The sequence below is a fragment of the Lysinibacillus sp. NPDC059133 genome, from assembly GCF_042755925.1.
Classification (GTDB): domain Bacteria; phylum Bacillota; class Bacilli; order Bacillales_A; family Planococcaceae; genus Lysinibacillus.
The window spans coordinates 1-47,955 of record NZ_JBHZDH010000043.1 but is presented as its reverse complement, the minus strand read 5'-3'; the positions used below and the strand labels follow the sequence as shown (position 1 = coordinate 47,955).

General features: G+C 34.2%; 50 protein-coding genes and 4 pseudogenes. 18 read left to right on the top strand and 36 right to left on the bottom strand.

What is annotated here, in order from left to right:
- Nucleotides 1-83: 83 nt before the first annotated feature.
- Complete coding sequence (locus ACFXN8_RS19295; protein ID WP_386847299.1) at nucleotides 84-398, bottom strand: hypothetical protein; 315 nt, start codon at nucleotides 396-398, stop codon at nucleotides 84-86.
- A 264-nt stretch (nucleotides 399-662) separates the two neighbouring features.
- Here ACFXN8_RS19295 and ACFXN8_RS19290 point away from each other — a divergent pair, with 264 nt between their 5' ends.
- From ACFXN8_RS19290 to ACFXN8_RS19280, 3 genes are all read left to right on the top strand, one after another.
- On the top strand, nucleotides 663-869 hold the full coding sequence (locus tag ACFXN8_RS19290; protein WP_386847298.1) for a hypothetical protein: 207 nt from the start codon (nucleotides 663-665) through the stop codon (nucleotides 867-869).
- 384 nt (nucleotides 870-1,253) lie between these two features.
- On the top strand, nucleotides 1,254-1,709 hold the full coding sequence (locus tag ACFXN8_RS19285) for a YoqH family protein (RefSeq protein WP_386847297.1): 456 nt from the start codon (nucleotides 1,254-1,256) through the stop codon (nucleotides 1,707-1,709).
- A 206-nt stretch (nucleotides 1,710-1,915) separates the two neighbouring features.
- Entirely contained in the window at nucleotides 1,916-2,290 is a 375-nt protein-coding gene (locus ACFXN8_RS19280) for a DUF3888 domain-containing protein (protein WP_386847296.1), read from the top strand.
- A 118-nt stretch (nucleotides 2,291-2,408) separates the two neighbouring features.
- On the opposite strand, the gene ACFXN8_RS19275 is transcribed toward ACFXN8_RS19280, so the two are convergent.
- Nucleotides 2,409-2,804: a DUF6262 family protein gene (locus tag ACFXN8_RS19275; protein WP_386847295.1), complete on the bottom strand. Its 396-nt coding sequence runs from the start codon at nucleotides 2,802-2,804 to the stop codon at nucleotides 2,409-2,411.
- A gap of 187 nt (nucleotides 2,805-2,991) precedes the next feature.
- Here ACFXN8_RS19275 and ACFXN8_RS19270 point away from each other — a divergent pair.
- A pseudogene (locus ACFXN8_RS19270) lies at nucleotides 2,992-3,192 on the top strand (hypothetical protein); the annotation flags it as partial.
- 128 nt (nucleotides 3,193-3,320) lie between these two features.
- Here ACFXN8_RS19270 and ACFXN8_RS19265 read toward each other — a convergent pair.
- From ACFXN8_RS19265 to ACFXN8_RS19255, 3 genes are all read right to left on the bottom strand, one after another.
- Nucleotides 3,321-3,518 carry a hypothetical protein gene (locus tag ACFXN8_RS19265; protein ID WP_386847294.1) on the bottom strand — a complete coding sequence of 66 codons (198 nt, stop codon included), beginning with the start codon at nucleotides 3,516-3,518 and terminating at the stop codon, nucleotides 3,321-3,323.
- Between the two features lie 647 nt (nucleotides 3,519-4,165).
- Nucleotides 4,166-4,543: an SET domain-containing protein gene (locus ACFXN8_RS19260; protein ID WP_386847293.1), complete on the bottom strand. Its 378-nt coding sequence runs from the start codon at nucleotides 4,541-4,543 to the stop codon at nucleotides 4,166-4,168.
- 98 nt (nucleotides 4,544-4,641) lie between these two features.
- A complete protein-coding gene (locus ACFXN8_RS19255) occupies nucleotides 4,642-4,851 on the bottom strand; it encodes a hypothetical protein (RefSeq protein ID WP_376074245.1) in 210 nt (69 codons plus the stop codon).
- Between the two features lie 415 nt (nucleotides 4,852-5,266).
- Between ACFXN8_RS19255 and ACFXN8_RS19250 the strand changes: the two genes are divergently transcribed.
- Nucleotides 5,267-5,608, top strand: coding sequence for a hypothetical protein (locus tag ACFXN8_RS19250; protein ID WP_376074244.1), 342 nt, complete (start codon nucleotides 5,267-5,269; stop codon nucleotides 5,606-5,608).
- A 99-nt stretch (nucleotides 5,609-5,707) separates the two neighbouring features.
- Here the strand turns inward: ACFXN8_RS19250 and ACFXN8_RS19245 are convergent, their stop codons facing one another.
- The 9 genes and pseudogenes from ACFXN8_RS19245 to ACFXN8_RS19205 all read right to left on the bottom strand — a co-directional run bounded on the left by ACFXN8_RS19245 (nucleotide 5,708) and on the right by ACFXN8_RS19205 (nucleotide 13,511).
- Nucleotides 5,708-6,022, bottom strand: a complete 315-nt coding sequence (locus tag ACFXN8_RS19245) for a thioredoxin family protein (RefSeq protein ID WP_386847292.1) — start codon at nucleotides 6,020-6,022, stop codon at nucleotides 5,708-5,710.
- Nucleotides 6,023-6,157: 135 nt separating this feature from the next.
- Nucleotides 6,158-7,054 carry an NAD(P)/FAD-dependent oxidoreductase gene (locus tag ACFXN8_RS19240; protein ID WP_386847301.1) on the bottom strand — a complete coding sequence of 299 codons (897 nt, stop codon included), beginning with the start codon at nucleotides 7,052-7,054 and terminating at the stop codon, nucleotides 6,158-6,160.
- 180 nt (nucleotides 7,055-7,234) lie between these two features.
- Nucleotides 7,235-7,621, bottom strand: a complete 387-nt coding sequence (locus tag ACFXN8_RS19235) for an Rrf2 family transcriptional regulator (protein WP_376074242.1) — start codon at nucleotides 7,619-7,621, stop codon at nucleotides 7,235-7,237.
- 123 nt (nucleotides 7,622-7,744) lie between these two features.
- A complete protein-coding gene (locus tag ACFXN8_RS19230) occupies nucleotides 7,745-8,269 on the bottom strand; it encodes a DinB family protein (protein WP_386847291.1) in 525 nt (174 codons plus the stop codon).
- A gap of 139 nt (nucleotides 8,270-8,408) precedes the next feature.
- Nucleotides 8,409-9,251, bottom strand: a complete 843-nt coding sequence (locus tag ACFXN8_RS19225; protein ID WP_386847290.1) for a CPBP family intramembrane glutamic endopeptidase — start codon at nucleotides 9,249-9,251, stop codon at nucleotides 8,409-8,411.
- 135 nt (nucleotides 9,252-9,386) lie between these two features.
- On the bottom strand, nucleotides 9,387-10,001 hold the full coding sequence (locus ACFXN8_RS19220; protein WP_386847289.1) for an NDxxF motif lipoprotein: 615 nt from the start codon (nucleotides 9,999-10,001) through the stop codon (nucleotides 9,387-9,389).
- A 367-nt stretch (nucleotides 10,002-10,368) separates the two neighbouring features.
- Nucleotides 10,369-11,158, bottom strand: a pseudogene (locus tag ACFXN8_RS19215) (MerR family transcriptional regulator).
- 326 nt (nucleotides 11,159-11,484) lie between these two features.
- Nucleotides 11,485-12,222: a GNAT family N-acetyltransferase gene (locus tag ACFXN8_RS19210; protein WP_386847288.1), complete on the bottom strand. Its 738-nt coding sequence runs from the start codon at nucleotides 12,220-12,222 to the stop codon at nucleotides 11,485-11,487.
- A 407-nt stretch (nucleotides 12,223-12,629) separates the two neighbouring features.
- The gene (locus ACFXN8_RS19205) at nucleotides 12,630-13,511 is read right to left on the bottom strand and encodes a LysR family transcriptional regulator (protein WP_386847287.1); all 882 of its coding nucleotides are present in this window, start codon (nucleotides 13,509-13,511) and stop codon (nucleotides 12,630-12,632) included.
- Between the two features lie 138 nt (nucleotides 13,512-13,649).
- On the opposite strand from ACFXN8_RS19205, the gene ACFXN8_RS19200 reads away from it, so the two are divergent.
- Nucleotides 13,650-14,414: an NAD-dependent epimerase/dehydratase family protein gene (locus ACFXN8_RS19200; protein ID WP_386847286.1), complete on the top strand. Its 765-nt coding sequence runs from the start codon at nucleotides 13,650-13,652 to the stop codon at nucleotides 14,412-14,414.
- An 812-nt stretch (nucleotides 14,415-15,226) separates the two neighbouring features.
- On the top strand, nucleotides 15,227-15,355 hold the full coding sequence (locus tag ACFXN8_RS19195) for a hypothetical protein (RefSeq protein WP_386847285.1): 129 nt from the start codon (nucleotides 15,227-15,229) through the stop codon (nucleotides 15,353-15,355).
- A gap of 306 nt (nucleotides 15,356-15,661) precedes the next feature.
- Here ACFXN8_RS19195 and ACFXN8_RS19190 read toward each other — a convergent pair whose 3' ends face one another.
- Entirely contained in the window at nucleotides 15,662-16,546 is an 885-nt protein-coding gene (locus tag ACFXN8_RS19190) for a LysR family transcriptional regulator (RefSeq protein WP_386847284.1), read from the bottom strand.
- A 134-nt stretch (nucleotides 16,547-16,680) separates the two neighbouring features.
- Between ACFXN8_RS19190 and ACFXN8_RS19185 the strand changes: the two genes are divergently transcribed.
- Both ACFXN8_RS19185 and ACFXN8_RS19180 read left to right on the top strand, forming a co-directional pair.
- A complete protein-coding gene (locus ACFXN8_RS19185; protein WP_386847283.1) occupies nucleotides 16,681-17,706 on the top strand; it encodes an alpha/beta fold hydrolase in 1,026 nt (341 codons plus the stop codon).
- Nucleotides 17,707-17,753: 47 nt separating this feature from the next.
- A pseudogene (locus ACFXN8_RS19180) lies at nucleotides 17,754-18,407 on the top strand (MFS transporter); the annotation flags it as partial.
- A gap of 98 nt (nucleotides 18,408-18,505) precedes the next feature.
- Here ACFXN8_RS19180 and ACFXN8_RS19175 read toward each other — a convergent pair.
- From ACFXN8_RS19175 to ACFXN8_RS19165, 3 genes are all read right to left on the bottom strand, one after another.
- On the bottom strand, nucleotides 18,506-19,915 hold the full coding sequence (locus ACFXN8_RS19175) for an alpha/beta hydrolase family protein (protein WP_386847282.1): 1,410 nt from the start codon (nucleotides 19,913-19,915) through the stop codon (nucleotides 18,506-18,508).
- A 141-nt stretch (nucleotides 19,916-20,056) separates the two neighbouring features.
- The gene (locus ACFXN8_RS19170) at nucleotides 20,057-21,106 is read right to left on the bottom strand and encodes a serine hydrolase domain-containing protein (protein WP_386847281.1); all 1,050 of its coding nucleotides are present in this window, start codon (nucleotides 21,104-21,106) and stop codon (nucleotides 20,057-20,059) included.
- Nucleotides 21,107-21,418: 312 nt separating this feature from the next.
- On the bottom strand, nucleotides 21,419-22,477 hold the full coding sequence (locus ACFXN8_RS19165) for an NAD(P)/FAD-dependent oxidoreductase (protein ID WP_386847280.1): 1,059 nt from the start codon (nucleotides 22,475-22,477) through the stop codon (nucleotides 21,419-21,421).
- A 62-nt stretch (nucleotides 22,478-22,539) separates the two neighbouring features.
- On the opposite strand from ACFXN8_RS19165, the gene ACFXN8_RS19160 reads away from it, so the two are divergent.
- On the top strand, nucleotides 22,540-22,734 hold the full coding sequence (locus tag ACFXN8_RS19160; RefSeq protein WP_386847279.1) for a hypothetical protein: 195 nt from the start codon (nucleotides 22,540-22,542) through the stop codon (nucleotides 22,732-22,734).
- Between the two features lie 405 nt (nucleotides 22,735-23,139).
- On the opposite strand, the gene ACFXN8_RS19155 is transcribed toward ACFXN8_RS19160, so the two are convergent.
- The 3 genes from ACFXN8_RS19155 to ACFXN8_RS19145 form a co-directional block, all read right to left on the bottom strand.
- On the bottom strand, nucleotides 23,140-23,940 hold the full coding sequence (locus ACFXN8_RS19155) for a MerR family transcriptional regulator (RefSeq protein ID WP_386847278.1): 801 nt from the start codon (nucleotides 23,938-23,940) through the stop codon (nucleotides 23,140-23,142).
- 510 nt (nucleotides 23,941-24,450) lie between these two features.
- The gene (locus ACFXN8_RS19150; RefSeq protein ID WP_386847277.1) at nucleotides 24,451-24,990 is read right to left on the bottom strand and encodes a GNAT family N-acetyltransferase; all 540 of its coding nucleotides are present in this window, start codon (nucleotides 24,988-24,990) and stop codon (nucleotides 24,451-24,453) included.
- Between the two features lie 225 nt (nucleotides 24,991-25,215).
- Nucleotides 25,216-26,874: a M28 family peptidase gene (locus tag ACFXN8_RS19145; protein ID WP_386847276.1), complete on the bottom strand. Its 1,659-nt coding sequence runs from the start codon at nucleotides 26,872-26,874 to the stop codon at nucleotides 25,216-25,218.
- A gap of 230 nt (nucleotides 26,875-27,104) precedes the next feature.
- Here ACFXN8_RS19145 and ACFXN8_RS19140 point away from each other — a divergent pair, with 230 nt between their 5' ends.
- A complete protein-coding gene (locus tag ACFXN8_RS19140; RefSeq protein ID WP_386847275.1) occupies nucleotides 27,105-27,734 on the top strand; it encodes a TetR/AcrR family transcriptional regulator in 630 nt (209 codons plus the stop codon).
- Nucleotides 27,735-28,218: 484 nt separating this feature from the next.
- Entirely contained in the window at nucleotides 28,219-29,409 is a 1,191-nt protein-coding gene (locus tag ACFXN8_RS19135) for a macrolide family glycosyltransferase (protein ID WP_386847274.1), read from the top strand.
- 140 nt (nucleotides 29,410-29,549) lie between these two features.
- On the opposite strand, the gene ACFXN8_RS19130 is transcribed toward ACFXN8_RS19135, so the two are convergent.
- Entirely contained in the window at nucleotides 29,550-29,999 is a 450-nt protein-coding gene (locus ACFXN8_RS19130; protein ID WP_386847273.1) for a VOC family protein, read from the bottom strand.
- A gap of 240 nt (nucleotides 30,000-30,239) precedes the next feature.
- On the opposite strand from ACFXN8_RS19130, the gene ACFXN8_RS19125 reads away from it, so the two are divergent.
- The gene (locus ACFXN8_RS19125; protein ID WP_386847272.1) at nucleotides 30,240-31,172 is read left to right on the top strand and encodes a helix-turn-helix transcriptional regulator; all 933 of its coding nucleotides are present in this window, start codon (nucleotides 30,240-30,242) and stop codon (nucleotides 31,170-31,172) included.
- 97 nt (nucleotides 31,173-31,269) lie between these two features.
- Here the strand turns inward: ACFXN8_RS19125 and ACFXN8_RS19120 are convergent, their stop codons facing one another.
- Both ACFXN8_RS19120 and ACFXN8_RS19115 read right to left on the bottom strand, forming a co-directional pair.
- Nucleotides 31,270-32,931 (bottom strand): M28 family peptidase, encoded by a 1,662-nt coding sequence (locus tag ACFXN8_RS19120; protein ID WP_386847271.1) that lies wholly within the window; start codon nucleotides 32,929-32,931, stop codon nucleotides 31,270-31,272.
- 306 nt (nucleotides 32,932-33,237) lie between these two features.
- The gene (locus ACFXN8_RS19115) at nucleotides 33,238-33,777 is read right to left on the bottom strand and encodes a GNAT family N-acetyltransferase (protein WP_386847270.1); all 540 of its coding nucleotides are present in this window, start codon (nucleotides 33,775-33,777) and stop codon (nucleotides 33,238-33,240) included.
- A 334-nt stretch (nucleotides 33,778-34,111) separates the two neighbouring features.
- Between ACFXN8_RS19115 and ACFXN8_RS19110 the strand changes: the two genes are divergently transcribed.
- From ACFXN8_RS19110 to catA, 3 genes are all read left to right on the top strand, one after another.
- Nucleotides 34,112-35,194, top strand: a complete 1,083-nt coding sequence (locus ACFXN8_RS19110; protein ID WP_386847300.1) for a helix-turn-helix transcriptional regulator — start codon at nucleotides 34,112-34,114, stop codon at nucleotides 35,192-35,194.
- A gap of 213 nt (nucleotides 35,195-35,407) precedes the next feature.
- On the top strand, nucleotides 35,408-35,929 hold the full coding sequence (locus ACFXN8_RS19105) for a GrpB family protein (protein ID WP_386847269.1): 522 nt from the start codon (nucleotides 35,408-35,410) through the stop codon (nucleotides 35,927-35,929).
- Nucleotides 35,930-36,126: 197 nt separating this feature from the next.
- Nucleotides 36,127-36,780 (top strand): type A chloramphenicol O-acetyltransferase, encoded by a 654-nt coding sequence (gene catA / locus ACFXN8_RS19100; RefSeq protein WP_376074224.1) that lies wholly within the window; start codon nucleotides 36,127-36,129, stop codon nucleotides 36,778-36,780.
- Nucleotides 36,781-36,881: 101 nt separating this feature from the next.
- Here the strand turns inward: catA and ACFXN8_RS19095 are convergent, their stop codons facing one another.
- Complete coding sequence (locus ACFXN8_RS19095) at nucleotides 36,882-37,976, bottom strand: DUF418 domain-containing protein (RefSeq protein ID WP_386847268.1); 1,095 nt, start codon at nucleotides 37,974-37,976, stop codon at nucleotides 36,882-36,884.
- Nucleotides 37,977-38,411: 435 nt separating this feature from the next.
- Between ACFXN8_RS19095 and ACFXN8_RS19090 the strand changes: the two genes are divergently transcribed.
- Together ACFXN8_RS19090 and ACFXN8_RS19085 are read left to right on the top strand one after the other, a co-directional pair.
- The gene (locus ACFXN8_RS19090; RefSeq protein WP_386847267.1) at nucleotides 38,412-39,149 is read left to right on the top strand and encodes a helix-turn-helix domain-containing protein; all 738 of its coding nucleotides are present in this window, start codon (nucleotides 38,412-38,414) and stop codon (nucleotides 39,147-39,149) included.
- A 263-nt stretch (nucleotides 39,150-39,412) separates the two neighbouring features.
- Nucleotides 39,413-39,637 (top strand): annotated as a pseudogene (locus tag ACFXN8_RS19085) (IS66 family transposase); the annotation flags it as partial.
- 253 nt (nucleotides 39,638-39,890) lie between these two features.
- Here the strand turns inward: ACFXN8_RS19085 and ACFXN8_RS19080 are convergent.
- The 11 genes from ACFXN8_RS19080 to ACFXN8_RS19030 all read right to left on the bottom strand — a co-directional run bounded on the left by ACFXN8_RS19080 (nucleotide 39,891) and on the right by ACFXN8_RS19030 (nucleotide 47,800).
- Complete coding sequence (locus ACFXN8_RS19080; RefSeq protein WP_376078688.1) at nucleotides 39,891-41,057, bottom strand: anti-sigma factor family protein; 1,167 nt, start codon at nucleotides 41,055-41,057, stop codon at nucleotides 39,891-39,893.
- On the bottom strand, nucleotides 41,047-41,589 hold the full coding sequence (locus ACFXN8_RS19075) for an RNA polymerase sigma factor (RefSeq protein WP_386847266.1): 543 nt from the start codon (nucleotides 41,587-41,589) through the stop codon (nucleotides 41,047-41,049). Before ACFXN8_RS19075 ends, ACFXN8_RS19080 begins: the two co-directional genes overlap by 11 nt.
- 365 nt (nucleotides 41,590-41,954) lie before the next feature.
- Nucleotides 41,955-42,677, bottom strand: a complete 723-nt coding sequence (locus ACFXN8_RS19070; protein ID WP_386847265.1) for an SDR family NAD(P)-dependent oxidoreductase — start codon at nucleotides 42,675-42,677, stop codon at nucleotides 41,955-41,957.
- Between the two features lie 122 nt (nucleotides 42,678-42,799).
- Complete coding sequence (locus ACFXN8_RS19065) at nucleotides 42,800-43,528, bottom strand: DUF2087 domain-containing protein (RefSeq protein WP_386847264.1); 729 nt, start codon at nucleotides 43,526-43,528, stop codon at nucleotides 42,800-42,802.
- 171 nt (nucleotides 43,529-43,699) lie between these two features.
- Nucleotides 43,700-43,948 (bottom strand): hypothetical protein, encoded by a 249-nt coding sequence (locus tag ACFXN8_RS19060; protein ID WP_376078695.1) that lies wholly within the window; start codon nucleotides 43,946-43,948, stop codon nucleotides 43,700-43,702.
- Between the two features lie 12 nt (nucleotides 43,949-43,960).
- Entirely contained in the window at nucleotides 43,961-44,197 is a 237-nt protein-coding gene (locus ACFXN8_RS19055) for a hypothetical protein (protein WP_376078697.1), read from the bottom strand.
- 36 nt (nucleotides 44,198-44,233) lie between these two features.
- Nucleotides 44,234-44,827 (bottom strand): TetR/AcrR family transcriptional regulator, encoded by a 594-nt coding sequence (locus tag ACFXN8_RS19050; RefSeq protein ID WP_376078699.1) that lies wholly within the window; start codon nucleotides 44,825-44,827, stop codon nucleotides 44,234-44,236.
- A gap of 324 nt (nucleotides 44,828-45,151) precedes the next feature.
- Nucleotides 45,152-46,018, bottom strand: coding sequence for a hypothetical protein (locus ACFXN8_RS19045; RefSeq protein WP_386847263.1), 867 nt, complete (start codon nucleotides 46,016-46,018; stop codon nucleotides 45,152-45,154).
- Nucleotides 46,019-46,204: 186 nt separating this feature from the next.
- Nucleotides 46,205-46,675 carry an inner membrane protein YiaA gene (yiaA, locus tag ACFXN8_RS19040; protein ID WP_376078703.1) on the bottom strand — a complete coding sequence of 157 codons (471 nt, stop codon included), beginning with the start codon at nucleotides 46,673-46,675 and terminating at the stop codon, nucleotides 46,205-46,207.
- Between the two features lie 245 nt (nucleotides 46,676-46,920).
- Nucleotides 46,921-47,277, bottom strand: coding sequence for a hypothetical protein (locus tag ACFXN8_RS19035; protein ID WP_376078705.1), 357 nt, complete (start codon nucleotides 47,275-47,277; stop codon nucleotides 46,921-46,923).
- A 151-nt stretch (nucleotides 47,278-47,428) separates the two neighbouring features.
- Nucleotides 47,429-47,800 carry a GNAT family N-acetyltransferase gene (locus ACFXN8_RS19030; RefSeq protein ID WP_386847262.1) on the bottom strand — a complete coding sequence of 124 codons (372 nt, stop codon included), beginning with the start codon at nucleotides 47,798-47,800 and terminating at the stop codon, nucleotides 47,429-47,431.
- Nucleotides 47,801-47,955: the final 155 nt, after the last annotated feature.

Here is a 47,955-nt window from a genome sequence, read left to right as displayed (position 1 = left end):
ATATCCTCCTAACTATTTAAAGTTAGGATTATTTTGATATAAAGTGGCTCTCATTTCAATTGCGTTGGTGGCTCAGTTTTAGCTTAACAAATACACGTAACAAAGGCTTCCGCTTGTTTTGCATATTTTTTTTGAACTTTGACCGTATAAAAAAGCTCGTATACTTCAGACGACGGCTTTAAAAAGGCTTCGATATCTACTTCCAATGGGACATTACTTTTCTCTAAGTATTCGAGAATTGTCTGGACAGTATCTTCAAACGGAATGTTACTTGTCACTAAGTGTTCGATCATTGCCTGGACGGTAACTTCTGACGGAACGTTCCCTTTTTCTCTGTGTTCAATAATTGCCTGGGCAGTATCTTCTGAATGTCCAATCAATATTTTCTTTTTAAACATACTAAGCACCTCTTACGAAATAAGTTAAATAACGCTTAATTATACTATTTCATTCGACCTTTCTTGCAATCCAAAATATAACATACTCTTTTAAATATAGGCCCCTCGTTCGATTAACAACAATCTTTGAGAAAACAGCCTTATTAAACTAATGAGGCAGAATAGTTGAAGAAGGATTTATCCATTTTAAGGGGAAATTATATATTTATTGAAGTGAACAGAAGAGTTAAATGAAAAATATTATTAATGTGAGGAGATGATTTTTTGGTTAGTTTATTGGAAAACATATTCCAAGTATCGGCAATAATATTACTTCTATGTTCATTGTATTACTATAGACACTTCAAGAAAATTAGGAGAGAAAGAAAATTAACTTCATTTGAGTTTTCGATTTATGTTATAACTCAGGTTGCACTTTATCTTTGTGCAGGTAGTTATTTGCTTCTGTTTTTGGATAGAAATTTTGGGTAGAAATTATTAAACTAAAGAATCCTCTTGTCATTTGTACTTACTTTATAGAGAGTTGGTGTTTGATGGAGAATGAAATTAAATATAAATCTCGAAAGAAAAAGAAACTTAATAGGAAACAAAAGCGTTTGCTAATAATAATACTGTATATATTTGCGATTATTAGTTTTGTGTTATTTGAGGTAATTCGAAATAACATTCTTTCATAATCTCTTGTATCTTATTAAGCTAACGGGGTGCTTTACTTTAAGATGGGTTTCCAAAGTGATCCCATCTTTTTCTTCTTCAACTAACGGAGCAGGATAGTTCAACAAGGAGCGATTGAAATACAATAAATATGGAATTTTGGGGAATAATGATACTAAACAAATTTAAGGAGAATCAGAAATGAAAAAATTGCTTTTTAGCCTTATCTTCGTTTTAGTAATTCTTCCTTCACAAACACACTCTGAGAATAAAATTGAAGAGTTGCCACCTTGTTCAGCAATACTTGAACCAACAAAAAACGTACCTAAAAATGCCAGAGGAGTAGCGCTGATTTATAATATTGAAAGAAAGTTTAATGATGAACGAACAAGTCTCAGTGTTCACGCACTTCGTATACCAAAACCATCTAGTTTTGGGGATTATGATGGTTATGAAGTATTAGCATATATTCCGAAAGAAATAAGTTGGATTTTCTCATTGTCTCCTTTAACTATATATGGAGAAACTACTTGGGCTGGGAAGTTGGATGAAGTTTCTCCTATAATGCGACCTACTCGTATCAAAGTTCGGACAGTCAATACAAAGACAAAGAAAACGGATCCTATTGTACTTGAAAAAATACTAAAACCTTGTTGAACTCCCATGAAAGAACTTAATCATCTTTCATTTTCTGTGGTGAAGTGCTGATTTTTGTGCTTCATGGATGGCTAACGGGGTGCTTTACTTAAAGATCGTTGAGTTGCGTATGCAGCTCTTTTTTTCTTATTGACTAACGAAGAAGTTGAACAAGAATATTGCTTTACCTAAAGCAAATACTACCTTTTAAAAAGGTAGGTGATTAGATGAAAAAGATATCAGTAATATTTTTATTGTTATTAATTAGTTTAACATCTGTTTTAACTTGGAAAAGACCACAGATAGCAGAGAATGTCAGTGCTGAAGAAATACATTCCGATTTTTATGATGTATTATTGGTGTTATTAGACCCGTATGCAAGGAAAGTAATTAATAAGGAATATCCAAGTCGTAGTTATGCACTTTGGGATGCAGAAATATTAGAAATTAAACTATTAACTGGTGGATATTCTCAGTATGATTTTACAGTGAAAGTAAAATATGATACGTATACAGGTCCTTTTAACCCACCTGAAGGTCCTATTACATTAACCTTTCTTGTAACAACAGAAGGGGTTTCAGTAAAAAATATTCAGAAGTAAGTCCTTATATAGCTTTCTACCCTATTCAACTAACGGGGTGCGGTAGTTTAGTAAGAGACAGCGATTGCTGTCTCTTTTTTATGATCTATGTAACAATGTTTTACTACAATAGCCTTTGTTATAAATTTTTCATATAATCTGCTAGTTCCGTACTTTCTGTTTTACGTAATTTTTTGTTTTCATCTTCCAACTCTTCAATTCTTTCTTCCAATTTCTTAATTCTCCGTCTAAGAGAAGCATTCATAGCGTCTTGATTTGCTTCGTCTCGCTTAACTCTTGCATTACTATATGCTTTTTCTTGTTGATCTCTTAAAAATTCTATGCGTTCTCGAATATCAGAATGATTATATAAGGTCGCTTTCGTTACGCCAGCTTCTTTTGCTACTCTGTTGAAATTAATAGCCTTAGAATCCTTAGTAAGCCGTTTAATGGCGTTTTCAACCTTTTCTTTTGTCTTACGTTTACGTTCCTCGTGTAAGTGCCTTATTTGCTCTTCTCGGTTGATACTAGCCATTCTTAACACCTTTCTTTCTCATACGTTCTAGTTTTCTCTGCATACGTTCTAGATTACCGAAAATGACGTTTCCACTTTTAATGGTATTATATATGTCTTGGTATACCATCTTTGACTGCCGTATCGGGAACTTTTAATATTGCTATCAAAATTAAGTTCCTTCTGATGTGGCTATCGGGGATTAGGATGGATGGAACGAATTCAAGGCGTTGGTACATATTATTTGAATAGTTACCTCTACTGGTATCGTTGGCTTGAGGTACATAAAAACTTGGCATTTGAAAATCGGGTAGAGCAAATGCTTATTTCAGCTTGTCAAAAATCTAACTATTTCACAGTTGGAGCATTAAGAAAAAACAAAAAGTACCTTTATTCAGATGCTTTTTAAGCAGATTCAGTGGTTTCTTCGCTATGTTGAATGAATATCTGAAAGAAAAAGTGCAGTAAGGGGGACGTTGGACAGGGATAAAAACAGACTGTCCATAGACAGCCTATTAAATAAATTTATCTAGTATTTTACATATCTTCATTAGATTCTTTAGCAAATGGTGTTAATATAATCCCTGCAAAAAACAAAATGTTACCTGTCCATTTTATCCATCTATAATATTGGTGGTCTTTTAAAAAGTAAAATGAAGTAAGGATAATAATAATACCGATAATAATACTAGCGATAGCAATCATCCACTTTAAAGTAATCGGAATTTTTGACATTCTTAAGTTCCCTTTTTATGTATATTTTTTGGAAATAATTTAACACATTCAAATGTACCATATATAGGGTTTTCTGTAAAAAGCATATACTATTAAATATTTTTTAATATACCGTCCAAAATTTAAAGGTAGTTAATATTTAACATAAGTCCACGCACGCTACAGCAAACTAATGGACAATATGAGGAAAATAATAAGTAAGGTAATCTACTACTTATTACGAATATCCAAGAATTTATGAGAAATCATATTTAAACTAACTGAGTGCTTTAGTTAAAAACTCGGTTTGCGAAATATCAAAACAATCTTTTAGAAAACAGCCTTTTTAAAAAAACAGGATTGAGTTCTACAAATTGTAGAATTCAACCCTGTTTTTATTTTTCACCTTATTGAACAACGATCTTTCTGAAAACAGCAAGTTAAATTTACTTTAGCAATTTAAAACAGATCACTTGCTAACCAAAATGCTCACACATTTGCTCACATAATTATTTTTTGAGTTAATTTTATTTAACACAGTTTATTTGAGGATTGCTTAAAACCTTGATAAATCAGACTTAATCAAACTGCATTTACTAAGTTAAACTAGTTTGATTAAGTGACTTTACCCTTTTTGGATCAACGCCCTGATTTATTTTAAATCCTTTTTATTCCTGATCAAACCATAGTGGATCTTTGTCATCAACGTCGCCATTATAATTGATTAGAATTTCATCTCCGGCTTTAATATCCGTATAAGCAAAGAAGTCAAAAGTTTGGTTTTTAAAATTAATCTCATAAGTTGCATTAGGTTCATAAGAATGGTTAAACAACATACCATAACCAAGAAGGATAGCAGTTCGACCGATCCCATACTCAAAAGCGTAATCAGCGAGTAACGTTTGCTCAATGTATTGGTGTTGTTCATTTGGATAAGCAATGACAGGGGCTTCGTGTAAAAGCTGTCCTTTTTTGATATCACACGTTGCAAATACCCCTCTATTGAATTCTCCATCACTTAATGGAGATGTTTTGATCTCTATCATGTTTGTTCTCCTACTCACTTTTAAAATATTCTTTGTAGCTGTAATCATTGAACTTTTATTATATTGCTAGTTCATTTAAACACTTCGTTTATCATTGATTAGCGTGACTCTTTTGGCGGTTGGCAGACGTCACATTTACGTTGATGTTTATTTTTAAACTTTGTAAATGTTTTTTCAAATTTACTACCACACGCACATTTAAATAGTAACTTTTGAGAAAAACCGTGATATTCCGTCGTTAGTAACTTACTTTCCGAATTATTCTCAACAAATTCTTTAATTTTTTCAATCGTCCATTTTTTATTCAATCTTTTACACCTCTATATTTTATCTCTATGCGGAGGCTTTCATGGCATCCGTTCAGTTATAAGGAACGTCTTAATTACCTTAAGTTACTCATTATAACACGAGCTGGTATATAATCAAAACAGATTGAAAAAATCATATTTGACTAACATTCTACTACAAACATTTATGTATCAACGGTCTACCACTTTCATGTTGGGAGGAAATATCCCCCTGTTTTATTTATGACGGTACTTCTAATGATACAAGCGCAATCTTCCCCGAATTCGAAAAGACTTCATACACGCTAGAAAAAGCAGCAATTGTGCCTTTTTAAAAGGAACAGAATAGCACCCTATTGGAATGGTCATCTGCTCCACCGAATTATTTGCTTTTCACAATATATGTTAATATATTAACAAAAAAAGGAGTGATATTTTGACGAATTCCTTTAGCAAATATATAACATATATACCACCGCTCATTTTAATTATTGAATTAATTTATTTCGGAATTCCGGATGTGAAGCCTGTTTTTGTTTATGAATATATAATATTTTTCGGAGTATCGTATTTATTTGCAATTCTTCAAGATTTTTTTAATCCAAGTGAAAAAACAGATATATTACTACGGGTTGTCATGATCATTAGTTCTCTTATCCTATTGATTACATCCATCTACTATACAGCCACGTTTTCGATTATATTTTCTACGATTATGTTCGTTGCCATTAGTTTCTCATTATATTTAGCAATCAAGCCAGACAAGCAAGAAGATTAATCTTTTGCTTGTCTGGCTTCATGAGAGCTTCTTCGGAACATGCTGTACTATCATTTTTTTAGATGTTCATCCAAAATTGTCTTTCAGCTGTTTATCGAATCATAATCCGATCATTTGCTTAAGTTTTTCAAATGGCACATATCCAATAATTGGTTCACGTAATTTATTATGAATAATCAATCGAGAATGAGGAATTCCCATTACCTTATATTCCGCTGCAATTTCTGGGCTTTTTTCAACATTCACCCTTATTATTTTCACCTTACCACTGAATTCCTTATTAAGTTCTTTAAGCACCTCTTTGAACATTTTACACGGGCCACACCACTCAGCCCAAAAATTTATTAACACAATCTTTTTAGTTTTTAAGTGGTCTCTTAATTCTTCCTTTGTTGTTACCTGAACAATTGACATTATTCTTTTCCTCCTTTTTGAAAATAGAAAATAATCTTGAAGTTATAATATGCTTTAAATTATTATTAGACCCTACTCTCTCTCCTTTATCACACATTAAAGACCTTTAATATCCGTAATTAAGCAAAAATTTTTTTAAATTGTACTATCAAATACAACTGCCATCGCCACTTTATATCCTTCAGCAGCAGCGACAATTAATGAAGACTGGCCTAATTCAGCTGTCTCCCCCGCTGCATAAACATTTTCCTGTGACGTTCGGCCCGCCTCGTCCACAACCATGCTACCATTTTCATTTAATTGACAACTAAGTTGCTCTGCAAATTGATTTGGACGTATAAAATTAGGTACTATAAAGCCTCCCGTTCTTTCAATTTCAAGTCCTGAACTAAACACTATTTTGTTTAAATAACCATCCTCACCATGTAGATTTTTAATAGGCTCCGTAATGACGGTTATACCTTTTCTTTGAAGTTCATTCAATGTCGGAGCAGAAAGTTCATGACCATTTGTGGCAATCACTAAATCCTCTGACCAGTTATAAACAAGCTTTCCTTTAAAAAGTGTTTGTTCTTCATTTTCAGAAATAATAATTAGCGGTTGATCTCTTAATTCCCATCCATCACAAGTTGGGCAGCTGAATAAACTTTTCCCATAATATTTTCGAATATCAGGAATTGATGGAAATTCCTCTTGAACCCCTGTTGCCAATATTATTCTCTCAGCAACATACTCACCTTCTTCTAACGTCTCAATTTTAAACAAGCCATTTGGTTGTTTCGTAATACTCGTAACCGTGTTTTGATAATAATGTACTGACGGGTATTTTTTCACATCATTCAAAGCTACTTCTTTAAACTCAGCTGGTTTAATTCCATCACGTGTCAGAAATCCATGTGATTCCTGCGTCACACGATTCCGATTAGTTCCATTATCAAATAACGCGACTTTTTTACGAGATCTTCCTAAAATCAAACTAGCGTTTAATCCAGCGCCACCTGCACCGATAATTGCACAATCAAATAATTCCATCATGTAACAGTCCTCCATAAATTGTGTAGAGTACATGTTGTTTCGCTACACAACATGCCTTCAAGGCTCAAATTGAGATTAAAAATTCCTTCTAAGCTACTAGTCGAATTAATCGAAGACTTAAAAGACTCTCTATATCCACGATTAATCAAAAAATAATGGTGGACGATACATCCACTACTATTTTTTCACAAGATCTGATATTTTGCTGTTTTTTAACTCATTCTCCAGTTTTTCTTCAGCAGATAACATTACTTCTTTTATGACACAATTAGGATCGTCATATAAACAGCAATCAAATAAAGACGATTTACCTTCAATTGCATGGATGATATCTAAAAATGAAATATCCTCCCAGTTATGACTAAGAGTATATCCTCCATTGGCACCTGATACAGAATTGATCATTCCCTCTTTTACTAACTTCGTAAGGATTTTAGACAAATACGTAGGAGAAACATTTTGCATCTCTGCTAATGGTTGGACACCAACTGGTTTATTCGGTGCTTCCTTTGCAAGAAAAAGCATTGTGTGTAGTGCATAATTTGTAGCTTTAGAATATTTCATACTATTTTTCACCTCAATTAGAGACTTTACATATCTATAATAGCATCGAATTGTTGCCACTTCAATATTTGTGTCTGTATGTTGATTTTGAGGTGATCATCAACCATTTTCTTAAGATAGCGGCTAACTTTCTCTCTTTAAAACGGACAGCATCTGAAAGATCTGTCCTCTATGATGGGATTCGTGTTCGAGGAGATGGTAAATAACCCATTCTGGTGTGACATCGTAATGAGGGAGTTTTCTAGATTCATGCCAATCCTCTAAGTCCATAGAACGAAAATGGAAAAGCAGTTCATTACGTACACATTGTAAACGGTGTAAATGTTCGTCTAAACTTTGCCCCATTACGTGACTCAACATACCATCCTCATTACGGTCTTCTTGAGGGAATAAGGAACGAATCTCTGTACTCCATTCCCCCCCAAGTACCTCTTCATAGAGCCAGTCTGCCTCAATTAAAGCGATATGATATAACAACGATCCGATTGAGTGTGAGTGACTGTTTAATTTGGCATCAAGCTGTTGCTGACTTATGTCTGATACTTTTTTGATAAGCGTACGCCGAACATCTTCCAAACACCATATCCATCGACCAATCTCTGGTTCAAAATCAGATAAGGAGACGACAACCAAATTTTCTCTTTTCATCTAATGTTCCTCCGTATTCAATTTGCCTATTTGTAGCAATTATAATCTTCTTGATGTTTTGCAAAATATCCTCCTGTTTAGAAATATTATGTAAATTCTAATCAAAATATAAATCCACTTCATGTTAATATGATGGGCCTTATTTTGAATACGATGTTGATTTTAGGTACTCGCCTTCTGTTGTTTCTTCCTTTCCATACAATACGTTGTTTGGGTTGATAATGATGATTAAAACAGCTACCCCAAAATAAAAAATGGCGTTATACATAATTAAATCGAGTAAGTTTCCGTTTATTAGGCCAATAAAAAAGTTAAAGAATTGGTGGATGATGATGGGGATGATTAAATTCTGATTTAAGTTATAACACGCTGTCATGACGATTTTAGTAGACATGATTGCTATCATAAAGAATAGAATATATTTGATTAAATCGATTCCTACAAGCCCTGTAGTAAACCATATGGGCAGATGCCACATCCCCCACCAAAATCCAATAATAATCGAAGCTTTTAATGGTGAATTCTTCTTTTGAAGCTCAAGTTGAGCGAAACCTCTCCACCCTAGTTCCTCTCCTAGTGGTCCAGAAAGAAGGCTTTTAAAAAAGAAGTAAATCAGCATTCCCCATGAAGAAACAGTAAAAATAGAATCTACGTCACTATTTTTCGATACGAAATACAAAATCATCAAAAATATCAAGGTTTGAATCATAATCGTAGTAAGAATCACAGAAAATTTAAGTTTATTGTTGAATTTATCTTTTACAAATTGGATAAAACTTTGCCCTGGATAGATTTTTTTAAATAGAATTACAAAAGCAAAGGTGGAAGACCATGCTGATATGCAAAACATTACATCAATAACCCACGAAGGAAATCCTAACATGCTGATGGCTCCTACAAGACAAAAAAGTGGCAAAAAAATAATATTGGTTAGTACAATAAAGCTAGCTACTGGTTTTTTAAGTTTCTTTTCTCTAAACATACACATTCCCCGCTTCAAACTTAGAATATCTAAAGCTTAAACCTAGGGGTTACTCACAGGTCAATACTTATACCATTAAAATTTCGACAAAAAAAAATACCCTTCAAAAACAATGAAGGGTAAAAAATATTCTTTCTATTCATCGAAATATGTAGTTTTAATTTTTTTCTCGTCCAAAAATTTTTCGATTTTTAGTTGCTGCCTTCCGTTCGCTTTAGTAAAATGCTCTGAAGCAAAATCTGTTATTTCTGTCAAACTACCATTTTCAACCGCTCCAACAATTTCCTCATCAAATTGTGTTAAAGTTGCCCTGATTGATGAAACAAATTCATAAATTGTCTTTGAAGGTTCTTTATAATCATCTGGGATACTATTATTACTTATAAAATCATTGAAATTCGCATCATTCTTTTTCCCTTCAGCTATTAATTTATGTAATTTTTCCTGATCGGATTCAGTAGCATCCTCATAAAGATAAACAATATTTTCCATTTCTTTATCTATCACATGACTATAATCCATATACTTTTTTAAACTTGCTTTCATTTCAGCTTCACTAATATTTTCATTCTCTTTATTAGAAACAAATAGATCGTCAGGAATTTTAACAGGTACATTGCTAACAGATTTTTCCTTACTTTCTTTATCGCTTTCTTCATTGCTCTCTTCGTTAGTCGTTGTATCGTTTAAACAAGCACACATCAATACAACAGTGAATGCCATTAATAAATATAAAGTAAATCTTTTCATTTTAGTCTCCTTCTTAATCCCAGATTTTTAAAAATTGTTAAAGCTTTCACTCCCTTTAATAAATCGGTATTCAATTGTTGAATTAATTGCTGACCATCCATTCATCTGTTGCCAGCATCCTTATTCATACCATATCAAATCATCTCTACATCCTCGTGTGCTTACAATAAAATGATTTTATCTAAAATAAGATCCATCTCATACACATCGTGTCATAGTGTACTAGCTAAATAGTACACTATGACTTCCAAGTTTTCAAGCATCAAATTCAAAAAAAAGGAAGAGCTATTAAATAAATGGCTCTTCCTTCATGAAATTATGTTGAGTAACGTACGCCTCTTTAGCAATGAGGAGGGAAACAATAGGATCACTCGATAGGTACATAAATCTCTAAAAATACACGTTCAAGACCATCTTCATAAGTGGTCAGTAATAGATTTATATAAACTTGTCCCAACAGTTCATATCCTTTTTTTATTGCAAACTTTCTTAAATTCGCTTCCACGTGTTGATCAATACTTTTTCCACCAGTTGACCATCTTCCATCTTCAATAATTGTATAAATACATTTTGGATGAGATAAAATTTCACCTTCTATTTCTTCATCAGGGTCTTCCACTTTTCTTACAATTATAAACTTATCATTTATAATACCTATATCATTGAAATGGATGACTCTTCTTAAAGAGGTGAGCGTAACTGCTTTTTTTAAGCTCTCTGCATTCTTTTTTAAAGTGTCATATTCTTCATACGCAGTAAAATGTTCTATTTCTCCTTTTATTGCTAATGGTTTCAATTCCTTAACTATGTACTTTCCTAAAAATTGTTTGATTTTCTTACAATCTTCTTTTACTAGTTGAATCTTTTTCAAGTTTTTTATATTCTATTTCCAATAAAACTTCTTGTTCTTTTTCTTCTAATAATGATTGAATGCCATCAATACTTTTACTCTTTCTTAATTCTTGGATTTTTTTAATTTCAATATCAATTTCCCTATAGAAATTTACTGTTGTTATATCATAAATATCAAAATGATTGTATTTTCTATACCCATTCTCCATATTTTGCTTTGGCTTTACTAATTCCTTTTCCTCGTAAAATTTCAAGGTATCTCTAGATACACCTAAAAAATTAGCTACTTGCCCAATTGTGTACATTTTAGTCTCCTATCTTGCTGCAAATTTTTTATGATGTTTCACATTATCTTATTTTAACCACTTAACCATATTATACCATTTAGTTAAATAGATAATGCCAGATGATACTCTTCTCTTGTAAATGAGTATAGAATGATAATTTTTCGTATTAGGTTTGATTTTGAGGCACAGAGGCAAAATGAGATGACGACTGTTTATATGGATCAGGATTTCGATTAAGTGAAAAGTTTCTCAAAATTAAATACCGATTTTTTCTTAGCATAGAAAAAATCGGTCTGTTTTTTTAATGAAAGAATGGGCGCAACAATTATAAACCCGCTCCTATCCTACTCGGACTCCCCAACAGTGCAGTCAGGGGAAATTACATCCCACTTTCCAAGCAGCGTCAAGCCAGCTGCTTTAGCTAAGAATGTTGAAGCTTCGTTATCGAGCTGGCATCTATACTGCGGTTCGTATCCCTGCTCATAAGCGTACTTGCAGATTGAACGTACCACTTTGCGAGCATGACCTTTTCCCCTAAAAGATGAAAGAGTCAGTACGCCAAGATCCGCAATTTGCAAATCTTCTTCCCAAGGATACATGCTAGCAGCGCAGACCAAGCGATCTTGCTCAAAAGAGCCGAACACTGCCCAGTGATCCAACTCTACATAAGCGTCATCCAAGTCTTGTTCAGAAGCGGAAGACTCGAACTCTGAGAAAATTGCATCATCTCGTTCTGTTAATTGGCGCAATGTACCTTCCAGATCTTCTTGCAGCAAGACGTTCTTTTCTGCTTCTGAAAAATAAAAAAGATAATCTGCGCCATGCAATGTGACGCCTGCTTCATTTAATTTCTGGCGGAAAATCAGCTCTGACAGTTCTTGTTCTTTAGAAAGGTCTAACTTTTTGGCCATCTCAGGCGTCAAGACTGCCAAAATCCGACCGTCAGCAGTTTCCAGCACCATGACCCGACTGTCTTCGCTCAGGTCAGGGTTGATGGTGACCGTAAAGTTTTCATCGTTGTAGATAACGTCTCCGTTTAAAAATTGCGACTTCCAATAGTCAGTTATCGTTTGTGAAAACATCCTCATTCCCCCTATAATAGAAATCCTATTTAAAAATACCATATTTACCCTATTATTTTCTAACCATTTTGTTTTTCTAATTTTTTCTCCATAGTTCATTTACCTAATTCTAGTAAACATTTACTTCAAAATTGTAATTATTTAATCATTCTCTCGCATTCTTTATTTTTTCGGCTAAGCATTTTTTCACGACTTTCACCTTAAAAAGACACTTAGGACGAATTAGTAGTATTATAAAGCTTCACACCGTGCGAAGCTCAAGTATTTTTATAAGTGTAAAAAAATGCCAAAGAAGATTTTGAAAGAATCTTCAAAGAATAGTTTTTGAAAAATGGTAAAATAAAAGCCTTGCGACACTTTTTATGTAACAAGGCTTGTTAAAGCTGATTCATTTTTAATAAAGATATTTAATTAAAGCCCCGCATTTTTACCCATTTCTCCGTTATCTCAGCGAATTTTTTAACTGCTGGTGAAATAGGCGTTCTGATGGCTAATCCAATCGTTCGAGTTTGCTCTAATTCAAGTGGTATGACCTTTATGGTATCCAATCCTTTAGGGATGATCATTTCCGGTAAAATGCTAATACCTAAATTATTTTCAACCATAGAAAAAATAGAATTTTCGTTCATATTCTCGAATCGAATATTTGGCTGGATATTGTTCTCTTTAAAAAATAGTTGTATATCGTCAAAGCACTGATAAGTTGGCATGATGAAAGGAGCATTTTCTATATCTTCCACCGATAGATATTTGTTGCTATGTAAAGGTGATTGCTCTGATACTACACATAAAAGTGGCTCAGTTTTTAACTTTACAATATCGAATGAATGTAAAGAGGTAGTTTTGTTATTAATAAAACCACAATCCACTTCACTTTCTAGCAACCATTTTTCTATCTCAGCATAGTTTCCTTCTATTAGCTGTATTTCTATATCAGGATATTGCTTCTCCATTTCTTTGATAATATAAGGTATCCAGTTTGTAGATATACTACTAAATACCCCTACCTTTACCGTCCCTTTATTCAATCCGTTAATAGCGTTTACTTCCTGCTTTAACATATCGTTATAGTATAGGATCTCTCGAATAGTGACTAATAAATCCTTCCCATTCTGAGTTAGCTTAATTGCAGAGTTATTCCGAATAAATAAAGGAAAATTAAATTCTTTTTCTAAACTTGTAATGGCATGACTTACAGCAGATTGCGTTAATCCTAATTCCTCCGCGGTTTTCGTAAAGCTATTTACCTCTGCTGCTTTACTAAAAATTTCATACTTCACTAAACTCATCGTCGACACCCCAAGAATTTTTTTCATGTACTTCATTATAATTATTCGCTGTATTAATGACAAACATATACTTATAATCAGAACAAGCTTAGGTAAAACACTGTTTTTATCTAATAAAAACGTAAAGGAGCGTTTATCATGGTACAGAAAATTTTAATTACAGGAGCTGCTGGAAAGATTGGTCAACAGATAACCAATACTTTAATGAAGCAAACAAGCTATCAATTAAGATTGGCAGACATAAATTTATGTCCTTTAGAAAAATTTAAAAAGTCGCCAGATCATGAAGTTACATATTTAGATGTTTCTAGCTTAGAAGATTGTCAGGAAGCATGTAAAAACATAGATATTGTTATTCATTTAGCAGGAGATCCTTCTCCAGATGCAGATTTTTATAGCTCTTTATTAGAGAGTCATATCAAAGGTTCATACAATATATTTAAAGCCGCATCGGATAACGGTGTAACAAGAGTCATAGCTGCTTCAAGTGCTCAAACAGTTGAAGGATATCCACTAGACTTTCAAGTGACCGATTCTTCACCTATTAGACCAAAGAATATGTATGGGGTTAGCAAATGTTTCGTGGAAGCACTTGCATCTTATTTTGCTTATGAGAAACAGTTGCAAAGTATCGCTATCCGTATTGGTGCTTATGACGATTACAAGCCTGAGGGGCAGCCACTTTCAGCTCGAGACATGAGTGCGTATATAAGTCCAGAAGATTTTAGTGATCTTCTTCTAAAAACGATTTCAGCTAAAAACCTGCCTCCCTTTTCAATCTTACATGGTCTATCTGATAATCGTTTTAAACGTTTAAATATTGAAGAAACAAAAAGATTAGTAGGATATACTCCGTATTCAGATGCGTTTAAATTGTGCGGAATTAAGTTTTTTGACCGTTAAACGTTACATACACAAAGCACATATCAATTATGCCGAGGCATAATTGCGTCCGGAGGCTTTGGGCCAACAGATGTTTTTGCGCGAAAGCGAAGCGACAGCGGCAGATGTTTTTTGCGCGAAAGCGTTGCGTCAGCAGCAACGTGTTTTGTTTGTGCGAAAGCGAAGCGACAGCAAAAGGGTTTTATCTACGCGAAAGCGAAGCGGCAGCGGCAATAGCATGATGTTGGTCACTCAGTCGTGTGTTGCTGTCGCTGCAGAGGTCAGCCCCTTTCAGCTCGAGACATGAGTACTGATGTAAGGCAGAAGACTTTAGTGACCTTCTCCTCATCTGTTTCTAGTTTAGAGAAGCAAGAAATGGAATCCATATTTCGATGAAAATTTAAATGTTTATATTTTAATATAAATATTGAAAATATGTATAGGAAATAAAGTGAAACATCAATCAGTGGGGGTTTCCTCCCCCCATTGATTGTTAGTTGAACCGATCGGGCTTTTACGGGCAGTAGATCTCCCACTTATATTTTTTGTTTCACTTAAATCTTGAAGTGGGAGTCTTACTGCCTGTTAATGCGGGATAAAAATGACTCAGATTTCGAACACAGAGATCATTAACCAAAGATTTTATACTAAGGAACTTCCGTGATACGATTTCTGCTAAAAACCTGCCTTTTTTCAATCTTACGTGAAATTTTTAATAAATGTTTTAAACATTTAAATACTGAAAAAACATAAGATTGGTAGGATACATATCGAATTCAGCTTTTTGACCGTTAGACATTACATACAAAGCACATTTAAAAGGAGAATTTTCAGTGAAGAGCCTAACAAAAAACGCTAAAAAGGAAAAAATTATTCAGTCAAAACAGATAGAAAATAAAAAGAAAAAAACTTATACAGACTACTGGAACGAAATTATTAAAGCTCTTATTGCTACCAAGTAAATCTTTAATAATATATTAAATTGATATTAATAACGCCACGGCATATAAGCCCCAACAGAATTTCAGGTAAGTTTTCTGAATTTCCCTATATCCCATTGACGTTTTTGAGGTAGCAATCATCTCAAATTCTATCATGAACTAATTTCAACATCGAGCCCTACACACTTCCGAAAAACGGTCGATTCAAGGTTTTAAATGAACCCCGATTCGACCTTTGCCTCTTCTATCCGATTTAACTACGGTGCGGTGGTATGAATCGTTTGCGCCCATACATTCGGGGATATTAAATATGCTATTAACTTGACTCTATTTTAGTACACTTCTTGCCAATTCGATAAAAACCTTCATTGATGGTGAAATCCATTTCTCTTGATGCCACAGCATTTGAGTAGCAAATCGTATTTCAGATAAATCCCATGGTAAAGCGATCAGTTCTCCCCGCTCCATCTCTTCCTTTATCGCCATTTCAGGTAGTAAGGCAATGCCGAGCCCAACCATTGCGCATTGTTTAATGGCCTCTACACTATTAAACTCTAGTTCCGTTAAGCTGTCGGCCCCCTTCCTCAGTAACGTTCGATAGAAGAAAGTCCGATAAGAGCAACCTTTTTCACTTAATAGAATTTGCTCTCTATTAAAATCTTCTATGCTTAATGTAGAGCGTGTCGCTAATGGATGGTCAGGTGAAACTACCATAAGAAATGGTTCGTCCATTAAAAGCTCTGTATGAAGATCCGTAGATATGACAGGTTCATCCAGCATAAAGATCACATCAACATTTCCTTCTCTCAGACTTTGTTTCAAATGGTCACTAGACAAGGGCCTAAATAAAAGACGAACGTGCGGATATCGTTCGCGAAAAAGCCGGAGCAATGCAGGTAGCCGGTATGTACAGAGCACTTCGTCTGCACCGATTATAACCGTACCAGTTAATTCACCGCTTTGACTTGAGACATACCGAGCCTCCTCTATATCATTTAAAATTTTGTTGGCATAGGGTAACAATTGCTGGCCTGCATCTGTTAAAACAACACTCTTGCCTAAGCGATCCAGCAGCTTAACCCCCAATTCTTCCTCTAAAGCCTTAATTTGCATGGTTACAGTAGACGGAACATAGTTCAATACTTCGGCAGTACGGCTAAAACTGCGTGTGGAAGCAAGCGTCCAAAATGTTTTAAGTTGGCGAATTTCCATTGAGACAGCACCTCTTCATTCAAAAAAATTGAACATTATGGTCAAAAACGTTTCGTTGATTTGATGGTAACAGTACCGTAAAGTAAAAATCAAGCTTCAACACCAAATCTTGTATAACGAAGGAGAATCACATAATGAAAGATTACGAAATTTATTCACTGGGAGATGTCGTGCTGCAATCGGGCGAAAAGTTGCCTCAAGCCTTTCTTGCCTATAAAACCTATGGAGCTTTAAATTCCACCAAGTCAAATGTAATTGTCTACCCTACCTGGTTTGCTGGTCAGCACACTGATAATGAGTGGTTGATTGGACCTGGTAAAGCTCTCGATCCAGACAAATTCTTTATTATTGTGCCTAATATGTTTGGGAATGGTCTTTCTTCCTCCCCAAGCAATACACCAGCCCCTTTCGACAGAGCAAATTTCCCGCTCATAACGATTTATGATAATGTTCGGCTACAACATCAGCTTATAACCGAGAAATTTGGAATTACAAAGATTGCTCTAGTCGTTGGCTGGTCGCTCGGAGCGCTGCAAACCTTTCAATGGGGAACAAGTTATCCTGAGATGGTCGAGCGGATTGCACCGTTTGGCGGAACAGCAAAGACCAGACCACATGCGCAAGTTGTTTTTGAAGGGCTTATCGCGGCATTGCAAGCGGATTCCAATTGGAAGGAAGGCTTCTATACCCATCAGCCTGTAGCAGGACTCGCCGCAATGGGACGTGCCTATGCTCCTTGGGGATTTTCTCAGGCTTATTATTTGGAGCAGCTCTACCAGGTGGAGGGATACTCGACGTTAAAGGCCTATCTGGAAGACTATTGGGATCAAGTGTTTCTTTCTTTTGATGCCAACGACTTAATTGCTATGCTCCGTACAGGAATCAACGGGGATATTAGTGCCAATCCTCAAGACAACAGAAATTTTGAACAGGCATTAAACAAGATCACAGCTCATGCCCTAGTTATGCCAGGATCGACTGATCTGTTTTTTCCTTCTGAGGATAATGCATATGAAGTGAAACATATGTCTAATGCTGTTTTTCGGTCAATCGAATCTAAGTGGGGACATTGCTTTGGAATTGGACAAAACGAACAGGATTCTCTCGTGATAGATAACCATCTAAAACAATTTTTGAAGTCAGCTAGAGCAGAGAACTAGATAATGGATCTTCTTCAAAGTAGCACGTTTTGAGACTCCGTTTTTCGTTGCTGGTAGTCTTCGCCAGAGTCCCGTCGATTACCGAGCAAAAAACTATTACACTCGGAATGCAGCTGTCAATTTTGAAAGACAAAAAGATTGTGCTTGCGCTTGCTACTACACTGCTCTATATAGGAAGATACTCAACACTGTTTACTTACATTACTCCATACTTACAAGCAAATGCCAAGTTGTCGGTAGCTACACTTTCCGGTATTCTGTTGCTCTTTGGTCTTTGCAGTTTCTTCGGCTCCAAATTTGGAGGAGTGATTGCGGATACAAAAGGGCCGAAGTTCATGATCTACATTGGTCTTTCCGTCCAAGCCGGAATGTTACTGCTACTGACTTGGGCAGATGGCTTGATTTATGCTATCATCTCGTTGATCATGATATGGATGGTGGCCACATGGGCGACCTCCCCAGCACAGCAGTTGTATTTGGTTTCCTTAGTCCCACACTCACCTGATATTGCTCTTAGCGTCAACACTTCGTTTATCCAGTTCGGTTTCGCTCTTGGCTCAACTATCGGGGGGCTGGTAATCAGCAGTTGCTCCATAGGTAATCTCGGCTGGTCGGGACTCATAATGGTCTTGCTGGCGCTCCTTCTTGCAGTCCGGTTGTTTGCTTACAGTACTAAACCTGAACATGTAACAAGTAACTAAGACAAAAAAAGTCGATTCCTTTGAAAAGAAGGAAATCGGCTTTTTAGTTTTGAATTTACTTAACATACAAAATTTCGCTCCAGGCTATCCATTTTTCATCAATTTGTTTGTAAAGTAAATTCCGGGTGTTCACCAATGGTTTGCTCTAATAACTTAAATAGCTGTTGTTTTAAATGGTGATCGAAGAAATCTAGTGAGTAATCGTTAATAAAGTGGTGAGCACTTCGTATATTGACTCCCTCCATCTTTTCATATAACGGTAAAAACGAGTAAAAATCAGAAAAACCCATATGCGTCATATTTTTAATTTGAAGCCAATAATTTTTATGTTGTGCAACATCCTTATCCTTCGATAAAGTTGCCTCTATTAATCCACCGAAGTCCTCTGTACCTGTGCCCTCATCGGCAGTCATCACCATAAAGGGTTTCTTCAACTCGCCCGCGGAAACTGGACGTTTGCCATATGGAAATCCATCCATATTGATAGCTGCTTTAATTCTAGAATCCCTCATTACCATCTGAGTAGCTGTTGCTCCACCGAATGAATGACCAAACATACCTATATTTTGCATATCCATACGGCCTGTAAAACGATGGTCTGGATCCGCTTTGGCCAACTTTTCCACTTGGTCCAGTACAAATTTTGCATCTTCCACCCAAACTTCATTAGCTTCATTCCAATAAGTAACTGAATCCGAATCTTGCGGTACATAATTAGCTACTCGTCCATCTGAAAAAATAGAAACTACACTACTGTAGGTGTGATCTATACTTACGACAATATATCCATGACTGACTAATTGTTCGATCTGAAAAGTGTTCTGATTTTTATGTCCATTAAAACCATGTGAGAAAATAAGTACAGGATAAGAGGATTCCTGATTGGATATCATCACATTCTTAATGGCATTTGTTTTGATATAGCCAAAAGTTGTAAATAATAGTTTGGGTAGATCCATCACTTTACTGTACGCCTCGGCAAATACATCCCCATCAGAGTGGTACTTAACCGTTTCACCTTCAGCCGTGGCATCAGCAGGATACCAGATTTGTACCATTAACTCTCGCTTGTCGCCAGATTCGGGTGTTAGATTTTCTTCCCGCTGATTATCCCGCCAATCATAGGTTACTGTACCAATTTTGTACGGTCCTTTGGGCTTCTCAAAGGTGAACACTGGAAATATAATCGGTAGAGCCACTGCTACGAATGAATAAATCACTGATAGCGCAGATAGTGTAATCAGCTTTGCAGTGGATGCCTTGTTGGCTCCTCCCTCTTCAGGCTTAGATTTCAATCTGATGACTAGAATTACTAGTGGGACTACTGTCATCGTATAGGCAGGAATCATTTGCCAACGCACACCTTCAATAACCCCATGAAGCAATGTAATGATGGCGGAATTACCAAAACCAATAAGCAACAGACGCTGCGATTTGTTCTTAGCGAATATGAACCAAACGAATAGAAAAATATTGAAAACAATTAGTAATATTTCAAAAAACCTCATAATTCTATAACCGCTCTCCTTACGATTGCTAATTAAATACAACATACTTCTGTTGGGGCAGACTCAAGCATTTGCTGGATTCCTTTCTGACCGCATTCATAAAATTCACCGAATTCTTCAAAAAAGTTCAATAATCAATCTTTATTTTTTTGCGCTTTTTCCTATAATAATTTCTGCAATTTTCACAGCATATTCTTCACTATCAAAATCCTCATAATTACTTAATACCGCAATCGTTAAACCTTCTTCTAGGAAGCGCATAAAGTGTGAAGGATAGCCAGCCCATTGTCCTGAATGTTCCAAGTAATGACTATCAAAAGTTTCGCCAATAGACAAGCCAAAACCATAATCTTCATTATCAATAATTAGCTTACCCGCTGAAGAAGTTTTCGGACCTACCTCTCCCATTCTTTTAACAAGCTTTTTCCCACCAACAGTACCTGTAGCGAAGTTTTGTCCCCATTTTACTAAATCCTCAACATTTGTATGGACCGCTCCATCGCCCGTATGTTCCCAAGGACTTTCATAAATTTCAAATGCCTCTTGCTCATTCTTCGAATAACCACGAGCAATCGAAATATTGGTAGGATAGCCATCCACGATTGTTGTGTCATTCATATTTAAAGGCTCAAAAATACGCTCCTTCGAAAATTCGCGCAAAGATTTTCCACTAGCTTTTTCAACTACTAAAGATAATAAGAAATACCCTGTGTTACTATACTCAAATTTTGTTCCGACAGGAAAATCTGCAATTTGATACTTTTCAAGATGTTCTAGAGATTGCTCAGCAGTTAATTTATCCTTATCTGAAATTCCCGCTTTCTCAGCTAATTCCATATAATCTACTAATCCACCAGTATGATGAATTAGATGTCTTAGAGTGACAGGTTCAGCATATGCTCCTAGAGAAGGTATATAATTTAAAATTGAATCGTCTAAACTCAGTTTACCCTCTTGTTCTAATAACAAAATGGCGAATGCTGTGAATTGTTTAGAGACAGATGCAAGATTAAAAATGGTTTTTGTTGTGATCGGTCGTTTTTTTTCTATCGATTCTAAACCAACAGCCCCCTTAAAAGTTAAACCATCATCGAAACTTGCAATATAAGCACAACCTGGTTCATTTGGTGAAAGGTTGTTAAATAATTGTTGAATTGCTACATCTGTTGTTTGATTGTATGCTTTATTCATTTAAATTCACCTCATTAAGAATTTGATTAAATTTTCCACCACTGCCCCATTATAAAGCTTCACATGGTGTGAACCTCAAGTCTTTAAAACGAATAAAGCATCATCATCATTTGGCATAATATTTGTTGTCATGCCCTCGATTGTAAAATCAGGTGTGAAATAAAATACCACTTCTTTCGTTGTTTCCTTTACAATACTTGCTAATACAGCTTCAACATTTGGTCGAATTGCTTTTTGCCTTTTCCCAACATGATTTAAATTTGATAATTGGATTCCTCATATAAATCACCTCTTTTGATTTTTGAAAAAGCATTATTCATTTACTGGGTAAAACCGAGATAGTCGACAACTCTCTAATTCTTCCAACCTAACATTATCTACGATCTCCTTCGCAATCAATTTACTAATAATAGGAGATAACGTGATTGCTGAATGCATAACTGCTATATAAAGTCCTTTTATTTGATCATGAAAACCAACAATGGGGTATCCGTCTTTAGGCATTGGTCGCAACCCTACTAGAATACTATTTAACACAAGATGTTCCCCTTCATTCAAATCATTACGAAGGGTTTCAAAAGCCCTTTTTCCAACCTCTCCTGGTCCGTTTTCTCCATGATCATCCAAATAATCTTCAGCAGCAATTAGAGTAGTATCGGATAGTTGCCTTGCTTCAAATCTTGAATTGGAAATTAATGTATGAATAAGCTTTTTTGGAGATTTCATACGAATAATAATAGAAGGCGATGACTCAACAGGAACATCTAGACCCAGCGGCTTACAAAGCTCAGGTAACGATGTACCAGTTGCCAAAATAATGACATCTGATTCTATATAACCTTTTGAAGTATGTATGCCAACAACTTTTGCGTCCTCCTTTTTAAATTGTGTTACTTTTGTATCGAACAATATATTTACCCCGTTTTCTTGCGCTTTCTTTACTAAAAGATTCGTTAGGAAATTAGGGTCTACCGCACCTTCTTTAAAAGCATATAGAGCTTCATCAGGATATTCTTTTAAATGAGGCTCTAACTCCGAAACTTGTTGCCGAGTTATTTTTTCTACATAAGATTTATTGATGTTTACGAGATTTCCCCATGAAAGGGCGCCATTCCAATCTACCTTTAATTCTGGTATCTCTTTTTCCAATACATGATATTCTGCTAATGACCCGTCGTACAAATGTTGGAAGTTATCTGGAACACGCCCTGAAGGATTAATCCAAGCAAAGGAATTTGCTGTTACGCCACATCCTGCTTTTGAATGACTCTCAACTAATGTGACATCCTGATTTTCTTTTGATAGATTATAAGCAATAGACGCGCCAACAATTCCTGCACCAACAATTATAACCTTTTGCTTTTTAGTCATGACGATTCCTCCTTGTTCTGCTTATATAATTTACTGTATACGAATCCGATAAATGGAAAATAATGAATTTTCTAATAGATACTCCAAAAAGAGTTTGTATTCACAATTGGCTCTGGTCACACGGATATGTGGAGGGTGTTGCTTATGGCATTGCATTAGCGATAACAAATGAGCGCGCAGCCGGACGACTTTACAACATAGCAGAGCTTCAGACAAGAACGATGGTGGATTTCATTCGTGCTATAAGAGTGGAATAAAGCGTAACGTATTGCCGTAAATAATTTGCGGAAAAATTCAAAATTTTCATTAAACTAATCTTCCGTACGAATCTGCCCTGTTCAAAAAGCTTTTTCAACAATCTGGCCCTTTAACGGAATAACTTATTTCACTCAACAGTTCCTTAATCGATTTTTAAATTCAGATGTTCTTTTCCTTTTCACTTTAAAACACCCCTTTAGACTAAAGAAATCTAAAGGCGTAAAAGTACAACTTTTTTCAAATCTACACGTGGATAGTTATGCCCCTATTATAAAGCTTCACATGACGTGAACCTCAAGTCTTTTTCGGATAAAAAATAAGGGCAACCAATACAAGACGGTCGAGATGTTTACACCAACAAACTTCTTCATCACGTCCAGCCTAAGCAAAGACTCCCCTTCAAATTAGCATTTTTTGATAGCAATACCTACTTCAGTGACATATTTATCTCTATCTAATGTAATAAACTCATCTGTATAATATTTTTCTATAAAAGGACCCTCTAAACGATATCCATTTGAATGAGCCCAGTCATATAACGCATTATAAGCATAATTAATATTGTCATAATTACCTATATGTATAGTATAAATATAATTTGTTTCCTCAAAAAATTTTATTCTAGTATCTTTTACTTCCTCTTCTACTATTATTGGTTGACATACTTCTACATCATATCGAGAATCATCCCTCACCTCCTTTGAATGAAAAATCGCAAAATGTTTACCGTTCAAAATTGGATTCAATTGATTGACGGATAGAATAAGTTGTTGGATTAACAACTCCAAGCCATTTTCATCGACAACTTCTCTTAAACATAAAGCATGAAATGGTTTTTTTACTCCACAAAATACATCATAGGTATTCACCCTTTTTGTCGTATTTTTCGGTACAATATAGGTTTTCATTTCCTCAATAAGTTGATAATATTCAATTGTTTTGTCATACAATTCGCCAATCTTCTGTTCATATTTGTCTTTGATTGTTACGGAATCCATATTCAGCACATTTTTTATTTCATCAATGGAGAAATGGTATTTCCGCAATAATTTAATTTTATTCGCTATGGCTATATCTTCGTTCGTATAATATCGATAACCGTTCGTTTCATCTTTTTTAGGTTTTAATAAGGCCTTCTCATCATAATACCTTAACATTCTTTGTGATATATTATTCATTCTCGAAAACTCTCCGATTTTATACAACAAAAACACCTCCTTTGATTGAACAGGCTAGCTCAATAAAATGGTGAATCCTACTCCTTATCTCACTAATGAATTATGAAAAATGGACAGATCTATATAATAGATGAAGATACAAGAGCAAAATCCATTTTAATCTGGAATATCTTTGGTTATCTGCCGTTTTCTAATTCTCTCACATGTACTTTTACAGTTAAGCGGTAAATTCATGTGATGGAAGAAGTAACTGCTAGATAGAAGACATTATTAAACTTCACACAATGTGAACCTCAATTCATAATGAAATCAGTCGTGATTGTTTGTTTCTTCATAAACTTTATCCCATCATAAGCTCAATCTAAAAATATTCGTTAGTTTTTATCGCAGTAAAAGGACCGTTAGAAACAATCGTTCCCCATATCATGACCCCTCTATGGTTCACAATGGTAGGTGCAATCGTTACGACAAAATTCCTCTAGTATATGTTTATCCTCAAAATTAATTTTTTATTAAGCAACTAATGCATCCTTTAGATTAATAAAGATATCCTAGTAAATCGATCTTGCCATTTTCCCATTTTAAATCGCCTACTTCTTTAATCATAAGTTCATTCATTTTTTCATGTCCTATTCCGTAAGTTGTTTGATTTTCATCGTCTATTTTTAGCCATGTACACTCATTATTTACAGACTTGAATCCTGCATTTAAGTACAATTTTTTGTTATCTGCAAACAAAAGTAAAAAATCAACCGACTTCCCTTCACAGAAATCATCTATTTTCGAGAGTAGTAATGAACCTATTCCCTGTGAGCGCTTCATTTTTGATACACATAAGTCGATGATGCCAAGAACCCTTATAGGTTTCCCGTTTAAATTCATTACTCTATAATCCAAGCCCACTTGACCAACAAGGTGATTTTTGTCATCAATTGCTATGAATCTAAAATGCGGTAATTGTTTAAAGTAAATCCTATCTTTTGGATAATCTTCAGTAAAGCACTCTACTAATAATCGTTGTAATTTAATTCTTAATGGACCATTAATTTCATATTCAAAAATCTTCTCAATTTTCAATCCGATCTCTCCCTATCGATATGTCTTAAGAAATAATACTCATACTAAATTTTCTTATAAATAAACCTGACTCTGACTGATAGTTCAATATCCAGCGTTTTCAACATCTGACGCTACGCTTTTTATCCTAGAAAACCTCTTCAAACACTATCAAAAATTATCAATCAGCATAGTTATACAACTATAAACATATTCAAGACAGTTAAAATGAATCACTTTTGTCAGCTATAATTCGCCATCTTCTACCATTAACCAATTCACAATTGCTATGATTGGGAATGAAATTAATGCTGTTAAAATTGCAATAACAGGTGCTATACTAAGTGTTCTCGCTACATAGATAAGATACATAATTGGCGCAAGTAATAGAATACTTGGAACTATCCATCCTGTAACTGCTACATAATGATACTTAGCCTTCGCCCAATTTACTTTGGAAATAATCGGTAAAATCAACAGTATACAAATGATCGCAGGAATCGTAAATGCGTAACTAATACCTTTGAACGTAAGACTTGTTATCACAGCCAAAACAATCCATAAAACTTGCGTACTCATGGCAAAGTTCGCAGGACCATATTTTTTTGAAATCCACTTCGCAAAAAAGAAACAGAACACAATAGCAAGTAAGACCATCAACGTAAGAATCAACGGATCATACGTACCAAACATAATCAACCCATCTTCATCTATCTCAATGTTAAATACAAATGATAAAAGACGAATTAGAAGGAAATAGAAAATGAAAATGGAAACAAGACTTCCAATCATCGCTAATAAACTATAAGCAAATCCTTTAATCTGTGTCACTTTCTTTTTAAAGCTGAAGAAAAATATTGCAACTGTTAAGACAAGTAAAACAATCATCAATGGGATTACAAACTTTTCCGAATACACAATTAATGTTTTTTTCATTAATGGAAAGTAAATCGCATTACCTTTATTTTCTTCTATAGCTTGAAACTCTTTTGCGTTCATCATCATATACTTTTTCACTAAAGGAAGAGCATAGTCACCAAAGTGACGAATTGTTTCCTCGTCACTATTTTCTACACGATCTATCGCTGCATGATAGGCCTCTAATCCACCCATATTAGCAAAATTATACCCTAATTTTTTTGTCTCTTTTAATTCGTCAAAGTCTGTATAATTCGGCATCTTTTTATACATTTCAGCAGCAAAGGAGTATGCTACAGGGTATGGAACAATCTCTTTATACAACTGCATTAACTTTAAATCATTTGAACTTGTTTCAAACAAAATCGGTACCCCTGTATTGCCTCTTGCTTCGAAATTGATCATAACGCGTACTTGGTCTAATATATCTGTTCGATCTAGTAAAGCAGTCGCTCCAAGTGTTCCTTCCTCTTCACCGTCTGTTAGAACAATATAGATTGTATTTTTAGGTGCCGGCATTTGTTTTAATGCTCTTGCCGTCTCCATAATAGTGACAACTCCATAACCATCATCTGCTGCTCCAGGAGTTTCTGGTGCAGAATCATAATGAGCTGTTAATAAAACTGCATTATCATCACCGGATGTCCCTTGGATTTTTGCAATAATATTTTCAACATTCTCTGCACCTATTTCTGCAGCATACTTCTCATCTATATCTTTAACTGGCTTCGATTGAATTTCGACAGGCACATCTATATTTTGAAAGTGTTTTACAATATAATCTCTTACCTTTTTATTCGCAGGAGAGCCTATTGGATGTGGCTCCTTTGCTACTTCTTTTAAATAATTAAGCGCTCGATCCGATGAAAAATCCTTTTCTATTTCTCCCACTTCCTCTTGAGAAGGACTTAAAAATTGACTAAAACTTATAAAAAACGTTAACAATGCAAGTAATATTGCAAACACAAGTAATCTTCTTTTTTTCAACTTTTTCTCTCCTTATTCTTCTACTTACTTAAAACTGAATTTTATAGCTAGCTAGACATAATATAAGTTTTCATTTATTTTCCAATCTACTCTCAAGAATAATTGGCTCAACAAATAAAACTAACCGAACGGTCAATTAAATTGTACTTAAAACTAACCGAACGGTCAAGAACTTTGATTTGTGATATAATGATTAAAATGTGACAACCATTCTCTTAGGAGGTACGTTAATGATAGATGGAAGAGAAAAAAAGGGAAATAAAACAAAAGAGGCATTACTAAATGCTACGATATCTTTAATAGCAGAAAATGGTTTAGAGGCGCTAAGTGCTAACAGCATTGCAAAGAAGGCAAATGTCAGTAAAGCAAGTGTATTCCATCACTTCGGTTCTATGGAGTCCATCCAACAAGAAGCTTTTATTTATTCTGATGTCCTCATGAATGATTCATTAGCAAAAATTTATAATGAGTCGATAGAAACAGATTCTTTTTCTGATATTATGGTAAAATATTTTCTTTTTTTTATTGATGAACAGAATAAAGAATACTTAAATTTGATTAATGTTCAAATGCAATTTTTAGTGAAAGCATCCTACGATCAAGAGTTTGAAGACCTTATCTTTAGTAAAGACTCAGAAAAAACACCGTTTGATTTATTTGAGCTTTTATTAAATGATTTTTATGGTGATAAACTAACCCCTTCTGACATTGAACTAGTGGATGATTTAATAGTAACTTATATAAATGGATTTGCGACTTTTTTAATCTCTACGACGGACAAGGAATGGCTCCTTTCATTGTGGAAAGAACAAATTAAAATGACCGAAATCTATATTCAAACACTCATAGACAAGAAATAATTAAAAGGTAAAATACAAAAGTTCTTTCCATTCTAACTGACATTTTTAGATAAAAACGAATCTATTCATACATGTATTGATAGATTCGGTTTTTTATATTTTCAAATTTTTTTAATATTACATCATGTCCACCTTCATAAAAAGCACAACGAATATCAAAACCCATTTTTCTTTCTTCAATATAAAGAACTATATGATTCAAAATATGATTGTTTGAATTGAAGAGCATTTGTTTAAGAGGTCTTCTTTGATAAGACTAAGTGAAGAAATGGGCTATTCTTTCTATTATTGTTCCCTATCAATTATGCCTCGGCATAATGGCATCCGGAATCGGCTTTGTGCTTGGCTGTTCATCTAAAAAAGATAAATGCTTAAACTTGCTAAAAGCTTTCACGGTGCTTTACCATAGTTAAGCAATGATATGTGACAGTATCCATTACTCTTACACAATCTTGAAAATATCTTTACTTAAGGAGTGGTAGAATTGGCACGTGTTTTATTTATTAATGGTGGATCAGAAGGACACATCAATCCAACTATTGGCGTTGTGCAGGAGCTAATATCGCGAGGAGAAGAGGTCGTGTTCTTTACGATAGAAGCTTTTCGGGAACGTATTGAGAAGACGGGAGCGACTGTGCGCACGTTTGACGGTCAAAAATTTATAAAAGCCTTTATTTCAGGTGGAAGAAATCATTTGCTCGAAAGGGTCAATGGACTTTTACTTACTGCAGATATCGTCATACCTAGCGTACTTGAACAAATTAAAGGAGAACATTTTGATTACATCATCCACGATTCTATGTTTGGTTGTGGTCATCTAATTGCCAAAATCCTGAAGCTTCCGGCAATTAATTCATGCACATCTTTTGCAGAGACTAAACTATCATTCGATCAAACATTAGAACATCTTTCACAAAATGTCCCAACTGAAGTTTTAACAAGAATAAATGATGATTTTCTAAACCTGACAACAAAAATCAAAGAAAAATATGGTGTTGACATCAGTTCACCTTATGAAGTTTTCTGTAACCCGGCACCACTGACAATCGTTTATACAACGAGAGAATTTCAACCTTTTGGAGAAGCATTTGACCAATCCTATAAATTTGTAGGTCCCTCCATCTCTTCACGGTTAACGCAAGAAGACTTCGACCTTTCTGCAATCAAGGGAAAACGCCCTATTTATATTTCATTAGGTACGGTCTTAAATCAAGCCATTGATTTCTATAAGCTGTGTTTGAAAGCATTTGGGAATACTGAGCATACGGTTGTCATGTCGATTGGGGAACAAACACCACTTGATGCATTAGGTGATATTCCTGAAAACTTCATGGTGAAAAATTATGTTCCACAAACCGGATTGCTACAATATACCAAATTATTTATCACACATGGTGGCATGAATAGCACAAATGAAGCTCTCTATAACGGGGTTCCGCTAATCGTAATTCCACTAAGTGCGGATCAGCCAATCATTGCAGAGCAAGTTACCAACATTGGAGCAGGTATTCAATTACAAATGGAAAGTTTGACAGCCAATCAACTAAATGAAGCTGCCAATCATGTGTTAAACACCCCTTCCATCCAAAATGCTGTTGCAAACATTAAAGAATCCTTCCAACATTCTGGTGGGTATCACAAAGCTGTTGACGAGATTTTCAAGTTTAAAAGTTAATACGGTATTTAAAAGCTGCCATTATTGGTAGCTTTTTCATTAATAAAATAAAAAAGCTGGATAAAGATCGCTCCCATACCCAGCTTTTTCCACACCTAGTCAAATAACGATGGCTACATGTTGTATAAATGAACCATGTATTAATGTAATCGATCATCAAACATTAATTGTATTTGAATACCAAACGGGTCTTCAAGTATACCGTATGCTTTACTAAAAGCATTACTCGATAGTGGAACAATGATTCTCACTCTCCCATCTGTCGTCAAACTCTTGTAAAAATGTTCGATTTCTTCTAAGTCCGCACTTTGAATACACAGTGAGCTGTTGTTCCCCACTACATATTTTTCTGATACATCCATTGTATCTTCTGCCAACATAACCTTTGTTTTTCCGATTGTTAAAACGGAATGAGTAATATAATGTTTATTCTCCTCAGTAATCTGCAACGAGCTGTCGCGTTTTGCCATGTCTTCATAGGTAACGAGTAACAATTCCTCTGCGTTAAAATGCTTTTTGTAAAAATCGACCGCTTCTTTAGCTTTTCCGTTCATGGATAAGAAAATAGCTACTTCTAGTGTTGTACTCATATTATCAATCTCCCTGTATAAAATCATTTTTGGTAAATATCTTATCAATTGATATTACCTTGACTCTATTTTAAGATATAAAGGTATCAAAACATGACACCCTTATCTTCATTCAGTAGAAGACTCCCACCTCTAAAGTTGTGAGATGATTGCGGATATGGTTCCTTTTCAGAGGGTGTCCAAACACAATTCAAAATCGAGATGCAATTACGCCAAGACGAATTTAATGAGGTGATTCACATGAAGAAATCAGAAAGATTAAATGACATGATTAGATACTTGAACAGTCGGGAGTACTTTAATTTAAGTGATCTAATGGCTAAATACAATATTTCCAAAAGTACAGCTCTACGTGATATTAGTTCATTAGAACAATTGGGTATGCCTATTTTTGCTGAGCATGGCAGACATGGCCGTTACGGTATCTTAAAAAATAGATTGTTATCCCCTATTATTTTTACAATCGATGAAGTATATGCTCTGTACTTTGCCATGCTGACGCTAGAATCTTATCAATCAACCCCATTCCACTTAAGCGTTCATAAACTTAATGAAAAGTTCGAAAACTGTCTGTCGAACAATCAAATACAGCAAATTCATAAAATGAAAAAAGTTCTACAATTTGAAGTAAATCAGCATCATAATGTTAGTCGTTTCTTAGATAAAATTTTAAAGAGTATTCTTAATGAAAGTAGCTGCAAGATACAATATTTGAAAAATAACGAGCAAAAAAGTTACCATGTTCAATTTTTCAAAATTTCCGCTAGGTTTGGTCAATGGTATGCAACTGGCATAGAGTTCGATACGCATAAATTTAAAGTTTTCAGATGTGATAAAATAACCTTCATAGAAGAACTTAATTCTCAACTTTCTATAGATGAACTTATTAGTCGTTCATTAGAAATTTATCAATCCGAGAAGAGTATTGATTTTGAAGTAGAGATTTTAGCACAAGCAAAGGATATTTTTTATAAAGAACATTATCCTTCTATGAAATTAGAAATTGGTGATAAAACAGTCGTAAAGGGATTTTATAATCCTGGAGAAGAGGAATTTATCGCTAACTATTTTATGAGGTACGGTCATAGTGTAATATCAGTCAGGCCAGAATCATTAAAACAAATTATTCAGGATAAAATAGAGAGCCTCTTTAATCACTATCAAAAATTATAATTTTGGGGTTGTACAGCCGAGTAACTTTAAATAAATGATTTTGCTTGGACAAAGAAAAGGAGAAAAACGAATTCGCTTTTCTCCAACTTTAATCCGTCTATGCTTCATCATCAAAAGCCATTAACCAATTTACAATTGCTACTATTGGGAATATAATGATTGCGGTTAGAATGGCTATTATAGGTGCCATACTAATTGTTAGTGCAACATATATCAAATACATAATTGGCGCAAGTAATAGAATACTTGGAACTGTCCATCCTGCAACTGCTATATATGGATACACACCCTTCCGCCAATTAGCTTTCAATATGATTGGTAAAATCAACAGCAAACTTATGATTGCTGGAATCGTAAAAGCGTAACTAATACCTTTGAACGTATAACTAGTCAACGCGGCCAATAAAATCCATATAGCCTGCGTACTCATCACGAAATTCGCCGAACCGTATCTTTTCGAAATCCACTTCGCAAAAAAGAGACAAAACACCATCGCGAATAAGACCAACACCGTAAGAATCGTCGGATCATACGTACCAAACATCGCCATATTATATTCATTTATTTCACCGATCAATACAATTGTAGAAAGACGCATTAGCAGAAAATAGAAGATGAACATCGCAACAAGACTACCTATTATCGCTAATAAGCTTAAAGCAAATCCCTTAATCTGTATCACTTTCATTTTAAAGCTAAAGATAGATATTGCGACTGTTAAGGCAATTAAAGTAATCATCAATGGGACTACTAACTTTTCGGAATACACAACTAGTATTTTTTTCATTAACGGGAAGTAAATCGCATTACTTTTACTTTCCTCTATCGTTTGAAATTCCTCAGCATCCATCGTCATAAACTTTTTCACTAAAGGAAGAACATAGCTCCCAAAGTGACGAATTGTTGCCTCGTCACTATTTTCCACACGATCTATCTCTGCATGATACGCCTCTAATCCATTCATATTCGCAAAATTATAGCCTAATTTTTTTGTCACTTTCAATTCAGTAAAATCGGTATCGTTCGGCATCCTTTTATACATTTCAGAAGCAAATGAATAGGCAACAGGATATGGAACAATCTCTTTATACAATTGCACTAACCTTAAATCATTTGAACTCGTTTCAAACATAATCGGTACTCCCGTATTGCCTCTCGCTTCGAAATTTAACATAACGCTCACTTTATCTAAAACATCCGCTCGATCTTTAAGTGCACTCGCTCCAAGTAAACCCAGCTCCTCACCGTCTGTTAAAACAAAATAAATAGAATTTTTAGGTGCCGACATTTGTTTTAGTGCTCTTGCTGTCTCCATAATTGTGACAACGCCATAACCATCATCGGATGCTCCAGGGGTTTCTGTTACAGAATCATAATGAGCCGTTAGTAAAATCGCATGATCATCACCGGATGTCCCTTGGATCTTTGCAATAATATTTTCAATATTTTTTGCACCTACATCTGAAGCATACTTCTCACCTCTAAGATCCTTCACTGGCTTCGATTGAATTTCAACAGGTATATCGAGATGTTGAAAGTGTTTGACTATATAATCCCTTACCCTTTTATTCGCAGGAGAGCCTATTGGATGTGGTTCCTTTGCAACTTCCTTTAAATAATTCAGAGCTTGATCTGATGAAAAATCCTTTTCGGTTTCCCCCATTTCTTCTTTAGAAGGACTCAAAAATTGACTAAAACTAATAAACAGCGTTAACAATCCTAGTACTAGCGAAAAAATAAGCCATTTTCTTTTTTTCATCTATTTCTCTCCTTCTTCAATTTTCTTAGTTAACCAAATACATTATATGTTTCAAATTCAATTTCCTTACTTCCCAAACGTTTTTACTCTAATAAGCAATTGGTTCACCAAAAAATCTAACAGAACGGTCCATAATTTTAATTAAAAAAAGATGACGGCTGCACAATACAGACATCATCTTCTTCAAGTTGCCCAGAGCTTTTTTAAAAATGCCCTTTACAAAGGGTACACTTTAATCCAGCAAGAGGTTTTTATTTTTTGTGTATTAATGAATTTAGAAAAATTTAGTACGAATAGATAATGAAATTAATCATTTGGATTTATAATGGCTAATACCTGATGGTCTTCCCAACAATCGTTTATTTTCACACTTTTCTTAGCTATACCTTCTTTATGAAAACCGGCTTTTTCTAAAACTCGAATTGAACCGAAGTTATGTGGCATAACACCTGCCTCAATTCTATGTAAAGTAAGTGTATTAAAAGCATAGTCTACAATGAGCTTAGTAGCTTCAGTAGCGTAACCTTTGCCATTTTGTTTCTTATCTAAGAAATAGCCAATAATCGCATTTTGAAGTGATCCACGATTGACCTGAAATAATTGAATGGTACCTATTAATTCATCATTATCTTTTTGGAAAATCCCAAATTTGAACTCAATATCTTGTTTTGAGTTTTCTTCCCACTTTTTTATTAAATTCTTTTGATGCTCTAAAGAATAAAAATTAGTAGGACGATTCATTGAATATTGCTCAAAGAAATCTTTATTTTCAATTTGCAATTGTAATAATTTCTCCGCATCTAATAAAATAAATGCTCTTAAATAAATATTTTCACTGTTTAACATCTTAATCCCCTTTCTTTATGAAAACATCCAGTATAGCATATCCTTCCAGTCCACCATCAATAACCGCACATTTGTAAACCAAGATACTCAAACTATAACTAAATCGCACTCTTTGGAGGTACGTTAATGATAGATGGTAGGAAAAAAAGGAAATAAAACAAAAGAGGTATTACTGAATGCTACAATATCTTTAATAGCAGAAAAAGGTTTTTCAATCAAGACCGAGAAAAAACACCGTTTGATTTATTTGAGCTATTATTAAACGATTTTTACACAACGAATATCAAAACCCCTTTCCATTCTTCACTATAATTAAAAACAGGAGTGATGCATGATGAACAATATGATTCAAGATATGATTGATTGGATTGAAGAGCATCTGTTTGAGGGGTTTTCTCTGATGAAACTAAGTGAAGCAATGGGCTATTCTTCTTATTACTGTTCCTTTAAATTTCATCAAATAACAGGCATTAGCATTAAACGTTATATGACCCTTAGAAAAACCTACCTTTCTTCAATCTCCCTTAGTGAAACAGATGAAAGGATCATTGAAATAGCGATCAAGCATGGCTATTCATCGCAAGAAGCATTTTCTCGTGCTTTCAAGGAAATATTCGGTGTTACCCCCAATGCCTTTCGTTTATGTCCTGAACCATTGCAATCTTATGTAAAGCTCACTATGAATGAAGCGAGGAGTTATTATATGGATATTTCAAAAAAATTAAGAATTGAAGATTTACAAAAGCATGTGGATAATCATTTTGATCATGAAGTATTGAACATTTTAAATGGACAACATATGTACGAAGAATTCAGTTCTCAGCAATTAATGGGAAAAAGCGATTACGCACCTTTTAATGAAGCGATGTGTGTACACGACACCGTTAAAACAATTTTTAGCGACTCATTCAATCAGGTTAGAGCGACAGGACATCAAGTCTCATTAACAGAATATGAAACAATTACAGTTGCACCACTTAATAAGACATTATTTTCAAAAAAATATCAATGTATCGTTCTCTGGTTTGGTGAAGATATGTTCTGTCAGATGAATTTAATAACGATCTTAGCTTATTTAGAACAAATATCATTTAAAGGAACTGTTTATTATCATTCGGTGAGAGAGCAAACATATGATGTGAAAGAAACTGAAATAACTATAGGTAACTTTTTTGATATATATGAAGCAGTATTATTAGACCACCGTATGCCAGATGTAGAACTGATGCCTGTCATGTATCAAGGAATCAAATTGTATTTAGAATTGTTGCAAAGCGATAACGAAATAACAAAATACATTCAAACACATCAAAATCTTCCTCACCGTGAAATCGTTCGAAACTTGCTGCATCTTTTCCCTCAATATGGTTTAGGGGATTCTCAATATTTAGAATTAATTAAAGCAACACAAAAATAAAGATTGAGCGTTGCTTACCTCCCTCCCCTTTAGAGTGGAAGAAGAGTTGCTACAAAACTCTTCTTCGCCATGAAAAAACGAATTATCTGCTTTGTAGAGAAAATTAAAATATCCTTTATTTTTAAACAACACCATTGACAATGCATTAGATTTTTTATAATCTGTAATAATTCATAAAATTTGTCAACCAAAACAAAGAGTGGGGTGTATTGAATGAGGATTATAAAAGTTGTAGATTATAACCACAATTGGAGCAGCGACTATCAGAAAGAGGAACGTTCCATTAGAGATATCCTTCAAGAAGAATTAGTGAATAGTTTTCATATTGGAAGCACATCAGTTCCAGGACTAAAAGCAAAACCAATTATTGATATTTTACTAGTAGTCAATGATATTCATAAATTGGATTCATTTTCTAAGCAATTTCAAGAGATTGGATACGAAGTTAAGGGCGAATTCGGGATTACTGGAAGAAGATATTTCCGTAAAGGTGGCGATCATCGCACACATCAAATTCACGCTTTTCAATATAACAACATTGAAGAAATAGAAAGACATTTAGCATTTAGAGATTACCTTCGAGAGCATCCCGAAGTTTGCAGGCAGTATGGAGAAATAAAGAGCCAACTTGCCATGCAGCATCCAAATGATATTGATGGCTATTGCGACGGGAAAGACGATTTTGTTAAAAACGTTGAAAAAGATGCTATTAAGTGGTATTGGACTGTTCGTTAATATAAATTTTCAATTAGTGGCTGTCCTTGAAAGCCCTCTTTACTATTATAAGGATATAGGATATAGAATATTGAGTAACAAAAAAGTGGATATAATTTTTTATCAGACACTATCATATACGAGGGTGAAATCTATGAAAAAAGCAGTGAAAATAGCCTCCTAAATAAAAAGTAATAATATTTAGGAGGCAAATAATAATGAATTTCAATAAAATTGATCGAAAGAGCTGGCATCGACACGAGTATTTTGAGCATTATATTACCCAACAAACAACATTTAGTATGACGTCAGAAATAGATATTAGCATTCTGTATAAAAACATAAAAGATAATAATTTTAAGTTTTATCCAACATTCATATATATGGTAACAAAAGCTATCAACACCAATATTGCATTTAGAACGTGTTTTAATAGCCAAGGAGAATTAGGTTTTTGGGAAAAACTAAATCCAAGTTACACGATTTTTAATGAGGAATCAGAGACATTTTCGAGCATTTGGACAGAAACATCGGATAATTTTAAACAGTTCCATCAGAATTACGAAAGTGATTTAAAGAAATATAACGGTAGGATAAGTTTATTTCCAAAATTCCCTATTCCAGAAAATATTTTTCACATATCCATGATTCCATGGAGTTCATTTACTGGTTTTAATCTCAACATCAATAATGGAGGTAATTACCTTTTACCGATTATCACTGCAGGTAAATTTGTGCAGAAGGAAAATGCTATTTATCTTCCTGTTTCTTTACAAATGCACCACGCTGTTTGTGATGGTTATCATGCAGGCTTATTCATGAATTACCTTCAGAGTTATGCCGATGAATCCCATAGCTGGTTATTAGATTGAATATTTTCCGCTAGAACCTGCTTCTTTTGTAGAAAGCGTTCCTGCTTATTACAGGAACGCTTTCTAATCTCACCTTATGTAACAAAAATTCACTTCCGCTACTAATTTGTAATTTTTCTCATCACCCACTCAATCGGTCCTCTTTTAAATTTTCTGCTCCATAAAACAGAAAATAAAATACTCGCTACGAAAAACAATAGTGTAAATACTAATGAAAATGCTAACGTTTGGTTTTCTAATCTATTGAATAAAGCCAATATGCCAACTCCGATGAATACATGGCTTACATAATGCGTTAATGTTAATTGTCCTGTTTGTATTAGTGATTTCGTCAACCATTGTCCAGCAAACTTTTCTGCTATATAAATAGAAGCAACGATGACAATGATCGCAGAAGCGGAATTTGATAGCATATATAAAATATTTGGTGGAATTGGCCCTGTTTGAAACAAGAATTCTGCACTGTTTAAATCTAATACCGATAGAGATAGTCGCATTAATACTTTTGAAAGTACCTCTATTGTTATGAGTAGAATTATAGAAATAAACAACATTTTGTTTCTTACAGCTTTCTCCGATAAATCAAGTCTGCCAAGGATCATTCCAAGCAAAAAGAAACAGACCCAAGGGAATACTGGATGATACCCGTTAAACAAAAGATTTCTGCTAAAACCTTCTATTGTCCAAAAATCAAGATATTCCATAAATGGTTGTTCAGGATGCCATCCATGCAAATAATTCATTGTCACTTGGAAAATTTGCGAGGTTATTAAAAAAAGACTAGATAGGATGATCATGAGCTTTGTAGAAGCTACAATAAGAAAGGAAGCAATCAGCATATAAACGCCATAATAATGGAGGATATCTCCAGTCCAATCTGCAACATATAAAAGTAAACCTAGAATAAAAAGAAAAGTGGAACGTCTCCATAATTTCATCCTATTTTCTTTAATAGAAGAAAGGTCACCGCCATTTCTAGCTTTTCTTGTCATCAAAGCAACTCCGATACCCGCCAACGTAACAAAAGTGGCAGACGCTCTTCCTTCGAAAAGTCCTGTAAACCATATAAGCCAATCTGGCCCTCTCCCTGCCGCTCCCATAATAATTTTAAAGTTAACTATAAGCATCCCAAACATAGCCAAGGCTCTTGCGAAATCTAGCCCTTCAATACGTTTAGATTGCAACTTTTCGGTCATAAATGTTCCTCCTTATGTACACTATTCATAGCCTAATCTATTGGCCAATAGTTAAATTACGACATCTTTTTATAGATATAATAGACTTTTTATATCTATATGAAGGATTGATGAAACCATTATTTATCAGAAACCTATACACTTTTTATTATTGCCCCTTCTTAATACATCCTCACTATAAACTATAGGGTTGACCTAATGTCAAACCAACTTTTGTTTGCGCCCACCTCTCCATTCATTTGCCCAATTATTCATTGGTAGATGCTAAAACCTACACGTCGCAAATCCGTTAGCTGTATCACATGGAATTTATACCTACAAATTCTTACATCCATTCCTTTCATTATCAGTGATTGTTTAAGGTTTTATCTCAGGTTTATTGTTTGACATTAGGCTAGCCCTAGGGTTTATATTTATCTAGAGAAGAGGGATATTATGGATGAAACAATTACAATAAATCAATTGGCTAAAATATTTGATATCAGTCATCATCAAATACGATATTACGAAGAAAAAGGGCTCTTATTTCCATCCTACACAGATAATAATAGATATCGAAAATATTCTCTTAAGGAAATTTATCAACTTGCTCAAATATTAATGTTGAGAAATTTAAATCTTTCAATCGCACAAATTAAAGAGGTTTTAACGACGTATGAAAAAAATGATTATTTGAGTTTATTAAGAGCGAAATCAAAAGAACTTTCAGACGAAATAAACAAACTACAAAAGATTAAAAAGGCAATTGATAACCATCATGTAAATATTACAATCAAAAAAGTAAATTCAATAAAATACTTAAAAGAAAGTCATTTAGAAAAAATAATCACTTTAAAAACGAATGAAACTTTATCAGCCAAAGATTTTTTAAAATTACAATTATCAACGCAATTTTTTTATAATGATGTTATTTATGTTTTTGAAGAAGATGAATATCATATGTGTATAAAAACAGAACATAAAGCTGATTTCATCATGAATGAAGGTAAATATAGTTCTATATTTATTTTAGGTGAAACTGATGATGAATTTGAGGAACAAATATTATCCATTATCGACAAGAAAAATGCCCCTATCTATGTAAGGGAGCTCTCAAGCGGCATTTTTACTAATAGTAATATTCTTGAATTAGAAATTCTAATTCCCGAAAAAAGCGATAAAAATGAAAGCTAATCGTGATCATTTATTGCTAAAAGAAGTTAAATTTATTAGAATATAGACCACATGCTAGAGAATGTTATATTTCATCCCGAATATAGAAGCAAATTATTGCAGTAGGCAAAGAATATTTTGTTCGAACTCATTTACAATCAAATGAGCTGCGTTTGCACGTCGTAAGTAGTAATCCTCGCCAATTTTACGTGCTCATATCATTCCGTGCTGCAACTTTTATTGTAAGCCCGTAATTAAATAACACATATAAACAACCAAAAGCTTTTCTATTCGATGGTCGAATTGAGATTGATAATAATCCAGTTGAAAATGCGATTCGCCCAACTGTGATTGGTCGCAAGAACTGGCTTTTTTCTGTTAGTGAAGCCGGGGCTAAGGCAAATGCGATCTGTTTAAGTTTGGCTGAAACAGCAAAAGCAAATGGTATCGACTTTTATCAATACCTAGTGAAGTTAATGACAGAGTTGCCGAATTTACCACTTCATTAGCAGCCTGAGATTTTAAACGATTACATGCCTTGGTCGAAAAATATCCAAGTGACATGCGCAAAATAGCCATCTATCTGAAAAAAACTTTAGATAGATGGCCATTCGTCTTACGTACCGAATAGGTGCGTATTTTATTTCGGGCTTAAGGTTGTATACACAAATTCTTAGTTAGATATAAGTACAAACACATTTTAAAATCTTATCAAATTACTAGATTTTCGTTTAAACACTATACTAAGCGAGACCTTCTTTGTTAGTGTAAATCTAACACAATTGGATCGATTTGTGTTTTTATCTTTACAGTAGACGGCACTAATTTAAAATTAGCTGGGATTTGTTCGAAATTCTCAAACTGTAATTTGTAAACGGTACGATTATTTCTTCGATCAGAAAAATGTACGTTTGTTTCGTCAGAAAAAATTAAACGATCGTTAATGACCATCCCCCAACCAGCTGCACGAACTTTTGGATCACCTTCCGTAGAAATTTGTAAATGTAATGTGTCTTGTTTGATTTCTAATGAATCAATTGTATAAGTTACGTTATTAAATTGAAATGGCTGTAATTGTGCTGTATTCACTTCCGTCTCAAATAAATCGAACACAGATGCTTCCATTTGAAACACTTCAAATGTTGCGGGGTTAGTATACTTTGGGACGGATATCGTGTAAACCATTTCGCCCAATACATCTGTGCCGCCACCATCACTTGAAAATTCTGAAATCATTGGTTGTTCGCCATCACGTCCATCACGTTTGGTAGATAAAATTAATTGTCCTGCTTCATCTCGAATTGCAAATCGGATGTCTGATATTACACTACCGAAAAAGGCATCTTGTGCATCGTCAAGTGAATGTAAGTTCGCCACTTCTATATTCAAATGTTGCTTATATAAATTATCTTGGTATCGCTGGTATTGTTCTTTAAATTTAACACGATAATGAATATCGATGTTTTCCCCATTTTCGACAACTTTATCAATAGAAACATCCAAGAATGGCTCATTATAATTTAAGACTTGTTCACCATCTAAATGTTTTTCCTGCTCGCTACTATTCGTTTCTACTAACTGTGTTGGCTCATCAATCGGCTGTGCCACTTCAATCGGTGTACGATTCCAATAATAAAACGCAAAGCCTAGCATAATAACGGCTGCACTGATTACAGTAATTTTTAAAGTATACCAAGATTTTTTACGCTTTGTATTAGTTTGAATACGTTGCATAATAGCATCATCTTGGCTATGTGTCATCATTGGCTTATTGAGCTGTGCAAATAATGTTTTTTGTTCATTTACTAATTGCTCATATTCACGTTGACAATTTTCACAGAATTGCAAATGAGCTTCCGTTTTTTTTTGTTCAACCTCATCTAAAAAACCTTCTACATAATCTTCCAACAAATTCGAATCACATTTCATAAAAATAACCTCCTTTTGTCATTGTGATTGACCTAAGTTTTCTTTTACTTCGGTGTAACTTATTACGAACATCATTTAACGAAATTTGAAGCACTTCGCTTATTTCATCGTAGCTTAGCTCATTTACATATTTCAGTAACAATACCATGTACTCTGTTTCATCCAACTGTTGAAGAAGCTTTTCTAACTGCTCATTTCTTTCATGTAACAACAATACTTTTTCAGGATAACGATTATCCATTACATCACTGTCGATTCGTATCGTTTGTAACTTATGGATTCGTAAATAATCGAAACAATTATTGACTACAATTCGGTATAGCCATGCATTAAATGAGCCGATTTTTTTATACTTATGTAGGCTATAAAATACTTTTATAAAAATATCTTGTACGATATCTTCAGCTGCAGCACGATTTTTTACTATTCTTATGACAGTGGTAAAAACTTTCTGCTCATAATGTTTTACAATATGTGCAAAATGATGACTTTCACCATTCTTTACTCGTGTGATTACTTCATCCATCTCCATTTGTTTCACCTCCCTACTACTATAACGAAAAAATTTTCATTTCCTCTCAAAATTTTCCTATATTTTTTCGCTAATTTTGAATTTAGACATTTGTTATTCAATAAACAAAACAACAAGCCCGCTCTGAAGTGTTTGAGGCTGCTGAAAAAAATTACGCTTTAAATTTCAGATTTGTTTTTCAGATTAAAATAAGCGCACCAGTTTAAGGTGCGCTGTTATTTATAATTCTGGCTTACCATTTATTCAATGAATCGAAATGATATTATTAATTATAATGATAGAAATAATTGTGAAATAAGCACCATTTTAAACGGCTCACATATTGAACAGAATCGTTCTACATGTGAGCCATTTTTTATACTGAATTATACATTCATATCTGTAATTGCAGGAATATTTATTTCCTTCACACATGAAACTGGTGATAAATTAATCACACATTGGACGATGGCTACAATATCTTGTACAGGAATACGTGTCCCTTCATACAACTTAATTGCTTTTTCAACCCCTTCTTCAAAAGGTACTTCAGCAGCCAATTCTCCTGGATTAATACACGTTACAGTGATCTTATCTTTTCTCACATGCTCGCGTAAAGCATTTGTAATGCCTCGTAAGCCAAACTTAGATGTCACAAACGAAACTTGCGCATTATTCGTATGATCTAAACCTGCTGTCGATCCAATTAAAATTATTTTTCCATTTTCCGCCTGTCTTAAATTAGGTAATAACGCCTGAATATATGTAATTGTGGAAGTTAAATTAATATTAATTAAGTTTGCTATATCCCCAACTTCATCGTTATCAAACGTATAGTCATCTTCAAAACCACGCTTTTCCCATACTCCCACATTGTAAATTAATACATCTATAGTAACTCCTTGTAAAGCTTCTTTTAAAGCAGGAATATGTTGTTGACTAGATAAATCAATAGCCAGCCATTTACGATTTACGCCATCATTTATATCTAAACTACTTGGTCGTGTGCGTGACACCACCCATACTGTATCCCCTTTTGTTGGTAAACCCTTTACAAATGCATCACCTAACCCTTGGCTGGCTCCAAATATAATAAAGTTCTTACTCATCCAATCACCCTTTCTATATGACTACAACATAAGTATAGTTAATATAAAAAATAGCAACAACTAATGTGATTTATCGAGATATTTAGGTCCTTAAAATTACCTATGCTCGTTCATTTTAAAACTTATTTCACCCAATACGTTGTACAATCTTCACTTCGATCTAGGAAACCATATTCAATTAAGTATCTTCTCACTGATACGTAATCACTATAAATAGGCTTTAAAATTTCATTGATTTCTTTTTCGGTATATTTACGCTCTACCGCAAACTTCGTTACAATGTATTGCAGTAAAATTATTTTTCGTTTTTCTTTACTTGGAAAACTTTCAATTGAACCATCTAAGCCATTTTTAAAATACGTCGCTAGTACTTTTTCTTTCTCGTCTACTGTAATCGCATAACGTTCATCCACCTGTGTTGCCCCCTTATGAATTGGTTCGTATACTTTTGTTGTTTCTAAAGCCTGCATGATTGCCAGAAAAACTTTTGCTTGTTTTTCTTTTTCTTTCAATTTAAATCGATGCTGTCGAATTGTTGAAATGCTATTTGCAGAAGTGCTATTAACAATTTCCTTATCTGGTGCCCCTGTTGCAAATAGCTTCAGCAATTCAGTTTGGATATCTGATAGCCCAGTATCCTTCTTATCTAATTGAAGTAACGCTTCAAACACAGAGATATGTTCATTCTCGATATGGCGTTGTATAGCTTTTTTAGCCGAAAAAAAACGATCATCTATTTTGAACACTTCTTCGGCATCAAATATTTCTTTACAAAATACACACTCATATGCATCACCTGTGTCTACAAATCCCCTCGATAATTCCTCTATAGTCAAATCAGTTAAACTCACAAACAAAACCTCTCTTCGTTCACCATTTAATAAACAATATATAATAAGTTTATTTATTTGTAAACAACGATAGTATTTGTTTATCTAAAAAAAAGAAGAATCATTTTGACAATAATCAATCAAAACAGATTCCTCTCAGCGTTAAGCTATATAAAAATTTATGTTATTTATCTAATCGTTTTTTACACTTTGCCGATATATGAAAACACTGCTTAGTATGCCAAGTCCACCAAATAACAAAATCCATATACTTTTAAAAAACAGTCCATAAATCGTCATTACACTACCAATAATTCCACTTGAAAAAGCACTGGATACCATGGATTTTTTTGTTGGTTTAGGGAAATGAATAGAGGTTCCCAGATTTTTATTCCCCCATTTACATGCCGCATCCATGATATTTTGTAGTTTGTCTAACATCTTTTTATCCTCCTAATTTTTAAAAATGAAAAATGAAAAAAATGCATTGGACAAAGCACCCAAAAATGCCAACATTGAAATTGATAAACAAACCGTTCCGGCAATCATTTTTGCCTTCTGTTCTCTATTCTTTTTGGACATTAGAACTAATCCTAAGATTAGTAGGAAGATGGCTAAAATGATATTCATCGCGATAAAGAACGGTGCTGTTTCTTTTAGAAAGTCTATAATACTCCAAAATAAACTCATTGATATCTCCTCCACTTTTATATTTGATTAGAGCCTCTACTCAAAGATGCTTGCTACCAACTGCTTCGTCATAAATTGAAAGGCTGCTAAGTGATCACAGTTCTTTGAAATTCCTTCTTTACTTGCAATGCTTGATAGAAGGACGGTGAAAGTAGAAAACGCTAAATTTTCAGAAACCTTCAATTTAAGATTTGCTCGTTTGATGGCCGTACGAAAAAGTTCACTACTATCAAATATTAGTTTTTCTTTCATTTCCTCCGAAAGTTTACTATAAAACGATGTGAAGTCAGTCGTTTTCACGTCATAAAGAAATGGTTTGCTTTCGTATTCATAGTAAAGTTCGATTATTGCTGTTTCAAAGCCGGACTTTTCAGGGGATTGTTCAATTCGCTCAATGAAATTTTCATAAATAGTATCTTGAATGTCATATAGAACTTCAAAAAAAAGTTCTTCCTTACTTGAATATAAATTATAAAAAGTACCTGTAGATATTTCTGCTTTCTTACACAATGCGCCAATGCTTGTTTCTTTATAACCCGGAGAAATCCAAAATGCCATACATTCATCTTTCAATTTACTTTTAATCAGAATTTTATCTTCTTCCGAAAAAACTTTTTTTCCCCTTGCCATAGAAAAGCACCTCCTTTATGAATTTTTTATATGAATATTCATATATTATATTCACACGATAACATTAACACCAAATTTTAACAAGAGATTAAATAACAAAATATTTTATATTTTACATAGTTATAAAGCAACTGTAAAAAATTTTTTATCGTCTTAGCGTTGTTTTATAATAAAATTTAATTGAAAAATTACTCTATGCTTTTGATTTCACTAGATATAAAAAGCCAACGTTTTGAATAATGTTTCTTCAAAACGTTGGCTTTTCTTTTATTTTTTAATTTCCCTCTACGTATTCTACTATGTAAATATGTATCACCATAAGTTCTAAGGTAGATACATCCTCCATTCCTCCCAAGCTTCCATATAACCAGTAAGATCGTGAGGATGAACTTTAATACACACGCCAATACGTGTATATAATTGAAAAACAACTTCATTCAAAAGTTGTTCCTTCGTAAAGGCTTCATACCCGTTCCACAAGGAAAACGATGAAAAAAGTGTATGTAAATCTAGACTATCTGGTGAAGAACAAAACGCATAGGTAAAATCGTAAATTTTGGGACCGATTAAAGGTGATGGGTCAATAACTCCTATTAACTGGTTACAAAAATATACAAAATTATGAACACCCGTATCTCCGTGAAGGTAATACTTCTCTTCTTGATAGTGTTCAGTTTTTAATGTATTTACCAACAACTCTACTCTTTTATGATCCTCACTTGGTAAGAGCTTACCTATATTCATTTTGGCAGACTCAAAACTACTTTGATTAAAGTCTGACCAGGAGCTTCTATGAATCCCGTTTACTCTTCCCCAAGGAATGTCTGTGTCCACCTTTTCATAATGATTGAATAACTCTTTCGTTAATATTTTCATCCATTCTAATTTCGATCCTCGATTATAGTGAGTTTCTCCGGGTATAAAAGAGTACACAATAAATTCTTTTTTATGATCCGTGTAAAGAACATCAGGCAACAATTTCACTTTTTTATAGGCAAGCAAGAATTCCTCAGTGGCAGATATTATCATAGGATGGTCTAGCTTTATCACATAGATTGGCATATTTTTGCACAGGATCGTATATAAAATGCCCGCAGTTGTACCACTTTTTAACCTCTTTAATTCTAGATGATCATTTATGACCAAGCCTTTATTAATTAGTAAATCCATGATTTCATTTATTTTTTCCATTTCTCAATCCTCCTCAAACGATTTAGAAATAAGTTCGCTATCTTTTTCAACAATCCTGCTCATCAATAAAAAAAGCTGCCTTTGACTTTGGCAGCTTGATCTACTATTTGTAAGTCACTATTAGACCCGAACGAGCCACGGAAACCCCTTGAGCATAGTGGATACTGCTCCATTGTGGTACATAACTCAAGCTTTTTCTCTTGCCCTCTGTGTATCTCTTATATTCTTTTGAACCGTTATAGCTGCAAATAAACTAAGAACAAATGCCATACTAAAAAATCCTTTTTCGCTTAAAATAATACTTCCAGCATTGTATAAACCGATAGCCATTAATGCAATAGATACAATAAGTGCGAACCAACTAATACCATAATAAATATTAGTAACTGGTATTCCCTCATCTTTATCTCTAACTGCTTTTTGTAAAGATATCGCCGAATAAAGTCCGAATACTAAAACTGCAAAATAAAATCCCTTTTCATTCAATTGCATAGATGCGTTAAACAAGCCTATAAGATAAGACGCAACACCTACTAATAGCGCTGCCCACGAAGCCCCTTTGAAGGCTGGAGTCGGTTCGCCTTCTTTCCTTTCTTCTTTCACTTTTAAATCATTTCGTTTTTCTTTATCTACTAAAACTTCATGATCATTGGACATTCAATTTTCGCCTCCATCTTTTAATCTACTAAAAATGGAGCACCAGAGACACAATAGTGCACCTTCTTTGCAAAACTAAGCTGCCATTAAGCTGAACAAGAAAAAACGAACTTCGTTATTAAAGTATATGCTCATTAACATTATAACTTCACAACCTTTACTTTTTCGCGATCAATAATGCCTCGGCATTATTGATTCCGGAATTGGCTTTGTGCTTAGGCCAGCATGAGGTATGTGTGTAAATCTTAAATCAGTTGTACGAACTCTGGATTTAATACAACTTTATGAAACCTCCAACAATCAGAGAACTCTGTACCAATTTCGTGACCTTGCAAGCAAACCCTGTTCATTCCATCACAGCCATCAAGACCACAACAACCATTTAATCTACTGCTATCTGAATGGTGATTTGAATTGATTAAATCCTTGATGTTTATAATGATAGATCCTTTTAATAGTTCGTAAGCTGTTTCCTCTTGAATTAAATAAAAGCCTGTAGGAATATAATCTTGACCATCATTTTCATTAATCAAATTCAGGTCTTTTAATTCCGATAATGGTTCCGAAATTTCTAAATTACACGCTTTACAAATCAGTTTCAACTTGTCGTTTCCTCCTTTTATATGAAAATGTGTTCCAGTCAATGCTAGAAATCGGTTAATCGTTAGCCATCCATATAGCGCAAAACTAGCGCTACACAACAGACAAGTTACGCTCTTTCATGAGAGAATGACTAAATGAATTAACTCATTCCTAAACAGAATATTGTAAAGAAATTACTGTATTTTTATTTTGAATGCATCCGTTTGAAGTCATAATATTTCTCATTGGAATATTGTCAACTTGAGTCATTCCTAAATAAGACATAGCTTTAAATTCATTTTTCAATCTGTATAATCCTATTGTATGTAAGTTCCTTCCCAAACCTGACCCCATAAAATTAGGATGAATGCCTATCCAAAAAATGCGTCCTTCCTTATCTGTATTTGGTTCTATATGAGGAAAAACTACACCAACAGGTTCATTGTTAACTTTATACACTGTAAACATTTCCTTTACTTGTGATGGGAGTTCGGTGCTCATTCCCGTTAAAAATTTCTCTACATCAATAAAACTTGTACCCATCACTTCAGATAAAAAAGAGATAGCGTTATTCTCAGAAATTGACCATACTTCATAATCTGGTCACGCGTGTTGATTATCTAGTTTCTTCCAATGAAAATTAAATAAAAAGAGAGATTCTCATGTAAAATTGTTAGTTACCACACAAACAATTACGA

Coding starts and splice junctions, on each gene's coding strand:
- ACFXN8_RS19260 (WP_386847293.1), bottom strand. CDS start 4,543: ATGATAGAGATCAAAACATCTCCATTAAGTGATGGAGAATTCAATAGA.
- ACFXN8_RS19090 (WP_386847267.1), top strand. CDS start 38,412: ATGGATGAAACAATTACAATAAATCAATTGGCTAAAATATTTGATATC.
- yiaA (WP_376078703.1), bottom strand. CDS start 46,675: ATGTCCAATGATCATGAAGTTTTAGTAGATAAAGAAAAACGAAATGAT.
- ACFXN8_RS19230 (WP_386847291.1), bottom strand. CDS start 8,269: ATGAAAAGAGAAAATTTGGTTGTCGTCTCCTTATCTGATTTTGAACCA.
- ACFXN8_RS19275 (WP_386847295.1), bottom strand. CDS start 2,804: ATGGCTAGTATCAACCGAGAAGAGCAAATAAGGCACTTACACGAGGAA.
- ACFXN8_RS19190 (WP_386847284.1), bottom strand. CDS start 16,546: ATGGAAATTCGCCAACTTAAAACATTTTGGACGCTTGCTTCCACACGC.
- ACFXN8_RS19165 (WP_386847280.1), bottom strand. CDS start 22,477: ATGACTAAAAAGCAAAAGGTTATAATTGTTGGTGCAGGAATTGTTGGC.
- ACFXN8_RS19175 (WP_386847282.1), bottom strand. CDS start 19,915: ATGAGGTTTTTTGAAATATTACTAATTGTTTTCAATATTTTTCTATTC.
- ACFXN8_RS19105 (WP_386847269.1), top strand. CDS start 35,408: ATGAGGATTATAAAAGTTGTAGATTATAACCACAATTGGAGCAGCGAC.
- ACFXN8_RS19185 (WP_386847283.1), top strand. CDS start 16,681: ATGAAAGATTACGAAATTTATTCACTGGGAGATGTCGTGCTGCAATCG.
- ACFXN8_RS19265 (WP_386847294.1), bottom strand. CDS start 3,518: ATGTCAAAAATTCCGATTACTTTAAAGTGGATGATTGCTATCGCTAGT.
- ACFXN8_RS19200 (WP_386847286.1), top strand. CDS start 13,650: ATGGTACAGAAAATTTTAATTACAGGAGCTGCTGGAAAGATTGGTCAA.
- ACFXN8_RS19055 (WP_376078697.1), bottom strand. CDS start 44,197: ATGAGTTTATTTTGGAGTATTATAGACTTTCTAAAAGAAACAGCACCG.
- ACFXN8_RS19060 (WP_376078695.1), bottom strand. CDS start 43,948: ATGTTAGACAAACTACAAAATATCATGGATGCGGCATGTAAATGGGGG.
- ACFXN8_RS19075 (WP_386847266.1), bottom strand. CDS start 41,589: ATGGAGATGGATGAAGTAATCACACGAGTAAAGAATGGTGAAAGTCAT.
- ACFXN8_RS19245 (WP_386847292.1), bottom strand. CDS start 6,022: ATGTCAATTGTTCAGGTAACAACAAAGGAAGAATTAAGAGACCACTTA.
- ACFXN8_RS19030 (WP_386847262.1), bottom strand. CDS start 47,800: ATGGGTACAAGTTTTATTGATGTAGAGAAATTTTTAACGGGAATGAGC.
- ACFXN8_RS19280 (WP_386847296.1), top strand. CDS start 1,916: ATGAAAAAGATATCAGTAATATTTTTATTGTTATTAATTAGTTTAACA.
- ACFXN8_RS19130 (WP_386847273.1), bottom strand. CDS start 29,999: ATGAGTACAACACTAGAAGTAGCTATTTTCTTATCCATGAACGGAAAA.
- ACFXN8_RS19235 (WP_376074242.1), bottom strand. CDS start 7,621: ATGAAATATTCTAAAGCTACAAATTATGCACTACACACAATGCTTTTT.
- ACFXN8_RS19115 (WP_386847270.1), bottom strand. CDS start 33,777: ATGTTAAACAGTGAAAATATTTATTTAAGAGCATTTATTTTATTAGAT.
- ACFXN8_RS19225 (WP_386847290.1), bottom strand. CDS start 9,251: ATGTTTAGAGAAAAGAAACTTAAAAAACCAGTAGCTAGCTTTATTGTA.
- ACFXN8_RS19295 (WP_386847299.1), bottom strand. CDS start 398: ATGTTTAAAAAGAAAATATTGATTGGACATTCAGAAGATACTGCCCAG.
- catA (WP_376074224.1), top strand. CDS start 36,127: ATGAATTTCAATAAAATTGATCGAAAGAGCTGGCATCGACACGAGTAT.
- ACFXN8_RS19095 (WP_386847268.1), bottom strand. CDS start 37,976: ATGACCGAAAAGTTGCAATCTAAACGTATTGAAGGGCTAGATTTCGCA.
- ACFXN8_RS19285 (WP_386847297.1), top strand. CDS start 1,254: ATGAAAAAATTGCTTTTTAGCCTTATCTTCGTTTTAGTAATTCTTCCT.
- ACFXN8_RS19240 (WP_386847301.1), bottom strand. CDS start 7,054: ATGGAATTATTTGATTGTGCAATTATCGGTGCAGGTGGCGCTGGATTA.
- ACFXN8_RS19050 (WP_376078699.1), bottom strand. CDS start 44,827: ATGGCAAGGGGAAAAAAAGTTTTTTCGGAAGAAGATAAAATTCTGATT.
- ACFXN8_RS19070 (WP_386847265.1), bottom strand. CDS start 42,677: ATGAGTAAGAACTTTATTATATTTGGAGCCAGCCAAGGGTTAGGTGAT.
- ACFXN8_RS19080 (WP_376078688.1), bottom strand. CDS start 41,057: ATGAAATGTGATTCGAATTTGTTGGAAGATTATGTAGAAGGTTTTTTA.
- ACFXN8_RS19170 (WP_386847281.1), bottom strand. CDS start 21,106: ATGAATAAAGCATACAATCAAACAACAGATGTAGCAATTCAACAATTA.
- ACFXN8_RS19205 (WP_386847287.1), bottom strand. CDS start 13,511: ATGAGTTTAGTGAAGTATGAAATTTTTAGTAAAGCAGCAGAGGTAAAT.
- ACFXN8_RS19160 (WP_386847279.1), top strand. CDS start 22,540: ATGAATTTTCTAATAGATACTCCAAAAAGAGTTTGTATTCACAATTGG.
- ACFXN8_RS19120 (WP_386847271.1), bottom strand. CDS start 32,931: ATGAAAAAAAGAAAATGGCTTATTTTTTCGCTAGTACTAGGATTGTTA.
- ACFXN8_RS19210 (WP_386847288.1), bottom strand. CDS start 12,222: ATGTTTTCACAAACGATAACTGACTATTGGAAGTCGCAATTTTTAAAC.
- ACFXN8_RS19125 (WP_386847272.1), top strand. CDS start 30,240: ATGAAGAAATCAGAAAGATTAAATGACATGATTAGATACTTGAACAGT.
- ACFXN8_RS19110 (WP_386847300.1), top strand. CDS start 34,112: ATGAACAATATGATTCAAGATATGATTGATTGGATTGAAGAGCATCTG.
- ACFXN8_RS19220 (WP_386847289.1), bottom strand. CDS start 10,001: ATGAAAAGATTTACTTTATATTTATTAATGGCATTCACTGTTGTATTG.
- ACFXN8_RS19140 (WP_386847275.1), top strand. CDS start 27,105: ATGATAGATGGAAGAGAAAAAAAGGGAAATAAAACAAAAGAGGCATTA.
- ACFXN8_RS19045 (WP_386847263.1), bottom strand. CDS start 46,018: ATGGAAAAAATAAATGAAATCATGGATTTACTAATTAATAAAGGCTTG.